Here is a 48,703-nt window from a genome sequence, read left to right on the forward strand (position 1 = left end):
CAGGGTGGTTGCCGGCAGCATTGCCGCGCCGGCGGCCAGCAGGAAATTACGCCGTTTCATCAGTGATGCCCTCCGTGACCGTTGTCGCCGTGGTCACCGTGATCGCCATGGTCGTGATCCTCGTGATCTCCGTGATCTCCGTGATCTCCGTGATCTCCGTGGTCCCCGTGGTCCCCGTGGTCCCCGTGGTCCCCGTGGTCCCCGTGGTCACCGTGGTCCCCGTGGTCCCCGTGGTCCCCGTGGTCCCCGTGGTCACCGTGGTCACCGTGGTCACCGTGGTCGCGGTCCATCGCGGACGGATCATGTTCGAGACCGTCGGTTTCAAGGTACCCCTCGTCACCCGGCGCCCCGCCCGGCAGTTCACCGGCCACGGTAAAGGTCAGATCCACCCGGGCCCGCCAGTAGTCACCCAGCGCGGCCACCGCGCGCTGCCAGTCGGCCAGCTCTTCCTGCTTGGTCACCAGCAGATCGAAGACATCGTCGAACATGAAGTTCACGCGTTCCTGCATGCGCTCCACCTCGATCTCGCGGGCCGGGACCAGTTCGTAGCGCCTGGTACTGAACTTGTCGCGGTGATGAGCCAGCCGCACGAAGTGCTGGTGGACGTCGGCGGTCACGGCCTGCTCCAGCTTGGCCCGTCGGGCCTCGCCGTCCTCCAGCCGCGCCTCGGCACGGGCGATGCCGGCCTGGTTCTGGTTGAAGATCGGCAGGGTGAAGGAGATGCCTCCGCCCCACAGGCGGGTGCCGTCGGTCTCGCGCTCGAACTCGATACCGGGCTCGATATCCCCCAGCCAGCGATAGCGCCGCACCAGGGCCACGCCCTCGGTGAGCCCCTCCAGGGCGTGATCCAGGGCCCGCAGATCCAGACGCTGCTCCAGGGCCTGCTCGACCAGGGCATCGCGATCCTCCACGCCGGCCAGCGGCAATGGCAGCTTGCCGGGGACCTCCCAGTCATCGACGTAACCGGGCAGCCCCATCAGGTGCGCCAGACGCAGACGGGTCTCGCGCTCGCGCTGACGCGCGTCCTCGAGCTTCAGCCGCGCTTCGGCGGCCCGGATATTCAGCCGGGCACGTTTGAGGTCGGTGATGTTGCCGGCGTCATAGAAGCGTTCGCCCAGCAACGAGCCCAGGTCCGCGGCACGGGTCTCCAGCGCCTGCACCTGCGCCCGCTGGCGCGCGGCCACCGCGTCATACCAGGCACGCTCGGTGTCCGAGGCCAGGGCCACCATGCCTTCGGCCAGCTGCAGACGGGTGGACTCCCAGTGGGCCTCGGCGATGTCCTGACGCGCACTGCGCATCAGCAGGCCGGAGATCCCCCAGGCCAGACCGACCCCGGTCTCGTTGCCGCCACCGCCCTCGGGGCGCATCACCGACAGCGACAGGGTGGGATTGGAGAACTGGGCGGCCTCGACCACGTCGGCGGCCGTCAGATCCAGTTCGGCGTAGGCCTGCTGCATGCGCGGGTTGCGCCACAGGGCCTGATGGATGGCCTCCTCGAGCGTCAGCTCGCCGGAGGGTCGGGGCATCTCCGACTCGGGCAGGTCGATCCCCTGCACCGAGACATCCTCCGCCAGGTCGGAGCGATCCAGCTCGGGCGCGGTGACCGCGCAGCCGGCGAGGAACAGCACCGACACGACGGGGAGCAGCAATCGGGTTGCTCGCATCGTGAAAATCTCCTTGATCGGACTTCGATTCCGCATCCCGCGCGAACGCGCGACACGGCCTTGCCATCCGCCAGCACCGGGTGGAACCCGGACGTGCGGACAGCTCCGGCACTCGGGCCGGTACAGTCAGATCAGGAGAGGATCGGGGGGCGGTACAACGCGGCCGCGGGCGGACCGCTCTGGAAGGAATACAGGCTCATGGCCTGCTTCACCGGGTCCGGGACATCGGTGCCGGACGAAGTCGGCATACCCTGGCAGTGACCGCAGGCCGAGCAACTGGCCAGACAGCTGGCGTCCACGCAGTCAACGTACCCGAGCGGGTCGCCCGCATGGGAAGCATCGGATGTCGCGGGGGCATGGTGATCGTGCTGCGACTCATCGGCATGCCCGGCGTGCGGATCATGCCCATGGTGGTGGTGCGATTCGCCACCATGGGCATGGTCCTGCCCGTGACCGGCGTGCGAATCATCGGCGGACGGGGCTGCGTGCATCGCCGCATGACCGGCGTGAGCGTCTTCCATGCCCACTGCCGCAGCCACCGCCGGCAGGCCGGCAATCGCCGCCACCAGCATCCAGCACAGCAGTTGTTGGAAGACCCGTTTCACGTCAGTCGAAACCTCGTCTCGAGGGGCGGTGCCACCCGGTAACCACGCCAGAAACTACCACAACCCGCGGTTCCCTGTAGACGCGACCCCGGCATTCTGCAATCCAGCGCCGGGGCACCCGCGGAGATCGCCACGGCGCTGCGCGCCTCGCGATGACGGGAACCCCGCCAGCCCCCGTCATTGCGAGGAGCCGAAGGCGACGCGGCAATCTCGGAACCGGGCCCCGGCGCCACCCACCCCGCCATGACGGAACCCCTCCAGCCCCCGTCATTGCGAGGAGCCGAAGGCGACGCGGCAATCTCCGCACAAGGCCCCGGCGCGGGCCGATTCAGGCGTCGGCCAGCGCGCGCTCGATCACGTCACGCAGGTCGCGCGAGATTTCGAGGGCAGCAAGGCGCTCGAGTTCCGCACGCATCTGCTCGCCGCGCGCCGGATCCACCTTGCGCCAGCGGGTCAGCGGCTGCACCAGACGCGCGGCGGTCTGCGGGTTCATCCTGTCCAGCTTCTCCACGAAGCCGGCAATGCGGTGATAGCCCTCACCGTCGGCCTGGTGGAAATGGCGTTCGTTGCGGGCCATGAACGGGCCCAGCACCGCGCGCACGCGGTTGGGGTTGGACCAGCGGAACCCGGGGTGCTGCAGCAGGTACTCCAGGCGATCGAAGCCGCCCGGCACCTGGCTGGCCGCCTGCAGGCCGAAGTACTTGTCCAGCACCAGCGGGTCGTCGTGGTAGCGCCGCTCGAAGTCGGCCAGCAGCAGACCCCGGGCCTCGTGGTTCAGGTCGTTGATGGCGTTCAACGCCCCCATGCGCATGGTCTGGCTGCGGGCCTTGCGATACTGCTCCAGCACCTCGGGCACCGCGGATTCGTCGCCGGCCGCCACCCGCAGTGCGAGCAGGCGGTTGCGCAGGCGCCGCTGCCCCATGGCATCGGCGGTGAACGCGCCGTTGTCGATGTCGTCCAGCTTCGGCTGGCGGTCACGCAGCCGGTCCGCCAGCGGGGCGTACAGCCGCGCCTCCAGGGCATCACGTTCGGCCCGCAGGCGCACCGGGTCCACGCAGTCGAACAGCTCCGCCAGCTCGCGCGGCGGCGGCAGCTGGAGGATCGTGGCCAGCAGCACGGGCTCGATCGCCGGATCCTCCAGCAGGGCCGCCAGGGCGTGCTGGATCTCCGCCTCCAGCACCGGGTCGGCGGCGTCATCCTCGATGCGCGCCCGGATCGCACGCCGCATGAGGGTCTGCGCCGCTTCCCAGCGGCTGAAGGCATCGTCGTCATGGGCCAGCAGGTGGGCGAGGGTCGTCGCGCTCTGGTTGGCCTCCAGGATCACCGGCGCGGAGAAACCGCGCAGCCAGGACACGGCCTGCGGGGTCGCCGAGAGCTCGTCGAAATGGAAACTGCGCTCCGAGCGGTCGAGCTCCAGCACCCATTCATCCTGTTCCGGGCCGCCCTCCAGGCGCCCGCGGATGCGCCGCCCGTCGGCATCCAGCATCGCCACCCGTACCGGGATGACCACCGGCTCCTTGTGTTCCTGACCCGGCGTCGGCGGGGTGTACTGCCCCAGGCTGATGCGGAACTCGCCGGTGGAACCATCCTGCGCGGTGGCGGCGGTCACGTGCGGGGTGCCGGCCTGGGTGTACCAGCGCTTGAATGCGGTGAGGTCGCGCCCGCTGACCTCGGCCATCACGGCCACGAAGTCGTCGGTGGTGACCGCCTGACCGTCGAAGCGCTCGAAGTAGACATCCAGCCCGCGGCGGAACGTCTCGCCCCCGATCAGGGTGCGCAGCATGCGGATCAGCTCCGCGCCCTTCTCGTACACCGTCAGGGTGTAGAAGTTGTTGATCTCGGCGTAGTGATCCGGGCGCACCGGGTGCGCCAGCGGACCGGCGTCCTCAGGGAACTGATGGGCACGCAGCAGCGAGACATCGTCGATGCGCTTGACCCCGAACAGCGTGCAGTCGGTGGTGAATTCCTGGTCGCGGAAGACGGTGAGCCCTTCCTTGAGCGACAGCTGGAACCAGTCGCGGCAGGTCACGCGGTTACCGGACCAGTTGTGGAAATACTCGTGGGCGATCACCGACTCGATGGCGACGAAGTCGTCGTCGGTGGCGGTGTCGGGACTGGCCAGCACGAACTTGGCGTTGAAAAGGTTCAGCCCCTTGTTCTCCATCGCCCCCATGTTGAAGTCGTCCACCGCGACGATCATATACACGTCCAGATCGTATTCGCGGCCGAAGGCCTCCTCGTCATAGCGCATCGCCCTCTTCAGCGAGGCCAGTGCGTGATCGCAGCGATCGGCGTTGTGCGCCTCCACATACAGCTCCAGCGCCACCTCGCGCCCGGACATGGTGGTGAAGGTGTCGCGCTGACAGGCCAGATCCCCGGCGACCAGCGCAAACAGGTACGACGGCTTGGGGAACGGATCCTCCCACACCGCGTAGTGGCGCCCGCCGTCCAACTCGCCGGCCTCCACGCGGTTGCCGTTGGCCAGCAGCACCGGGTATTGCGCCCGGTCCGCCTCCAGGCGCACGCGATAGGTGGTAAGCACATCCGGGCGATCGGGGAAGAACGTGATGCGGCGAAAGCCCTCCGGCTCGCACTGGGTGCACAGGTTTCCGCTGGAGGCGTACAGGCCTTCCAGCGCGGTGTTCTGCTCCGGGTGGCAGCGGCTGACGATCTCCAGCCGCGCCGCCTCCGGCAGGCCGTGCAGCAGCAGGCCGTCGGCGTCTTCTTCCAGCATGCCCTCGCCCGGCTCGGCGCCATCCACCGTCAGCGACACCAGCTCCACGCCATCCCCGTACAGCCGCAGCGGCGCCCCCGGCTCCGCCGCCTGCGGGTTGCGGCGCACCGCCATGCGCGTCGTCACCTCGGTGGTCGCCGCCGCCAGATCGAAATCCAGCTCCAGGTTCTCCACCTCGAACGCCGGCGGCTGATACTCGCTCAGATAGACCGGCTGGGGGTTCGCATCACGCATTCCAGACTCCAGATCAGAAACATTGCCAAAGGTTTAAGGAAACACTGAGAAATATACACGTTCGCGCTCGAGTCGCTTTTGCGTACGAACAAGGCGCGGCGACCGCCGTGCAGTCATTCTGCACAAGGGAGTCGCAACGCCGTGCGCGCGCAAAAGCGGCCGAGCCCCTTCGGGGTTGGCGCCCCGGGTTCCCCGATCCGGCGTTGCGTCGCTTGCGGGTAGAACCACTACCCGTTGCACAACGCGCCTTGTCTCGGAAAACCCGGGGTGCCAACGCGAACGTGTATATTTCTCAGTGTTTCCTTAACACGCCGCCGCTGCCCCGGCCCAAACCCGGACGCCGGCGCCGTCATTGCAACGCCGGGGGGCTACTCACAGAGATTACTCGCTGCGCTCGCCCTCCGGGCCGGCCTGCGGCCGTTCAACGCGCTTCGCGCTTTTGTGCCACGTCGCTGCGCTCCTCGCCATGACAGTCCTTCTTTCCCCGTCATTGCGAAGCCCGACTGTATCCCCCGTCATTGCGCCCCACTCCCCGTCATTGCGAGGAGCGCAGCGACGAAGCAATCTGCCGGCCCGAAACCACCGGAGCCCTCGAATCCACCGCACTTCCAGCCGCAGGAGATTGCTTCACCGCCTTCGGCGCCTCGCAATGACGGAGCCGGGGAACTGGCACTGTGCGTCCAATCCGTTAGCATACCGCGCATGGAATGGATCGATATCTGCTTCAACCTTACCCACGAATCCTTCAACAAGGAACGCGACGAGGTTCTCGAGCGCGCGCGCGAGGCCGGCGTGTCCTGGATGCTGATCACCGGCGCCGACGCCCACCAGAGCGAGAAGTGCCTGAAGATCGCCGACCAGTACCCGGACTGCTGCCGCGCCACCCTGGGCGTGCACCCGCACCTGGCCAGACAGTGGACCGACGCGATCGCCGCGCGGTTCAGTGACCTCGCCCGCGCGGATGCCAACGTGGTCGCCATGGGCGAGATGGGGCTGGACTACAACCGCGACCACTCGCCGCGCCCGCAGCAGCGCATCGCCTTCGAGGCCCAGCTGGAGCTGGCCGCCGATCTCGGCCTGCCACTGTTCCTGCACGAGCGCGACGCCCACCACGATTTCGCGCAGATCCTGCGCCGCTGGCGCGACAAGGTGCCGGCCGCCGTGGTGCACTGCTTCACCGGCGAGGCCGACGCCCTGGCCGAATACCTCGATCTCGACTGCCACATCGGGATCACCGGCTGGGTCTGCGACGAGCGCCGCGGCAAGCACCTGCACCCGCTGGTGCCGACCATCCCGCGCGGCCGCCTGATGATCGAGACCGACGCCCCCTACCTGCTGCCGCGCACCCTGCCCAAGGGTTCCGGCAAGAAGATCGGCAACGGGCGGCGCAACGAGCCCGCGTTCCTACCCCACATCGGCGAATACGTGGCCCAGCTGCGCGACGAGACCCCGGAAGACCTCGCCGCCCACACCACCGCCACCGCCCGCGCCTTCTACAACCTGCCGCCGGCACCAGGCGAATAACACGGTGAGAGCGTCCACGCGGCCAGCCGGTGACAGGAAACACAGCCAGGAACAAGCTATAAAACAGCAACCCCTCAGGGAAGAGGATCCGACATGACCCGGGAAGACGAAACCCCGATCGTCATCTACGAAGATGATGCCGACCACATCGTGGAAGTCCGACTGGACACCGGACGCGATACCGTTTGGTTGACGCAGCGGCAAATGGCGGAGCTCTTCGACACCTCAACCGACAACGTCGGTCTGCATCTAAAAAACATCTACAAAGACGACGAACTCGATGAACCGGCAACTACCGAGGATTCCTCGGTAGTTCGACAGGAAGGCGCTCGCCAGGTCTCACGACGCATCAAGCACTACAACCTGGACGCCATCATCTCGGTCGGCTACCGGGTCAACTCCCGCCGTGCTGTGCGCTTCCGCCAATGGGCCACTCGCGTACTGCGCGAACACCTGACCCGCGGCTGGACCCTCAACCGCCAGCGCTTCGAGACCAACGCCCGGGAGCTGGAAGCCGCACTGGAGCTGGTGCGCCGTACCGCCCGCAGCCCGGAACTGGGCGTCGAAGCCGGTCGCGGACTGGTCGACATCGTGACCCGCTACGCCCAGACCTTCCTGCTGCTGCAGCGCTACGACGAAGGTCTGCTGACCGAACCCGGAGCCGAAACCGGAGGCACACTTCCAACCCCCGAAGAGGCGCGCGGCGCCCTCGCCACGCTCAAGAAAGACCTTGTCGCAAAGAAACAGGCAACCGAACTCTTCGCCCAGGAGCGCGGCGACGGCTTCGAGTCGCTACTGGGCAACCTGGACCAGTCCGTATTCGGCGAACCGGCCTACCCCACGGTAGAGTCCAAAGCTGCTCACCTGCTGTACTTCGTGATCAAGAACCACCCGTTCTCCGACGGCAACAAGCGCAGCGCCGCCTACCTGTTCGTCGACTTCCTGCATCGCAATCACCGCCTCATCAACCCAGCCGGCGAGCCCGTGATCAACGATGTAGGCCTGGCCGCCCTGACCCTGCTGGTGGCGGAATCCGACCCCGAGAACAAGGAAACGATGATCCGCCTGATCATGAACATGCTCGCGCACGAGACCGAACCCGCATGACCCACGTCGCCGCGCCAACCGTGGGCAGCAAGGCTCACCCGTAACAATCCATGTCTGAGCACACTCCCCATCAAAGTCACTCGCGGGTCGCGCTGGTCACCGGCGCGGCGCGCGGGATCGGGCTCGGGATCGCCGAGCGCCTGGTGCGGGATGGCTGGCAGGTGGTGCTGGCCGATATCGACGGCCCCGAATGCGAACAGGCCGCCACGCGCCTGGGCTCCGCCGCCCGCGCCATCGCGCTGGATGTCCGCGACGAGGAACAGGTCCGCGAGGCGATGCGGCGCACGGAGGAATGGCACGGCGGCCTGGATGCCCTGGTGAACAACGCCGGCATCAGCGACCCGCACTCCGGGCCTCTGGAGAGACTGGAGCTGACCGACTGGCAGCGCTGGCTGGATACCAACCTCACCGGCGCCTTTCTGCTCGCCAAGCACGCCCTGCCCCTGCTGCGCCGCCGCCGGGGCGCCATCGTCAACATCAGCTCCACCCGCGCCCTGCAGTCCGAGCCGGACACCGAGGCCTACGCCGCGAGCAAGGGCGGACTGGACGCCTTCACCCATGCCCTGGCCGTCAGCGCCGGCCCGGAGGTCCGCGTCAACGCCATCCGACCCGGCTGGATCGACACCCGCAACCCCGATCAGCAACAGGCCGAGCCGCTGTCCGCACAGGACCACACCCAGCACCCGGCCGGGCGCGTCGGCCAGCCCGGCGACATCGCCGCCCTCACCGCCTTCCTGCTCGGCCCGGATTCCGGCTTCGTCACCGGCCAGATCTGGACCGCCGACGGCGGCATGACCCGCCGCATGCTCTACCACGACTAACGGCCCTGGATCGCCACTGGCCGCCACACATCACGCACCGGGTCCGCCGCGGAACGGGAGACCCTTCCGCAAACCCTTTCCCGGACAGTGCGAGGCACTGCGCCTACTCGTCGACGAAAGGGATACCCTCCGCCTCGAAAAAATCGGCGAGAAACGCCTTCAGCGCCTCGTCGCGACAGGCATACCAGTCCTGGTCGATCCCCCTGTCATGGATCAGGTCCTTGAACCGGCGGAACGCACCGCGACCCCGGATGGCCTCCAGCAGTTCGGAGCGGAGATCCGGATCTTCCTGCAGACGACAGAACTGGGCCATCACCCCGTACTCGTCAAAATCGAACGGGTCGGGAAGCCGCACATAGTCATCCGAAGCGTGTACGGCCCGTACCGTCTGCAGCACCTCCTGCTGCCACTCCGGAAGCTCCTCCGGATCTTCCTCGGCCAGGATCTCGTCTTCATCGCTGAAGCCCACCACCTCACCGGTCGTCCGGTGGACATAGGTCTGCCAGCCATCCGTGAGCGGATCCACCTGTTCCAGGACGTCCTTCAACACCACCGGGAGCGGCATCGCGACCTCCTCTGCACAGCAGTCCACATCGTCTTCACGCGCCGGGCCGCAGCGGATTTTAGCGGTTGCCGGGCTGACAGGCGAGCAGGCGTTGCTGCACCACATCGGCGACCACCCGCAGGGCGGCGTTGCGGGTGTCGTGGACCTGCACGGTGGCGCGTACGGCGGGGTCGATGGGCTCGCCGAGGGCAACCTCGAGGTCGACCTCGGGCGTGTGCGCGGGGCACCCGTCGAGCCAGGCGGGGTGGTACTCGCAGCCCGGTTCGGCGGGGAACAGCGCAGCGTAGGCGATACGCGCCTCCACCAGGTCCTGGAAAAAGTGGCTGCCGAACGAGAGGTCGGGGACGATGCCGGCGTCGGAGTCGGCTACCTCCACCAGCATGCGCACGCGGTCGATGTCGGCGAAGCGCACGGGCACGCCCAGTTCGGGGGTGCTGGTGCCCCAGCGGCCGGGACCGATGAGGAGCGTGGCGCAGTCTTCGGGACGGGCGTACTGGCGGTTGAGGACGCCGACCAGGCGGGCCACGGCGTATTTCTGCGGGCGGGAGAGCCCGGCGTAGCGGGCACCCTCCACGCGGATGACGCGGTCGATGGCGAGATCCATGTTGCCACCCATGAAGCGGCCGTCACTGGCGAAAAACAGGCGCTGCGGGTCAACCCGGTCCGGCAGTTCCACCGGCCGGTCGCTGCCCAGGGTGGCGAGCGGCCGGCACTGCACCAGGTTCACGCCGGCGTTGCCTTCGGCGTCGAGGTGCACGGTGAACTCGACGTCCACCGGGTGGGCATAGGCGGCCTCCAGGGCCTTGAGCAGGTCGCGCATCAGCGGGGCGAAGCCGGTGCGCTGCAGCAGCGGGGTGAAGGTCACCCGCCACAGGCGCTCCTCGCGCCCCTGTTCGCGGGCGCGCCGCGCAGCCTCGCGGTCGATCTCGCCGAGCAGGTTCAGCGGCAGGTCCGGTGCGGTCTCGGCCAGTTGCTGGACGGGCACGGCGGCCTCGCGGTTGGCCTCGATGTCGAGCACATCGGCGGCGTGCTGCGAGTAGCGGTACAACTCGTCCCGGCTGTGAAACGGCCGCCGCTCGGGCCGGTCCAGCGCCACCACGCAGGCATGATCGCGCGCGACCCGGTCGACCGCGCGGGTACCCAGCCCCAGCACCAGGCGCAGCATCCCGGCGGACGGATCCAGCGCGCCGTCCCAGACGAAGGTGTTCCACGAGACCCCGACCCCGGCGGCCTCCGGCAGGTAGTAGCGCCCGTGGTAGCGGCCGTTGACCCGCTGCAGCAGCAGCGCCATGGGTTCTTCCTGGTCCACCAGGCCGCGCTGCTGGCGGTAGCTCAGCGCGTCGTGGCTCATGGTCGAGGCATAGACCCGGCGGATGGCGTCCTCGAGCTGCGCCAGGCGCTCGCCGGGACTGCCCTGGTTCACGCAGAACACGCTCTCGTACTTGCCGGCAAAGGCGTTGCCGAAGCCGTCTTCCAGCAGACTGCTGGACCGCACCAGGATCGGGTACTGCCCGTAGTGGTCGAGCACCCGCTCCAGCTCGCGGCGCACCTCCGGCGGGATCTCGCCGTGCAGCATGTCCTCGCGCAGGCCGTGCGCCTCGTCGAAATAGCCCTCCGCAGTGCGCTGGCGCATCAGCCGCGGCCACCAGCCGTTATGCACCAGATAGGCGTAGTACACGTCCGCACCGATGAAGTGCGAGTCGTGGGGTTCCAGTGCCCGCCCCCAGCGCTGCGGGTCCTGCGCGAGCAGGATGCGCCGCGCCAGCAGCATGCCCGCGGCCTTGCCGCCGATGTAGCCGCTGCCGACCATGCGGCTGCGGATCGCCAGCAGCTCCTCCAGACCGAGGTGGCGCCGCGCCAGTTCCAGCATGCGCTCGTCGCGGCCGATCAGCACCCGCAGGATCTCGTCCTGTACCCGGGCGCGGTCGGCCGCCGGCGTCCCCTCCGCCAGCGCATCGGAGGCGGCGAGGAACAGGCGATCCCAGTAGTCCAGCAGCTGCCGCCCGTGCTGCTGGCCGGGGCGCTGTTCCTCCAGCAACGCCTGCAGCCGCGTGGCCTCGCTGCTGTCCACCACCGGCTCGAACTGCGTGCCGCGCTGGCGGTGTGGCAGGAACATGGTCGGCGAGCTGCGCTGCCATACCTTCACCGGCTGCACGTGCACCGCGTCGCCGGCGCGGCGCACGTCGATCAGCACCTGCGTGGTCTCGCGGATGCGCGACAGCGTGGTATGCGAATGGCTGTGCGGATGCAGCGCGAACCAGGCCACCGTGTCCATCTCGTACAGATACGGGCAGATGGCGCGGAAGAAGTTGCCCACCATGTGATCGGTGGCCCAGGCATCCAGCAGATCCGACAGGCAGTCGCACAGATAGAACGCGCCGCGGCCGTACTCGGTGACCAGGCGGAAGACGTGGCGGGTGAACGGCTCGAAGCCGCGCAGGGCGTCGATGGCCACCACTTCGATCCCCGGACCGGCCTCCACCAGCGGCGGGTGGGAGCCGAAGCGCAGATAGATGATGGAGCGGTCCTGGGCGCGGGCCGCCGCCACGAACGGCTCGACGAAGCGGCGATAGTCCTCGATGTCGTCGACCCGCCAGACCACGTTATCGCCGATGCGCAGCCCGTCGAGCACCCGGTCCAGGCCTTCCAGCCCGGTGGAGACGGCTTCCTGCTGCGCCTGCGGATCGGTGGTCATGGTGCGCCCGTGCGGCCCGGGGAAATCCGGCTCAATGTACACGTTCGCCCTGCCCCGGCACCACGATACCCGCCAGCCCGGACTTGCCGTACGATGGAGGATCCGCTGCGGCGCCAGAAGACAGGAGATCGACCATGAAGACTTCGGTAATTCTCACACTGATCGGTCCGGATCGCCCGGGGCTGGTCAGCAAGGTGGCGGCCCGTGCGCACGAGGCCGGCGGTAACTGGCTGGAGAGCCGCATGGCGCAGCTGGCCGGGCAGTTCGCAGGGGTGGTGATGCTGGAGGCCGACACCGCAGGCGTCGACGCCCTGGAGACCGCGCTGCGGGAGCTGGAAGGCGAGGGTCTGCAGATCCACATCCAGCGGGGCGACGACCTGCCGGTGCCGGAGCCCGTCCCCGCGCGGCACAAGGTGCTGCTGGACCTGATGGGGCACGACCGGCCCGGTATCGTGCAGGACATCACCGCCGTGCTGTCGCGTCACGGCGTGGGCGTGGAGAACCTGGACACGGCCGTCGAGCCGGCCTCGATGACCGGCGAGCCGATGTTCCGTGCCCGCGCCCGCCTCGGGGTGCCCGAAGGCGTGGACCTGCACTCCCTGCAGGACGATCTGGAAGCCCTGGCCAACGAGCTGATGGTCGATCTCGAACTCCGCGATCCGGAGGCCGAAACGGCGGAAACCCCCTGAACAGGCCATCCCGGGTGATTCAGACCACCAGCCAGTAGCCGATGTAGACCAGCACCAGCAGGTACACCCCGCGCGGCAGCCATTCGGCCACGATCTCGCGACGCAGGGCCAGATGCCCGTCCAGCTCGCGGGCGCGGTACTGCAGCACCGAGGGCAGACGGCCGGCCGCCTCGCCGGAGGACAGCAGCCCGGGTTCGCGATCGGGGTCCAGCAGGGCCTCGCGTCGCAGCGCCTCCACCAACGGCAGCCCCTCCGCACAGGCCGTCGCCGCCGTGTTCAGCCGCCGCCGGAGCTCGCCGGTTTCCGCCGCGGCCAGGCCCTGCAGGGCCTGATCCGCCGGCACACCGGCCCCCAGAACCAGACCCAGATCCTGCAACAGCGCCTGCCGCCGGCCGGCCCCGGGCAGGCGCCCGGGCCGCAGCCACCAGCGCTGCCACACCTGCAGCAGCGGACGCCAGAAACGAAACGCGGCCCAGACCAGCAACCCGGTCACCACCAGCGGCTGAAGCACGGCGAACAGGTAACCCGGGCCATCCAGCACGCCCCGGAACAGCGCCGGCAGGGGCGCGAGCACCAGCGCCACCACCCAGAGCAGCGCCGGCAGCAGCAATCCGGCACGGATCCGTCGTTCGGTGTTCTCCTCGCGATGCAGCCGGTCGGCCAGCAGTCGCAGGGCCCGGTCCAGCCGCCCGGCAACCTTCAGGGCCTTCAGCAGCGGCCGCTCTTCGGGACGGATCCAGCCGGCCGTCTCCAGCGCGCGCACCGGGTCGGCGCGGCCGGCGGGCAGGCCTACCACCCCGCTGGCCCGCTGCCAGTCAACTCCCGCTTCCAGCAGGGTTGCCAGCTCGTCGAGGTGCTGCACGCGTTTCATTTCAGCGGCAAGAGGCCACAACCAGCCGGTCGACCCCCGACCACGTGTCACGTATCACAGGTATCATCAAAGGCTCCCGGCAGCAGAAACAAGCCGCTCAGTATAACCCTCCACCGTGCTGCGTCATCCCTTGGGAAACGCCCGCCCCGCGGGCGGCGGATCTGGACATCCGTGCCTGTCCGGGCAGACTGGTGGGCCATCTTCCTCACGCCGAGTCTGAACAGGAGTCTCCCATGAGCATGCAGGAACAGATCACCGCCAAACTGGAGGCGGAGTTCGAGCCGGTGCATCTGGCGGTAGAGAACGAAAGCCACATGCACAACGTGCCGCCGGGCTCGGAATCACATTTCAAGGTCACCATCGTCTCCGAGGCCTTCCGTGACCAGAAGCTGGTGGCGCGCCATCGCATGGTCAACCGCACCCTGGCGGACGAACTCGCCGGCGGGATCCACGCGCTGGCACTGCATACCCTGGACCCGGATCAGTGGTTCGAGCGCGCGGGCAAGGTGGCCGATTCACCCCCGTGCGAGGGCGGTGACGGCGGCGCGAAGGCCTGATGTCCGTCGCCGAGAGCCTGCGCGCCCGCCACGACGGGCCGGGGCTGATGGACCTGCTGGGCCGCGTCGAGGCGGCCCTGACCCCCGGCGCCCCGGCACATGCCGGTGCCCTGGCGGAGCTCGACCCGGCCCTGGGCCCGAATACCCACGTGGTGCTGTGGCTGATCGACGGCTTCGCCGAGGATTACCGCCGGCACACCCCGCTGATGCAGGCCGACCACCACGCCACGCTGGAGACGGTGTTCCCCAGCACCACGGCCACCGCGATCACCAGCGTCCTCACCGGCCGGCATCCGGCGCACCACGGGCTGCTCGGCTGGAACACCCGGCTGGCCGAACCGGCGCGCACCCTGACGGTGCTGATGGCGGAGGAACGCGGCGCCGACGACCAGCCCGCGCGGCTGGACCACCGCGAACTCGCCGCCCGGGTGCAGCCGGACCGGATCATTGACCGCCTCGGATGCCCCAGCACCTTCATCGGCCCGAAGTGGATCGGCCACGCACCCTACAACCGGATGATGAGCGAGGGCGCGGGCTTCGTGGGGTTCGACGGCATCAGCGACCTGCCGGCGCGTGTCGCCGCCCACGTGCGCGCGCATCCGGGGCCGCATTTCACCTACGTGTACTGGTCGGAACTCGACCACCTGGGCCACGAGTACGGTCCCGGCAGCCCCGAGGTGGAACGCCATTTGAAGCAGCTGGATCTCGCCTATACCGCGACCTGCGCCCAGCTCGCCGGGACCGACGCGGTGATGCTGACCACCGCCGACCACGGCATGCGCCCGGTGGAACGCCGCCTGGATCTGCGCGAGGCCCCGGCGGTGCAGGACTGCCTGCGGCACCGCCTGACCGGCGAACCGCGCGCCGCGCTGGCCCACGTGCGCGAGGGCCGCGAGGCCAGGTTCGAGGCCGCCGTCGCGCAGGCCTTCGGCGACGATATCGCCCTGCTACCACGCGAGGCCTGGATGGCCAGTGACACGCCCGCCCCCACTCTGGGCCCGGGGCCAGAGCATCCGGAGCTGCACGCCCGCGCCGGCGATTACCTCCTCCTGCCCGCGGCCGATGCCTACCTGGTGGACCCGCCGGCCGATGACGAAGGCCCGTTCTTCCGCGGCGCACACGGCGGGCTCTCGCCCGAGGAACGCCGCATCCCGCTGTTCCTTCGGTCGCTGGCCAATTCCCGGTAAACTGGGGCGCGGACCCGCGGAGATGATCTCCCGGGCCCCAACGCCAACGCGAGCCCGATACAAGATGAACGAGACCGACAGCCCCGAAGAGAGCTACAACAACGCCGCGCGCCGCCTGATCGACCTGGCCAACCGCCTTGCCGAGGACGGTGACGCGGTCGACACCGGCGATGTCGCCGACGGTCTGCTGGCCGGCGCGGTGCACTTCTGGCTGTACAGCCGCCAGCCCTGCGGCGACGTGCGCTGCGAGGAGTGCTCGCCGTTCTCCGATGCCGAGAGCCGCCTGGCCATGCTGCACGAGCTGGTCGACGAACTGGCCCGCGACAGCGAGTACTTCCACGCCAGCACCGACACCACCGTCGGCCACGCCTAGGGAAACGCTGATCAATGTCCACGTTCGCGCTCGAGTCGCTTTTGCGTGCGAACAAGGCGCGGCGACTGCCGTGCAGCATTCTGCACAAGGGAGTCGCAACGCCGTGCGCGCGCAAAAGCGGCCGAGCCCCTGCGGGGTTGGCACCCCAGGTTCCCCGATCCTGCGTTGCGGCCCTTGCCGGTAGAACCACTACCGGCTGCGCACCGCGCCTTGTCTCGGAAAACCTGGGGTGCCAACGCGAGCGTGTACATTGATCAGTGTTTCCCTGGGGAAACACCGCTCGATGACCACGCCCTTCGGGCCGGCGACCGATGCCTGGTTCCGGGAGGCCCTGGGCACCCCCACCGCGATCCAGAGCACCGGCTGGCCGGTCATCCGCGAGGGCCGGCATGCCCTGCTGATCGCCCCCACCGGCAGCGGCAAGACCCTGGCGGCGTTCCTCGATGCGCTGGATCGGCGGATGGAGGAACAGCCCCCGGAATCGCCCCCGGAATCGGCCCGGGAATGGGCCCCGGATCCGGAGCGCACCGGAGCCGAAATCACGCCCGGCTACCGCGTGCTGTATGTCTCGCCGCTGAAGGCGCTCGCGGCCGACGTGGAACGTAACCTGCGCGCGCCGCTGACCGGGATCACCCATACCGCCGCACGCCAGGGCCGGCCCGTCGCCACCCCGCGCGTGGACATCCGCACCGGCGACACGCCGCAGACGGAGCGGCGGCGTCAGGCACGCGAACCGGGCGACATCCTGGTCACCACCCCGGAATCGCTTTACCTGCTGCTGGGTTCGCGCGCCGGCGCAACCCTGGAGACGGTGGACACGGTGATCGTCGACGAGGTGCATGCCCTGGCCGGCAGCAAGCGCGGGGCCCATCTGGCGCTGTCGCTGGAACGCCTGAGCGAACGCTGCGCGCGGGATCCGCAGCGCATCGGCCTGTCCGCCACGGTGCACCCGGTCGAGGTCGCACAACAGTTCCTCGGCGGCGACCGCGAGGTGCAGGTCGTGGATGCCGCCGAACCGCCGCGGCTGGATCTGGAGATCGTCACTCCGGAGGAGACGGCGTCCGCGTCCGACCCCGGGACTCCGGGCGCGGACCCGAACGAAACCGACGATAAAACCCGCTCCGCAGCGCCGCCGATCGCGGGCGGCTCGCTGCTGGGCCAGGCCTGGCAGCAGGGCGCGGGCCGGCAGGCAACGGGCAGCCCGCCGGGCCCGCCGGTCACCGGACCGCAGGGCGGGCGCGCCGCCAGTCTGGAGCCGCGCCTGCTGGAGGCCATCCTCGCGCATCGTTCGACCATCGTGTTCGTCAACAGCCGCGGCCTGTGCGAACGCCTGGTGCAGCGCATCAACGAGGCATGGCGGGAACGCTGCGACGAGGACAACCCGGAGGACCTGGTCGCCGCCCACCACGGCAGCGTATCGCATGGCCGGCGGGCCGAAATCGAGGGCCGGCTGAAGACCGGCCACCTGCGCGGGATCATCGCCACCAGCTCGCTGGAGCTCGGCATCGACATGGGGGCCGTGGACCTGGTGGTCATGGTCGAGTCACCGGGTGCGGTGTCGCGCGGGCTGCAGCGGGCCGGGCGCGCCGGCCACGGGGTCGGGCAGGTGTCGCGCTCGCTGATGCTGCCGCGCTATCGCGGCGATCTGCTGGAATGCGCGGTGATCGGCCAGCGCATGCACGCCGGGGCGCTGGAACCGCTGCAGATGCCCCGGCGCCCGCTGGACGTACTGGCCCAGCAGCTGGTGGCCATGGTCTGCGAGCAGCCGCGCACGGTGGAGGAGCTGCACGCCCTGGTCACCCGGGCCGCACCATGGCGCGATCTCGGCCGCGGCCTGCTGGAGGCCACCCTGGACATGCTCGCCGGCAACCTGCCCGGGACCGAACTGGCGGATCTGCGCCCGTGGCTGGCCTGGGACCGCGCGCGCGACGAGCTGACCCCGCGCCGCGGCGCGGCCATGGCCGCCCGCCTGAACGCCGGAACCATCCCCGATCGCGGGCTGTACGCGGTGCATGCCGGCGAAGGCGGCCCGCGCATCGGCGAACTGGACGAGGAGATGGTCTTCGAGCTGAAGACCGGCGAGAACCTGACCCTGGGCGCGAGCACCTGGCACGTGGAGGCGATCACCCGCGATCGCGTGCTGGTCTCGCCCGCCCCCGGCGAAGCCGGCAAGCTGCCGTTCTGGCACGGCGACGGCCCCGGCCGTCCGGTGGAACTGGGGCGCGCCATCGGCGCCACCGCGGAGACCCTGGCGCGGCTGGAGCCGGCCGCGCGCAGCGACTGGCTCTGCCGCAACGCGCCGCTGTCGCCGGCCGCCGCCGACGAGCTCGCGGAGTACATCGGCGAGCAGATGGAGGCCGCCGGCGCGGTACCCTCCGACCGGCGCATCGTGGTGGAACGCTTCCGCGACGAACTGGGCGACTGGCGGGTGTGCATCCTGTCACCGTTCGGCGCGCGGGTGCACGCCCCGTGGGCCATGGCCCTGCAGGCGGAGCTGAGCGTCAGCGCCGAGGGCGAGGCCCAGGTGATGTACACCGACGACGGCATCGTGCTGCGGCTGGCGGATCGCGAGGATCTGCCGGATCCGGCGACGCTGTTCCCCGACCCGGACACGGTGGAGGAACTCGTCACCCGCGAGGCGGCCGGCTCCAGCCGCTTCGCCGCGCTGTTCCGCGAGAACGCCGCCCGCGCCCTGCTGCTGGTGCGCAACCGTCCCGGACAGCGCACCCCGCTGTGGGCCCAGCGCCTGAAGGCCCAGCAGCTGCTGGCCACGGTGCAGCAGCATGCGCAGTTCCCCGTGGTGCTGGAGACCTACCGCCAGCTGCTGGCGGACGTGTTCGACATGGAGGCCCTGCGCGACCTGCTGGAGCGGGTGCAGCAGCGCGAGATCCGGGTGCACGAGGTAGAGACGCCACGCGCCTCGCCGTTCGCCCGCAGCCTGGTCTCGGCGTGGGTGGCAGCGTGGATCTACGAGCAGGATGCCCCGGTGGCCGAACGCAAGGCGCAGGCGCTGACCCTGGACCGCGGGATGCTGGCGGAACTGCTGGGCCAGGCCGAACTGCGCGAGCTGATCGACCCCGGGGCCCTGGCGGCGCTGGAGGCCGAACTGGCCCGTACCGCGCCGGGCACCCGCGCCACCGACCCGGACGAACTGCACGACCTGCTGCGCCGCCTCGGCGACTGCAGCGAGGCGGAGCTGGCCGCGTCCTGCGAGGCGCCTCCCGGGCCGTGGCTGCAGCAGCTGCAGGACGGGCTGCGGGCGGTACGCGCGAACATCGGCGGCGAGCCGCGCTGGATCGCGGCGGAGGACGCCGCACTGTACCGCGATGCAGCGGGCGTGGTGCCCCCGCCGGGTCTGCCGGGCGGCTTTCTGCAAGCGCCGGCACGGCCGCTGGAACAGCTGCTGATCCGCTACGCCCGCAATCGCGGCCCGTTCCGCGCGGAGCAGCCCGCCGCCCGCTACGGTCTGCCGGAGGCCGCCGTGCGCCCGGTACTGGAGGCGCTGGAAGCGGCCGGGCGCCTGCTGCGCGGGGCGATCCGGCCCGGCGGCCACGGCGAGGAATGGTGCGATACCGACGTGCTGCGCCGGCTCAAGCGCCGCACCCTCGCGCAGCTGCGCGAGGAGGCCGCCGCGGTGGACGCCGGCACCCTGGGGCGTTTCCTGCCGCAGTGGCAGGGGGTTACCCGCCCGGGGCGCGGGACCGAGGCCCTGCACGAGGTGCTGGCGCAGCTGGAGGGCATCGCCCTGCCCTGGTCGGCCTGGACCGGACAGGTGCTGCCGATGCGGCTGCAGGACTTCTCGCTGGAACAGCTGGACCTGGCCACGGCCACCGGGGCCTTCGTCTGGGTCGGCTGCGGGGCGCTGGGGCAACGCGACGGGCGGGTGATGTTCCTGCGCCGGGAACACGCCGGGGCGCTGCTGGAACCGCCGGCCGCAGCGCCCGACACGGACGCGTGCCCGGACGCATCGACCGAGGACGGCGATTCCGGGATCGACGGCGACAGCGAGGCCCGCCTGAGGCGCGCGATCCTGGATGCCCTCGACCGGCGCGGGGCCTGTTTCTACATGGAACTGGAGCGCGCGGCGCGCGAGGCCGTACCCAAGGCCCCGGCGGCCGCCATCGAGACGGCGCTGTGGGACTGCGTGTGGTCCGGCCTCATCACCAACGACACGGTGGCCCCGCTGCGCGGCCTCGGCCAGCGCGGGCGATCCGCCACAACCCGCGGCCGCCGGGGGCCCGGACGCGGCGCCGGGCGGGGTTCGGGTCGGGGGCAGACGGGCATCGCCGGCGGACGCTGGTCGCGGGTGAGCGATCTGGTGGACCCCACCATCGAGATCACCGAACGCGCCCGCGACCGCACCGAGGTGCTGCTCGCGCGCTACGGCGTGGTCAGTCGCGAGATGGCGCGGGCGGAGGAGTCGCCGGGCGGGTTCGGGCGCATCTATCCCGTGTGCCGTACCATGGAGGACGCCGGCAAGCTGCGACGCGGGCATTTCGTCGAGGGACTGACGGGGGCCCAGTTCGCGCGCGCCGGCGTGGTCGACCAACTGCGCTCGCTGGAGGGCTCCGGAGCCGACGGCAGTGAAGCCGGCGACGCGTGCTGGCTGGCGGCCGTGGACCCGGCCCAGCCCTGGGGCTCGCTGCTGGCCTGGCCCGAGCCACCCCCGGGTGCGCAGCGGCGGCTGCGTCGCGTCGCCGGGGCACTGGTCGCGCTGGTGGACGGGCGTCCGGCGATCTATCTCACGGCGTCCGGGCGGCAGCTGTTCATCTGGCCGGCCGATGTCACGCGCATCGAGCCGGCCGACTGGGAACACCGCATCGTCGCCGCGCTGCGCGGGCTGATGGCCGGGCCCTGGCTGCCACGCCGCCGGGGCATCACCGTGGAACAGATCAACGACCAGCCCGCCCGCCAGTCGCCATGGGCCGAATCCCTGCAGACCGCCGGGGCCCGTGGGGAGGTGCGCGGGCTGCGGCTGGAGCCGACCCGACCGGTGCGGTGATCCCGCTGGCCCGTGGAGGCCGGCGTTCGGTCCGGGGCGCGCCCGAATCAGGCGCAGCCTCAGACGCGTGTCAGGCCGTCGAGGCCGTCCTGTGCCAGCTTGCGTTCGGCCAGACGCACCGCGGCGACCAGTGCACGCTCCGGCGGCTCCCCGGAGGCGATGGCGTCGATCAGCCCGGCGTTGAAGGCATCCCCGGCACCCACGCTGTCGATCACGGTAAGACCGGGCGTCGGCGCGCAGTGCTCCACGCGGCCGCGGAACCCGATCCAGGCACCGGCGGGGCCGCCGGTGACGGTGATGATGGCCTCCGGGTATTCCTCCATCAGGGCCCGCAGGGCCGCCTCGCAGGTCGCCGCCGGTTCGTCGCCGACACCGGTGCGCTCCGCCCGCGCCTGCGCCCAGTCGCGCGAGACCATCAGGATGTCGGCGAACGGGATGCAGGCCTCCAGCCCGTCGCGGGGCTTCTCCAGCTCCAGCGAGACCGGGGCGTCGTATACGCAGTCGCGCACCGTGGCCAGCACCCGGGCCAGGACCTCCGGGTTGCGCCCCTCGAAGTGCAGCCAGTCGTATTCTTCCCAGGCGACGCCGTGCAGGTCCTCCACCGCCAGTTCCGGGAGATCCCGGTGATGCACGATGGTGCGCGAACCGGTGTCGCGGGCGCGCAGGATATGTGAGGTCGGCGTCGCCCCCGGCCGGCGGACCAGATGGCGGTCGTGGATCCCGCGCTCGCGCAGACGCCGGATCAGGTCGTCACCGGCGGCCCCGTCCGCCACCACCGCGGCCAGTTCCGGCCGGTGCCCGAACTGCGCCAGCAGCGCGGCGGTGTTCGCGGCGTTGCCACCGGGCCGGGCGCGGCTGTCGGCCGCACGCACCTCGGCGTCCTCGGCAGGATAGGTGTCGACATCCAGCACGTGATCAAGGGTGACGATGCCGGTCGTCAGTATGCGCGCCATGGGCAGGGCTCCGGTCGGAGGATTCAGGGAAACGAAACCGCTGGGGCGCCATTGTGACGTTCCGCCCGCCCGGCGACCAGCGCCGCCGCCGGATTCCCGTATCCCCAACGGTGCGGATACTGGCAGAATTCGCCGCGCGGACCGGGGACTGAAAGAATCCGGCGCAAGGAGCCCGCCCCTGCGTTCGCGGAGCGTTCGTGATCATCTGGACAAAGGACAGGACGGCCATGGCGAAATTTTCCTCCCCTGAAGCGGCCGAAGAGGCATTCTACGGCGCGTTCGAAGCCGGTGATCCGGAAGCCATGCGTGCGGTCTGGCAGGACACGCCCGACTGCATCTGCATCCACCCCGGCGGCGAGCGCCTGCAGGGGATCGAACTGGTCATGGACAGCTGGGACGACATTCTCGCGAGCATGGAAGACACCGTCATCCGACGCTCCGGCCTTACCGTGCTCGGCGGCAGCGACCTGGTCACCCACGTGCTTCACGAATACCTGTACATGAGTGGAGAGCTCCGGGGCGTGATCCTGGCCACCAACGCCTACCGCTTCGAGGGCCGGAGCTGGCGCATGGTGCTGCACCATGCCAGCCCCGACCCCACCACCCGCTCGCGCTGGAACCGCCGGAGCGTGCACTGATGGCCGGCGACGCGGTCGAGGCCTGCATGGACGCCTACTACCGGGCGTTCCGCGAGGCGGACATCGAACACATGATGGATCTGTGGGCCGACCGCCCCGACATCGTGTGCATCCATCCGGGCAGCCCCCGGGCGCACCGCGGCACCGCCGAAGTGATGGAAAGCTGGCTGCTGGTGTTCTCGCGCGAACTCAACATCGGCATCGAACCGCGCATCGTCGGCCGGTTCGAGACCGACGACAGCCTCGGCATGGTGATCGAGGAAGCCATCACCCGGCCGGGCGACGTGGCACCCACCGGCACCATCCTGATCAGCCAGACCTGGCGGTGCGTCGACGGCGGCTGGCGGCTGGCGTTTCACCACGCGTCTCACGGGCGCCGCGCGGATCCCAGCCCCGAAGGCATGTTCGTGGCCGGCGGCGGCACCCAGACCCGGCACTGATCACCGCGCGGGCTACTCCGACCCCGCGCGCGGCTCGCACAGGTCCGGGCGCTTCATCTGCAACGCCGAGCACACCCCGTTGACCGCATCCCGCACCCGGCGCCCGCGGCCCTCCAGGACCATGTCCGCAACCTGCTGGTACAGCGGGTCTCGCCGCTCGAACAGCGCCTGCAGTCGGGCCCGCGGATCCTCCGCCTGGTTCAGCAGCGGCCGGTTGCGGCTGCGCCGGGTCCGGCGGAACTGCTCTTCCACCGGCACCCGCAGATAGATCACGAAGGCGTCTTTCAGCCGTTCCCGGTTCTCCGGACGCTCCACGATCCCGCCGCCGGTCGCCAGGATGATGCCGTCCTTCTCCAGCAGTGCATCCAGGACCGCAGTCTCGCGCCGCCGGAAGCCCTCCTCACCTTCGAATTCGAAGATGGTCGGGATATCCACCCCGGTGCGCTTGCGGATCTCGTCATCGGTGTCATGGAACGCCCGGCGCAAAAGTCCCGCCAGCCCCCGCCCGATCGTACTCTTGCCGGCCCCCATCGGGCCCACCAGGACAATATTCTGCATGCGGGCAGGCTACCGGGACTCCGGAGCAAAAAAAACCCGGGATCCGCGGATCCCGGGTTCGCTGTCACCCACCGGCGGGCCGCCATGGGCCCGGGCGGGTTCAGTCCAGCACGCGTGGCGTGACGAAGATCAGCAGCTCCGCCTTCTGCTCGGAACTCGCCCGGTTACGGAAGAAGTTGCCGAGGAACGGGATGTCCGCCAGGAACGGGACTTCGCGGACCTGTTCGCTGCTGTCGATCTCGTAGACCCCACCCAGGACCACCGTTTCACCGTCACCCACGAACACCTGGGTCTCCACGGCGCGGCGGTTGATGGTGACGTCGTCGAAGACCACGTCGCCCGGCTCATCCTTGGTCACGCGGATGTCCATGATCACGTTGCCGTTCGGCGTGATCTGCGGCGTCACCTCGGTGGAGAGGTAGGCTTCGACCAGCTCGGTATTGGGGTTGCCCGCCTCGTCCTGCACGATGATCGGGATGTCCTGGCCCTGTTCGATCACGGCCGGCTGACCATTGGTCGTCACCACTCGCGGCGAGGAGATGATCTCGCCGCGACCCTCGGCCTGCAGCGCCGACAGCTCCAGGTCCAGCAGCAGACCACGACGCAGGATACTGAACCCGAACTCGCCCGCGTTGGCCGCGTCGGCCGGGAGGGAAGAGCCGAGGCGATTGGCCAGGGCCGCGTCGTCCGGGCTGCCGCCTCGCGCCTGATCTGCGCCCGTAAGCGAGCCCGTACCGGCCGCCGAGGTATCACCGCGAGTCCGCGTGCCGGTCACCCCGAAACGCGCCCCGAGATCGCGATTGAAGCTGTCTTCCGCGATGACGATGCGGGTCTCCACCAGCACCTGCTGCACCTGCACGTCCAGGTTCCGCACCAGTTCGCGGATATCCTCGATCCGGCGCTGGGTATCCTGGACCAGCAGCGTGTTGGTCCGGCTGTCGACCGTCATGCTGCCGCGTTCGGAGAGGAAGCGGTCTTCCTCGCCACGGATCAGCTCGGCGATCTGGCCCGCCTGCGCGAAATTGATCTGCACGAACTCGGTGCGCAGCGGTTCCAGTTCCTGGCGGTCGCGTTCGGCCTCCATCCGCTGCCGCTCACGGGCAGCGATCTGCTCGGCGGGCCCCACGAACAGCACGTTGCCCTCCATGCGCTTGTCCAGGCCGCGGGACTGCATGATGATGTCCAGCGCCTGATCCCAGGGCACGTTGTTCAGCCGCAGGGTGATGTTGCCGTCGACGTCGTCGCTGACGACGATGTTCAGATCGGTAAAGTCGGCCAGCAGCTGCAGCACCGAGCGGACCTCGATGTCTTGGAAGTTCAGCGACAGACGCTCCCCGGTAAACTCGCGCTCTTCCTCTTCACGCGCCTGACGCTCCGCCTCGGTGATCGGCGCCACCTCCAGCACGTACTGCCGGTCGCTCTGGTAGGAGACGACCTCGTACTCGCCCTCGGTGGCCACTTCCATGCGAACCCGGTCGCCATCGGCGACCGTGTCGATGGTTTGCACCGGGGTGGCGAAGTCGACCACGTTCAGCCGCCGCTCCATCGACTCGTCGATGGCGGCCCGATCGAACTCGATTTCGATACGGCCGGCCTGTTCACGCACATCGATGGCACCACCACTGCGCGACAGCCCCACCTCGACACGACCCTCGCCCTGGTCGCCACGACGGAAATCGATGTCGGTGAGCTCAACCGGCCGCGCGGAACGGGTCGTCCGCGGCTCGGGGTCGCCGACGCGCTCGGCCACGGCTTCGTCCTGCGCGTCGGCTTCGGTCACGCCGCGCCCGAGGGTCACGATGAAGTTGTTGCCATCCACTCGCGTCTGATATTCGGAGGGCTGCGTCAGTCCGAGCACCACCCGGGTACGATCGCCCGATTCCACCGCGGTGGCCTCCAGCAGGGGCCCCACGTTGAATTCCTTGCGACGGTCACTCATCACGCTGCCGGCATCCGGCAGGTCAAAAGCGATCCGCGGCGGCGAATCAATCGCGAAGGCGCGGATGTCCGCGGGCGGGGTGTCCGAAAACTGCAGGTTCACCTGCACCCGGTCACCGCCAATGCTGGCAGCCCGGATATCCTCCAGTTCCTGGGCGGAAACGCCCTGGGACGCCATGAACAGCAGGCCCGCCATCGCGGAGCCCGCCAGTGCGCGCATGGAAGATCCCATGTTCAGCCCCCTGTTGCTGTTGCCGGCATTGTGCCGATATGTCATTTCCATGTTTGTCTCTCCCGGGATCCTACCGATCTTCGGCCCGCTGCAAGGCGATGGAATTATCGCGCTCGATGTGCCCGCCGAAGGCGTCCGGAACCACTTCCACCAGCTCGATGCGGGTGGGCGTGATTTCGACGATCTGACCGTGGTTCTGGCCCATCCAGTTGCCTACCGTGACCTGCTGCACCGAGCGGTCCGGAGTCCGTACCAGGGCATAGCGCATGTTGTCGCGTTCCAGGGTGCCGACCATGGACAGCGAATCCAGCGGGTAGCTTTCCAGGTATTCCCGCGGCCGGTCCGGGTCGATTTCGGCATCGCCCGGCTCGCCCTCGTCCTCCGCGATCTGAGGCTGCTCGATCACGCTGGAGTCAAACGGTGAACGGGTATGCCCCGGATACAGGTAGGGCTCGTGGGGCTCGAGCGTCGGGATCGGTTCGATGCCCGAACCCGGCCGTTCGTGGACCTCGGCGATATAGTTGTGAAGGTCACTCTTGTCCTGGGCGCAGCCACCCAGCAGGCCCGCGCCCAGCACGGCGACCGCCAGGATCCGTACCCGGGGGCTGACGGAGATCCGACTCATCAGTTGTCCTCCAGATAGCGGTAGGTTCGCGCCTCGGCGTTCATGACCAGATCAAAATCCGAGTCACCCGCGCGGCGGATGCGCATGTCGTGCATGGTGACCACGCGGGGCATCGAGGAGACGCCGCTGACGAATTCGGCCAGTTCCTCGTAGTCGCCCCGCAGCCGCAGCCGGATCGGCACCTCGGCATAGAAATCACGTTCGCGATGGGAGCGCGGTTCGAACAGCTCGATTTCCAGACCGGTCTGCAGCGCTGTCTGCGACACATCCACCAGCAGGCTGGGGATCTCCGCGCTGGTCGGCAGCAGCTCCAGCAGCTCCACGAACATGTCTTCCATTTCCGCGAGCTGTTCGCGGTAATCATCGAGGTTGGCCGCACGCTGCTGCTTCTCCTCGAACTCGTCACGCAGCTGCTGTTCCTCGCGCTCCGCCCGTTCGAGTTCGCTGAGCTGGTCGTCGATCACGAAATAGTAGGTGAGGCCCAGGATCACGGCGATGATCACCAGAAGGATCACCCCCTTGACGATCCAGGGGGCCTCGCCAATGTTGTTGAAATCGATCTCGTTGAGGTTCTTCAGGTCCATTGGGCAGTCTCCCTACTCGCCATTGTCCGGCCGGGTCTGCCGTGCGTCGAGGCGGAAATCCCTCACCTGGATACGGCCTTCCTCGCGGGTTTCGATGATCTGCAGGTTGGAGCTGCCCAGCCACGGGGAGTCATCCAGATTGCGCATCATCGCGGAGATGCGGGTGTTGGATTCCGACAGGCCGCGAATCTGAATACGCGATCCGTCCTGAGTGATCTCGTTGACGTAGGTGCCGTCCGGCAGGGTCACCACCATCTGGTCGAACAGGTGGACGGCCTCCGGGCGCTGCGCCTGCAGGGTCTGGATGACGTCCATCCGCGCGACGAGGTCCTCGCGTTTCTCTTCGAGTTCCTCGATCTCGGCGATCTTGCGGTCGAGTTCGCGGATCTCTTCTTCGAGCACCTGATTGCGGTCTTCCTGATGGTCGATCAGGGATTCCATGTAGGTGTAACCACCGAACGCCAGGACCACACCCACCGCAGCCGCCACGCCGGCCGAGACGAAGAATTGCTTGCGCCGTTGCTCGCGGGCACGTTCGCGCCAGGGAAGCAGATTGACAGAAATCATGATGTTTGCCCCCGCAGTGCCAGGCCGCAGGCCGTTAGCAGGGCCGGCGCATCATTGGTGAAGCGCTGCTGATTGATGCGGCGGGACAGCGCCATTCCACGGAACGGGTTGGCCACGGAAACCGGCGTGGAGGTGGTTTCCTCCAGCATCTCGTCGACCCCCGGAATGGCTGCACAACCGCCGCCGAGCAGCACGTGATCGATGGTGTCCTGGGGTCGCGTCACATAGAAGTACTGCAACAACCGCTGGATCTGATCCATCATGGTCTGCTTGAACGGCTCCAGGACCTCGCTGACGTAATCTGCGGGGAGATCACCGCTCATCTTCGCCGAACCGGCTTCCTGGTAACTCATGTTGTAGCGCCGCATGATCTCTTCGGTGAGCATCCGGCCGCCGAAATTCTGCTCACGCGTGTACACAACCCCCTCGGTCTGCGACACGACATAGACCGCCGTCACCGACGAGCCGACGTCCACGATGGCCACCATCGGCTTGTTCTCCCGGTCGGGTATATGCTCCATCAGGCGTTCGGAGGCATGTTCGATGGCATAGGCCTCGACGTCGACCAGCTCCACCGAGAGCTTCGCCGCCTCGGCAATGGCGATGCGCGATTCCACGTTCTCGCGCCGCGAGGCCACCACGAGGACATCCTGCATCTGCGGGTTCTTGGCGTTGGGCCCCAGCACCTGGAAGTCGAGATTGACCTCTTCCAGGGTGTACGGAATGTACTGGTCGGCCTCGACGAACACCTGCCCTTCCAGTTCCGATTCGCTGAGGCTGGCGGACAGCTGGATGGTCTTGGTGATGACGGCCGAGGACGGTACGGCCATCGCGCATTGTTTGAGACGGGAACCGGAGCGCTTGACTGCACGTCCAAGCGCTGCACCAACCGCTTCGGTGTCCTGGCAGACCTTGTCGACCATGACACCGTCCGGCAGCGGCTCGACGGCGAATGCCTCGACCCGATATCCCTTTCCGTGTCGACCAAGCTCGAGGACCTTGACGGCCGCCGAACTGACATCAACGCCCAGCAGTGCGGGCCTGGATTTTCCGAGATTCAGCACACATCCCCCTGTATACCCCGATGATTGCAGCTGGTAGCGTTACAATCTCGAATGCTAGCAACGATTAATATACATGACGTTTTCGGGGTTGCAAATCGCTCTAAAGGCGATCCCTCACCTTCTCCCCACAAAATTTAGAGTCATGCACCGGATTGTGAAGTTTGTCACCGCTCTGGCGGCCATAACCCTGACCCTCGTGATCGCCGGCTCGGCGGCGCTGCTCGGGCTGTACGCCTATTACGCCCCGACACTACCCGAACCGGAAGCCGTACGCGAGGTGCGGTTGCAGACGCCGCTGCAGATCCGGGCGGCGGATGGCAGCCTGATGGGGGAGTTCGCGGAAGAAAGGCGCATTCCGGTGGAGATCGAGGATGTTCCCGAGCCCGTGATCCAGGCGTTTCTGGCCGCCGAGGACGAGCGGTTCTTCCGCCACCCGGGCATCGACGTCTTCGGTCTGGCGCGCGCCGCAGTCAATCTGGTGAGCACCGGGGAACGGACCCAGGGGGGCAGCACCATCACCATGCAGCTTGCCCGCAACATCTTCCTGACCCGGGACCGCACCTACGAGCGCAAGCTGCGCGAGATCTTCCTGGCCATCCGGCTGGAACAGGAACTCGGCAAGGACGAGATCCTGGAGCTGTATCTGAACAAGATCTACCTCGGGCAGCGCGCCTACGGCGTGGAAGCGGCATCGCGCGTGTATTTCGGCCGCTCGCTGGACGAGCTGGAACTCGACGAGATCGCCATCCTGGCAGCCCTGCCCAAGGCCCCGTCCACCACCAACCCGGTGACCAGCCCGGAACGTGCACGCATCCGCCGCGACTACGTCCTCGGCCGGATGCTGGACACCGGCGCCATCTCCGCCGAGGAGCACGCAGCGGCCGTGGAGCGGCCGGTCGCGTCGGAACGGCACACTGCACAGACCGAGATCGACGCTCACTGGGTGGCGGAGGATGCCCGCCGCATCGTCGTCAACCTGTGGGGAGAGGACGCTTATCGGCGTGGTCTGCAGGTGTACACGACGATCGACCCCGACTATCAGGAGGCCGCCAACCAGGCATTGCGCGCGGGACTCCTGGAATATGACGAACGTCACGGTTTTCGGGGTCCGGAAGCGCGGCTGTCCGACGACCAGATGGCCTCCGCCGACGCCCGCGAACGGGCACTGAGAAACCTGGGCATTCACGGACGCCTCCTCTATCCCGCCGCGGTGCTGGAGACCGGCGACGGCGGGACCCTGCGGGTCGACGGCGGCCGCATCGGGGAGATCGAACTGACCGCCGAGGGTCTGGCGTGGGCGGATTCACCGGACCTCCGGCGAGGGGACGTCATACGGATCCGGGCGCATGAAGAGACCGGGTGGCGACTGGCACAGAAACCCGAAGTCACCGGCTCGCTGATCGCCCAGTCCCCCGACGACGGCGCCATTCTGGCCCTGGCCGGCGGCTTCGACTTTTTCGACAACCATTACAACCGGGCCGTCCAGGCACAACGCCAACCCGGGTCGGCCTTCAAGCCGCTGGTATATGCCCTGGCGCTGCGCGAGGGCTACCGGCCACGCAGCACGCTGGTGGATGCCCCGATGGTGTTTGATGACCCGGCCCTGGGGGCGGAATGGCGTCCGCAGAACTATTCGCGCCAGTTCCAGGGCGACACGCCGATGCAGAGCGCACTGGCGCACTCGCGCAATCTCGCCTCGATCCGCCTGCTGGACACGATCGGCGTTGAGAACGTGCACGATCAGCTGGGACGTTTCGGGCTGGACCCGGAGCGCCAGCCGCGCAACCTCTCCATGGTGCTGGGCACCGGTTCACTCACCCCTCTGCAGCTCAACACGGCCTACGGTGTGTTCGCCAGCGGCGGGCGACTGCACAGCCCCTGGATCATCTCGCGGATCGAAACCGTGGATGGCGAGCTGCTCTATCAGGCACCCGCTCCCCGCAGCTGTGAACCGCCCTGCGACAATCCACCCGGGCAGGACCTGACGCTGTCCACCGGCGAGACGGTTCTGCAGCAACGCGACCCGGTGCCGGTCCTGGAGCCCGGCGTCGCCTGGCAGATGAGCCGGATGCTGAAACACGTAGTGGACGCCGGCACCGGACGGCGGGCGCAGGAACTGGGCCGTTCGGATCTGGCGGGAAAGACCGGCACCACCAACGACTATCGCGACGCATGGTTCGCCGGATTCAACGGCGACCTGGTGGCGACGTCGTGGATCGGGTTCGACGACAACCGGGAGCTCGGCCGCCGCGAGAGCGGGGGCCGTGCCGCCCTGCCAATATGGGTCCGCTTCATGGGGAGCGCCCTGGCGGACACCGAAGAAAGCCTTCCGGAACGGCCGGACGACCTGGTACGGGTGGGCATCCTGCCCGACGGCGGGCGCGCCCCCGACGCCGGTGACAGCCGCGCAACCACCGAATGGCTGCTCCCGCAGCAAATTCCCGAGCGTTCGCGCAGCATCCCGGGGGACGACCGCAACGGGCGCGACCAGCAACCCGAATCGGTCTTTTGACGATGAGCAGCAACGGCTCCCGACTGCGCCATGAGCTCGCCCAGGAAGCCGGGCGAATCCTGCTCGACGAGGGCATCCGCGATTTCGGTCTCGCCAAGCGCAAGGCCGCGGAACACCTCGGGGTGGACGCTCGCCACGACATGCCGGCGAACATCGAGATCCAGGATGCCGCACTGGAACGCAGCCGGCTGTTCGCGACCGACGAGAGCCGCCAGGCGTATCGCAACCGCCTTGCCGCGGCACTGCAGGTGATGCAGCGCCTGTCGCATCTGGAGCCGCGCCTGGTCGGACCGCTGCTCACGGGGATGATCGAACGCTTACCGGTGATCAATCTGCACGGATTCGCCGAGACCGTGGAAGAGGTGCTGATCGACCTGGCCGACCGCGGTATCCACTGCGAAACCGGCGAGCGCCGCTACCGCAGCCGGCAGGGCCGCGAGCAGCGCGTGCCCTTCATCGCCTTCCGCGGGCCGGACGACACCGAGGTCGAACTGACGATCTTTCCGCTGGACGGGATCCGCCAGGCGCCACCCTCGCCGGTGGACGGCAAACCCATGGCCCGGGCCGGGGCCGGAGAAGTGGAACGCCTCCTGACGGAGGGTCGCGAGGCGGAACGACTCTGATGCGCCCGCCCCCCCGGAGCGGGAGGGGTGATTCGGTGCCGTTCCCGGCTCAGTCGGCGCGGCGGTAATTGACCACCGTGTCGACCATCGCCGCCACACGATCCGGATCGATCGCCGGGTGCACGCCGTGCCCGAGATTGAAGACATGGCCGGTGTCGCGACCGAAGCCGTCAAGAACACGCCGGGTCTCCTCGCGCACCACGGCTTCCGGGGCATACAGCACGGAGGGATCGAGATTGCCCTGCAGGGCAACACGGTCGCCGACGCGCTGCGCGGCCTCGCCGATCTCGATCGTCCAGTCCAGGCCCAGGCCATCCGCGCCGGTGGCGGCCTGCGCCTCCAGCCAGGCCCCGCCGCCCTTGGTGAACAGGGTCACCGGGACGCGACGGCCTTCGTTCTCGCGGATCAGGCCGTCGACGATGCGCTGCATGTACGCCAGCGAAAATTCGCGGTAGCTGCGCGGTGTCAGCGCACCACCCCAGGTATCGAAGACCATGACCGCCTGAGCCCCGGCGCGGATCTGCGCATTCAGGTACTCGGTGACCGCGTCGGCCACCTTCTGCAGCAACGCATGCATGGCCTGCGGATCGCCATACAGCAGGCGCTTGGTCTCGGCGAAATCGCGCGAGCTGCCACCTTCCACCATGTAGGTGGCGAGGGTCCACGGGCTGCCGGCGAAGCCGATCAGCGGTACCTGGCCATTGAGTTCACGCCGAATCAGACGCACCGCATCGGTCACATAGCCCAGCGAATCCTCCGGGTCGGGGACCGGCAGCCGCTCGATGGCTTCCGGGCTGCGCACCGGATCGCGGAATTTCGGTCCCTCGCCGGTCTCGAAGTACAGACCCAGCCCCATGGCATCGGGGATGGTGAGGATGTCCGAAAACAGGATGGCGGCATCCAGCGGAAAACGCCGCAGCGGCTGCATGGTGACTTCGCAGGCCAGCTCCGGGTTCTGGCAGAGGCTCATGAAGCTGCCGGCCTGCGCCCGCGTCTCGCGGTACTCGGGCAGATAGCGACCGGCCTGACGCATGATCCAGACGGGCGGGCGATCCACCGGTTCGCGGGCCAGTGCCCGCAGGAGGCGGTCGTTTTCAAGTTCCTGGGCCATGCAGTCCTCAGACGCCGAGGTATTCAAGAATGCCTTCGGCGGCCTGGCGGCCCTCGAAGACGGCGGTGACCACCAGGTCGGAGCCGCGGACCATGTCGCCGCCGGCAAAGACCTTCTCGTTGGCGGTCTGGAAGGCGTGCCGGCCGGATTCCGGCGCACGGACGCGGCCGCCCTCGTCGATGTCGATGCCGTGTTCGCCAAACCAGTCGGATGGTGACGGGCGGAAGCCGAAAGCCACCAGCACGCGGTCGGCGGGAATGATGTGCTCGGAACCCGGCACCGGCTCGGGACGCCGCCGGCCACGCTCGTCCGGCGCCCCCATCCGGGTGCGCACGACCTTCACGCCCTCGACCTTGTCGTCGCCCACGATCTCGAGCGGTTGCACGTTGAACTCGAAGTGCACGCCTTCCTCGCGCGCATGCACGACCTCCTTGCGCGAGCCCGGCATGTTCTCTTCGTCACGGCGGTAGGCACAGGTCACCGAGGTGGCGCCCTGGCGAATGGAGGTGCGATTGCAGTCCATTGCGGTGTCGCCGCCGCCGAGGACCACGACCTGCTGCCCGGCCATGTCGACGAAACCGTTCTCGTCGTGCTCCCAGCCCATCACTTCGCGGATGTTGGACACCAGGAACGGCAGGGCCGGATAGACCCCGGGCAGATCCTCGCCGGGAAAGCCGCCCTGCATCGCGTTGTAGGTCCCCATGCCGAGGAAGACCGCGTCGTATTCGTCCAGCAGCGCCTGGAACTCCACGTCGCGGCCGATCTCGGTATTCAGGCGAAACTCCACGCCCATGCCCTCGAGCAGTTCCCGACGGGTGCGGATCACGTTCTTTTCCAGCTTGAACGGGGGGATCCCGAAGGTCAGCAGCCCGCCGATCTCGGGGTAACGGTCATAGACCACCGCCTCGACACCATTGCGCGCGAGGATGTCGGCACAGCCGAGACCGGCCGGCCCGGCGCCGATCACCGCGACCCGCTTGCCGGTCGGCACCACATCCGACAGATCGGGCCGCCAGCCGGCCTTCAGCGCCTCGTCGGTGATGTATTTCTCCACCGAACCGATGGTGACCGCGCCGAAGCCGTCATTCAGGGTGCAGGCACCCTCGCACAGGCGGTCCTGCGGGCACACCCGGCCACAGACCTCCGGCAGGGAGTTGGTCTTGTGCGACATCTCGGCGGCGGCAAACAGATTGCCTTCCTCCACCAGCTTCAGCCAGTTGGGGATGAAGTTGTGGACCGGGCACTTCCACTCACAATAGGGATTGCCGCAGGCCAGGCAGCGCCCGGCCTGCTGGCCGGCGGTGGCGGGATCGAACTGGCCGATGATCTCGCCGAACTCGTGGATGCGGATTTCCGCGGGGGTCTTCTGGGGATCCTGGCGCGGGAGGTCCAGGAACTGCATCGGATTGGTCGCCATGGGTCAGTCGCTCCAACGAAACGGGGTCGGGGCCACAACGGCCGGAGGGGGCCCGGCACCGGCGCGGCAGGTCATACGAGGACTACATTTGACACGGGCCCGTCCGGGGTCAAGATTTCCCCAGTGCTGCGCGGACCTTGCCGCTGACGGCACCCATGTCGGCACGCCCGAAGACCCGCGGCTTGAGTACGCCCATCACCCGGCCCATGTCACCCGGGCCCTCGGCCCCGGTCTCGGCGATGACCTCGGCAATCACCGCATCCAGCGCGGCGTCGTCGAGCGGCTCGGGCATGTAGGCCTCCACCACGGCAATCTCTGCGGCCTCACGGTCGGCGAGATCGTCGCGCCCGCCCTGACGGTACTGCTCGATGGAATCGCGCCGCTGCTTGAGCATGCGGTTGAGGATCGCGAGCACGGCGTCGTCGTCCGCGTCGCGGCGCTCGTCGACTTCGAACTGGGAGATTTCCGCCTGAATCTGACGCAGGATCGCCAGGCGGTCCCGTTCCCGGGCCCGCATGGCCTGTTTCACGTCATCCTGCAACCGGGCCTTCAGCGACATTCGGCATCCCTCCTCGCAAGGATTCATGCGCAAGCCACGGGCCCGGTCGGGCCGGGGCTCCGCGGGGTTCAGTACAGCCGCGGCCGACGGGTCATGTCGCGCGAATTCTTCTTCAGCTGCCGCTTCACCGCGGCGGCCGCCTTGCGCTTGCGCTCGGCCGTGGGCTTCTCGTAGTACTCGCGGCGGCGGACTTCGGCCACCACACCGGCCTTTTCACAGGTGCGCTTGAAACGGCGCAGGGCAACCTCGAAGGGTTCGTTTTCGCGGACTCGAACGTGCGGCATACAATCTCCGGTTACAGCATTGGTTTCGACGAATCGGTGTACGTTAAGCCATGGCCGGCACACACGCCCGCCATGCAGAACGGAGCATGATAATCCAGGACAGCCCCTTTGGAAAAGCCCGTGATTCGACGCCCAGGGAAACGCTGATCAATTAAAGCCACCACCCGCCGCACGAAGCGCCTTGTCTCGGAAAACCTGGGGCACCAGTGCGAACGTGCACATTGCTCAGCGTTTCCCCGGGTTCACGGGCCTGACTTACGAGCACGCGACGTGCACGCTATGATGACCCCATGGAAACCTTGAACGTCGAACTGGGCGAACGCAGCTACCCGATCCACATCGGCCCCGGCGAGGCCGCGCGGGCCGAACGTTTCGCTCCGGTGCTGGAAGGACGGCGCGTCGCGGTCGTCACCAACAGTACCGTGGGTCCGCTGTATGGCGAGCGCCTGCGCGCCAGCCTGGCCGCGGCCGGGGTGCGCGGCGAGCCCCTGTGGATCGAGCTGCCCGACGGCGAATCGCACAAGACCCTGGCGACGGTGGAACAGATCCTGACCCGGCTGCTGGAGGCCCGCTTCGACCGCGGCAGCCGCATCGTCGCACTGGGGGGTGGCGTGGTGGGCGACATCGCCGGTTTTGCCGCCGCGATCTACCAGCGCGGAATCGACTTCGTTCAGGTCCCGACCACCCTGCTCGCGCAAGTCGACTCCTCCGTGGGCGGCAAGACCGGGGTCAACCACCCGCTGGGCAAGAACATGATCGGGTCCTTCCACCAGCCGCGCGCGGTGGTCATCGACACCGACAGCCTGCAGAGCCTGCCGACCCGCGAGCTGCGCGCCGGTCTCGCCGAAGTCATCAAGTACGGCCTGATGCAGGACGCGGATTTCTTCGCCTGGCTGGAAGAACACCTCGACCGCCTGCTCGCCCTGGAACCCGAGGCGCTGGCCCACGCCATCCGCCGCTCCTGTGCCTGCAAGGCCGAAGTGGTCGCCGCGGACGAACGCGAATCCGGCCGCCGCGCCCTGCTCAACCTCGGCCACACCTTCGGCCACGCCATTGAAACCGGCATGGGCTATGGCGCCTGGCTGCACGGCGAGGCGGTAGGCACCGGCATGGCCATGGCCGCCCGGATGTCCGCGCGCATGGGCTGGCTGGCGCCGGCCGACGCCGCGCGCGCCGAGGCCCTGATCCACCGCGCCGGCCTCGACACCCACCCGCCGGCGGAACTGGATGCCGCCCGCTTCCGCGAACTGATGGGGATCGACAAGAAGGTCAGCGAAGGGCGCCTGCGGCTGGTGCTGCTGCGCGGGCTGGGCAGCGCCGAGCTGACCGCCGAGTTCGACGACCACGCGCTGCAACACACCCTCGACGAGACCGCCCGTGCCGCCTGAGACCGCCTCGATTGCCCGCACTCCGAACGGCGTCGGCCTCGCCCCGTGGGCGGCCGACCCGGAGCGGACACGCGGCCGCCGGCACCCGGAAGACGCCCCGCGCCACCGCAGCGAGTTCCAGCGCGACCGCGACCGGATCGTGCATTCCAGCGCCTTTCGCCGTCTCGAGTACAAGACCCAGGTGTTCATCAGCCACGAGGGCGACCTGTTCCGCAACCGCCTCACGCATTCGCTGGAGGTCGCGCAGATCGGGCGCTCCGTCGCCCGCGCCCTGGGCCTCAACGAAGACCTCACCGAGGCGGTCGCGCTGGCCCATGACCTGGGCCACACCCCGTTCGGCCACACCGGGCAGCACGCCCTGAACGACTGCATGCGCGAACATGGCGGCTTTGAACACAACCTGCAGTCGCTGCGGATCGTGGACCACCTCGAGGCGCATTACGCCGACTTCGACGGCCTCAACCTGACCTTCGAGACCCGCGAAGGGATCCTCAAGCACTGCTCGCCGGAAGACGCCCGCATCCTGGGCGAGGTGGGCGTGCGCTTTCTGCAGCGCGGCCAGCCATCGCTGGAGGCCCAGCTGGCCAACGTCGCCGACGAGATCGCCTACAACAATCACGATGTCGACGACGGCCTGCGCGCCGGCCTGCTGCAGCTGGACCAGCTGATGGAAGTCCCGCTGTTCCGCGACTGCCTCGACGCGGTGCGCGCGCGCTACCCGAGGCTGGAGGCCCGCCGCGTACAGCACGAAACCGTGCGGCGCATGATCGACACCCTGGTCCAGGACCTGGTCACCACCAGCCGCCACGCGATCGAGAGCAGCAGCCCGGAATCGATCGACGCCGTGCGCGCGGAGAGCGGCCCGCTGATCCGCTTCAGCCCGGAGATGGCCGAACGCAACCGCACGCTCAAGACCTTCCTGCGGGAAAACCTCTACCGGCATCACCAGGTCCATGGCGTAATGCACAAGGCGCGCCAGATCATCCTCGACCTGTTCGCCGCCTTCGACCGCGACCCGCGCCTGATGCCGGAGCACTACCAGCGCCACGCCCGCGCCCTGAGCGAGGATGATCCGCACGGACAACAACGCGCCATCGCCGACTACATCGCCGGCATGACCGACCGTCACGCCATCCGCGAACATCACCGCCTGTTCGACCTCGGCACCCTGACCTGACCGCCATGGCACTCCGCGACCAATGCCTGGAACAGCTGGGCCTGCGCACCGACCCGTTCGCGGAGGTGCCCGACGCGGACTTCCTGTACACCGATCCGCTGCTGGACGGTGTCCTGGAATCCGCACGACAGGCTCTGGAGCACCCCGGTGCCGTGGTTCTGCTGACCGGCGACAACGGCTCCGGCCGCAGCCTGCAGCTGATGCGCCTGCTCGGCATGCTGCCCGAGGGCTACGAACTCATCGCCTTCAAGGCACGCATCAACACCCATTTCGAGTCGGTAGACCTGACCATCCGCAACTACCTGCGCTCGCAGAACGCGGATGACCCCGATCGCTCGCTGACCGAACTGCTCGCCCAGCGGGTGGTCGACGGATTCGTACCGGTGATCGCGATGGACGACGCCCACCTGGTGGGCACCGACATCGTCAACAACCTGCTGCGCATGCGCTCGGAGATCCTCGAGCAGCATGGTCGCGCACCGCGCATCGTCCTGGTCGGCGGCGCGGGACTCCTGCGCCGCCGCCTGTACCTGCCGGACCCGGGAGACGAGGACCAGCTGACCCGCCTGAGCCTGCGCGCGTTCAACCTCGAACAGACCGCCGCCTACCTGCGTCATCGCCTGCTGGCCGCCGGCGCCGAAGACCCGGATGCACTACTCCCGCGCGAGGCCGTGCAGCGCCTGCAGACCGACAGCCAGGGGCTGCCGGGCGCCCTCAACCGCGAGGCGCGGATCCTGCTGGAAGCGAAATGCCGCCCGGCACCGGGCACGGCTGCGGCCCCTGCAGGCACGTCCGTCGGAGAAGCAGCCGCCACCGATGCCGCCGACGCCGGCGACAAGCAGGAAGTTGCGGAATCCGGGACGGCGCGGTCGGGAACCGAACCCGGGCCCGCCCCCGATCCCGGAGAAAGCCTCCGTGCCAGCCGCGACGGCGACGATTTCACCCCGGCCGCCTTCGCCCTGCGCGGCGAGCGCGACGCCTCGGACGCCGACGCGGAAACGACAGCGGAGGAGCCGGCTCTCGCACCGGCAGAAGCACAACCGTTCTGGAACCAGCGCTGGTTCGTTCCCGCCGTAGCCGCCACCGTGGCCTTCGGGATCGCCGCCCCGCTGCTGTGGCAGCTGCTGAGCGGCTCGCCCGAGCATGTCCCGGACCCCGAAGAACGGGTGGAACTGCCCCTGCCGGAACGCCCGGACCAGCACGACGCGGCCACCGACCCGCCCCTCGAAGCGGAAGAGCCGTCACAGGAGATCGCCCGGCTGGAACCGGAGCCCATCCTGCCCCCGCCAGCCACCGACGAACCGGCGGAGATGCCGGAAGAACCGGCCCCGGAACCCGAACCGGAACCCGAACCGGAACCCGAACCGGAACCCGAACCGGAGCCCGAACCGGAGCCCGAACCGGAGCCCGAGCCGGCCGATCACACCACCGAAGCCCTGGCCGACGCCGAGGGCGATGACGAGCGCCTGCAGGGCGACCTGGAATGGCTCGAGGGTCAGGATGCCTCGCGCATGACCATCCAGCTGGTGGCCGCGCCGGACATGGACACCGCGCGCGAATACGCCGAGCGCCACAATCTCGGCGGCATCCGCTACATCCCCACCCGGACGGGCGGGAACGACTACGTCGTCATCCTCGCCGGCGCCTTCCCCGACCGGGGCGCTGCGGAACAGGCGGCTGCCGAGCTGCCGGACAGCGCGCGGGACGCCGGCACCTGGATCCGCTCAATGGGTTCGGTCCAGGAGGCGGCCCGCCGCTGACGCCGGCCCCGGGCAGGGCTGTCCACTCCACCTGCGCGTGTAATTGCACCCCTCCGGTTTGCCGGAACACGATCATTCCGGTATATTCCTGCGCCCCTTTTTCCAGCCTGGTGCATACGCACCACGACCGGAGGCCTATCGATGCAGCAGACCCGACTGACCGGCACCCTCCATCGCCCCGAATTCGAACGCGACAATTGCGGATTCGGCCTCATCGCACACATGGACGGGCAGGCCAGCCACTGGGTACTGGAAACTGCAATACGGGCTCTCGAACGGCTGACGCATCGCGGCGCGATCGCCGCCGACGGCAAGACCGGCGACGGCTGCGGCCTGCTGATGCGGACCCCCGAACCGTTCCTGCGCCAGCTCGCGGATGAAGCCGGCATCGCGCTGGCCGAACGCTTCGCCGCCGGCCTGGTGTTCATCAACCCCGAGGCGATCGCCGAGACCCGCGCCGCGGTGGAAGACGCCCTCGACCGCGGCGGCCTGACCCTGGCCGGCTGGCGCGAAGTTCCGGTCGACCCCGACGCCTGCGGGGCGGAAGCCCTGCGCACCCGGCCGCACGTCCTCCAGCTGTTCGTCAATGCCCCGGCGGAGATGGACGGCGACGCCTTCGAACGCGCGCTGTACGTCGCGCGACGGCGCGCCGAGATGGCGATGGCTTCGGACCCGGTGTTCTACGTGCCGAGCCTGTCGGCGCGGGTACTGTCGTACAAGGGTCTGGTGATGCCGGCCAACCTGCCGGTGTTCTACCCCGACCTGCAGCGTCCGGAGCTGGAAACCGCGATCTGCGTGTTCCACCAGCGCTTCTCCACCAACACCTGGCCGCAGTGGGGCCTGGCCCAGCCGTTCCGTTTCCTCGCGCACAACGGCGAGATCAACACCGTGCAGGGCAACCGCAACTGGGCGGTCGCGCGTCAGCACAAGTTCGCCAATGAACTGCTGCCGGAACTGGCCGAGCTGGAACCGCTGGTCAATCTGGAAGGCTCCGATTCGCAGAGCCTCGACAACATGCTCGAGGTCCTGCTGGCCGGGGGCATGGACCTGTTCCGTGCGATGCGCCTGCTGGTCCCGCCGGCATGGCAGAACGTCGCGCACATGGATCCGGATCTGCGCGCGTTCTACGAGTACAACTCCATGCACATGGAGCCCTGGGACGGCCCGGCCGGCATCGTGCTGACCGACGGCCGCTACGCCGGCTGCACCCTGGACCGCAACGGCCTGCGCCCGGCGCGCTACGTGATCACCAAGGACCGCCATATCACCCTGGCCTCGGAGATCGGCGTGTACGACTACGCCCCCGAGGACGTAGTCGCCAAGGGCCGCCTGAAGCCCGGACAGATGCTCGCCGTGGATACCGAAACCGGCGATCTGCTGCAGCCGGAGGACATCGACCGGATCAACCGCAAGCGTCAGCCCTATCGCCAGTGGCTGCGCGCGCAGGTGCACCACCTGAAAAGCCAGCTGGACGACAACCAGCTGTTTTCCGGTGAGCCGATGCCCGCCGACCGCCTGGAGACCTACGAGAAGCTGTTCGACGTCACCTTCGAGGAACGTGACCAGATCCTGCGCGTACTGGCCGAGGCCGGCCAGGAGGCCGTCGGCTCGATGGGCGACGACACCCCGTTCGCCGTGCTGTCGCAGCAGACCCGTTCGCTGTACGACTACTTCCGCCAGCAGTTCGCCCAGGTCACCAACCCGGCGATCGATCCGCTGCGCGAGAGCATCGTGATGTCGCTGGAGACCTGCTTCGGCCGCGAGCAGGGGCTGTTCGAGGAAACCCCGGAACACGCCCACCGGCTGGTGGCGGATTCTCCGGTGCTGTCCGAGGCGAAATTCCGCGAACTGTGCAACGCCACCGACGATGCCTTTCGCGTTGAACGCCTGGACCTCAACTACGACCGCCAGCACCACGGCCTCGAATCGGCGCTGAAGCAGCTCACCGAAGACGCGGTACAGGCGGTGCGCGACGGCGCCGTGATCCTCGTACTATCCGACCGCGCGATCGATCGCGAGCGCCGGCCGATCCCCGCGGCGCTGGCAGTAGGCGCGGTGCATCACGCCCTGATCGCCGCACGCCTGCGTACCGATGCCAACATCGTCATCGAGACCGCCACCGTGCGCGACCCGCACCACTTCGCGGTCCTGATCGGCTATGGCGCGACCGCGATCTACCCCTATCTCGCCTACTCCGCGCTGCACGGCATGAGCGAATCCGGGGAAATCCCCGGGGTGGACGCCCTTACCCTGGCGCAGAACTATCGCAAGGGGATCAACAAGGGCCTGTTCAAGATCCTGTCCAAGATGGGGATCTCGACCATCGCCAGTTACCGCGGGGCCCAGCTGTTCGAGATCGTCGGTCTCGCCGACGAGGTTGTGGAGACCTGCTTCAAGGGCACCACCAGCCGCATCCGCGGCACCCGTTTTGCCGATATCGAGGAAGACCTGGATACCCTCGCACAGCGTGCCTGGAATCCGCGCAAGGCGCCCAAGCAGGGCGGGCTGCTGAAGTACATCCACGGCGGCGAATACCACGCCTACAACCCGGACGTGATCCAGACCCTGCACCGCGCGGTGCAGTCCGGTGACTACGGGGTGTACCAGGAATACGCAGCCCTCGTAAACGAACGCCCGGTGGCGACCCTGCGCGACCTGCTCAAGCCGCGCGAGGACATCGAGCCGATCGAGGTCGACGAGGTCGAATCCGAGGCCGACATCCTGCCGCGTTTCGACTCCGCCGGCATGAGCCTGGGCGCGCTGTCGCCGGAGGCCCATGAGGCTCTCGCCACCGCGATGAACCGCCTCGGCGGGCGTTCCAACTCCGGCGAGGGCGGCGAGGCCGTCTCCCGATACGGCACCGAGCGCATGTCCAAGATCAAGCAGGTGGCCTCCGGCCGCTTCGGCGTGACCCCGCACTACCTGGTCAACGCCGAGGTGCTGCAGATCAAGGTCGCCCAGGGCGCGAAGCCCGGCGAGGGCGGCCAGCTGCCGGGCCACAAGGTCAACAAGATGATCGCCGAGCTGCGCTATTCGAATCCGGGCGTGGCCCTGATCTCGCCGCCGCCGCATCACGACATCTATTCCATCGAGGACCTGGCGCAGCTGATCTTCGACCTCAAGCAGGTCAATCCGGATGCGCTGGTCTCGGTGAAGCTGGTCTCCGAGGCCGGCGTCGGCACCGTGGCCGCGGGTGTGGCCAAGGCCTACGCCGATCTGATCACCATCTCCGGTTACGACGGCGGCACCGGGGCCAGCCCGCTGACCTCGGTCAAGTACGCCGGCACCCCGTGGGAACTGGGCCTGGCCGAGACCCACGCGACCCTGCGCGGCAACGACCTGCGCGACAAGGTGCGCCTGCAGACCGACGGCGGCCTGAAGACCGGGCTCGACGTGATCAAGGCCGCGATCCTCGGCGCGGAGAGCTTCGGCTTCGGCACCGGCCCGATGGTCGCGCTGGGCTGCAAGTACCTGCGCATCTGTCACCTGAACAACTGTGCGACGGGTGTCGCCACGCAGGACAAGGTGCTGCGCATGAACCACTTCATCGGCCTGCCCGAGATGGTCATGCACTACTTCCAGTTCGTCGCCCGCGAGACCCGCGAGTGGATGGCGAAACTGGGCGTGCGCAGCCTGACGGACCTGATCGGCCGTACCGACCTGCTCGAGGTCCTGCCGGGCGAAACGCCCCGGCAGCAGCACCTGGCCGTCGACCGCCTGCTGGAGACCGGTGACCTGGACGACAAGCCGCGCTTCTGCAAGGAGCCGAAGAACGAGCCGTTCGACAAGGGCGAACTGGCCGAACGGATGGTCGCGGACATGCTCGACGCCATCGAAAACAAGTCCGGCGGCGAGCACCACTATCAGTGCAGCAACACCGACCGCTCCATCGGCGCGCGGCTCTCCGGCGAGATTGCCCGACGCCACGGCAACCAGGGCATGGCCGAAGCCCCGCTGCAGGTACGCCTGCAGGGCACCGCCGGGCAGAGCTTCGGGGTGTGGAACGCCGGTGGCCTGCACCTGTACCTGGAAGGTGATGCCAACGACTACGTCGGCAAGGGCATGACCGGCGGCAAGCTGGTGATCCGCCCGCCGGAAGGTTCGGGCTTTGCCAGCCAGGACACCACCATCATGGGCAACACCTGCCTGTACGGGGCCACCGGCGGCAAGCTGTTCGCCGCCGGTCAGGCCGGCGAGCGCTTCGGCGTGCGCAACTCCGGGGCCATTGCGGTGGTGGAAGGCGTCGGCGACCACGGCTGCGAGTACATGACCGGCGGGGTGGTGACCATCCTCGGCGGCACCGGCGTCAACTTCGGTGCCGGCATGACCGGCGGCTTCGCCTTCGTGCTCGACCGGGAGAACGACTTCCCCGACCGCATCAACAACGAGCTGATCGACCTGCACCGCCTCGACACCGAGGACATGGAGGCCCATCGCAACTATCTCGAGGAACTCATCACCGAGTTCGTGCACGAGACGGACAGCGCCTGGGGCCGCGAGGTCCTCGAACAGTTCGACAGCTGGCAGGGTTCCTTCTGGCTGGTCAAACCCAAGGCCGCCGATCTCAGCGGCCTGCTGGCCAACCTGCGCCAGGCGGCCTGAGCAGACCCGCCCCGGGGATGCGCAGTAACCACGGGCCCCGCAAGGGGCCCGTTCTGTTTGCGGGTCCCCTCCTTACCCCGGCCCGCGTCCGCCCGGATGCCACTGGACGCGGCGGACCCGCGGGTCAATACTGGAGGGAGTCACGTCATTCGTGGTACGGAGGCAGCCGATGGGAATGGCCAACGCCCGGACGTTCACGCCGGTGGACGAATACCTGCAGGGAGAGCTGGAGACCGAGATCCGGCACGAATACGTCAATGGCACCGTCTATGCCATGGGCGGGGCCAGTCGCAATCACAACATCGTCACCATGAACCTTGGCACCGCATTGCACGCCGCCCTGCGCGGCGGTCCGTGCCAGACCTTCATGGCCGACATGAAGGTGCATCTGCGCCTGGGTGACGACGAGCTGTTCTACTATCCCGATGTCATGGTCGGCTGCGACCCGGACGACCGTCACCGCTACTATCTCGAGCACCCGCGGGTGATTGCCGAGGTGGCCTCGCCGGCCACCGAACGCGTCGACCGTCGGGAGAAACTGCTGGCCTATACCCGGCTCGACAGCCTCGTCACCTACCTGATCGTCGAGCAGCAGCGCCCGGCGGTCCAGGTCTATCGGCGAAACGCCGGCTGGGCCGCGGAACACCTCGGCGCCGAGGACCGCCTGGAGCTCCCCGAGCTGGAATGGAGCCTGCCCGTGGAGGAGCTCTACACCGGCATCGACCCCGACGCCGTCGCCGAGGACCCCGCCCCGCCATACCGCTGACCCCGCACCTGATCGGCCGGAGGGCCGGCCTCCCACGGCCCGGGCCCGCCCCCTGTGCGGTGATGTAGGAGCGCAGCCCCCTGCGCGATCCGGCGCTCCGACCGCTATCTCCGGCGGGCCAATGGTCCCTGCGGGTGCGGGCGCGGTATCATGCTCGGCCACGCCCCGTCCCGGGGCGGACTCTCCCGTCCGGCGACGAGGACCATGGCAGGCCGTATCCCGCAGGCATTCATCGACGAGCTGCTCGAGCGCACCGACATCGTGGAGGTGGTGCGCCGGCGCGTCAGCCTCAAGAAGGCCGGCAGCGAATACGCCGCCTGCTGCCCGTTCCACGGCGAAAAGACCCCGTCGTTCTACGTATCCCCGCAGAAGCAGTTCTACCACTGCTTCGGCTGCGGCGTGCACGGCACCGCCATCGGCTTCCTGATGGATTACGAGAACCTCGCCTTTCCCGAGGCGGTGGAACAGCTCGCCGAACAGGCCGGCCTGGAGGTCCCGCGCGAACACGACGACAGCCCGCGCCAGGACGCCACCGCGCCGCTGTACGCCGCGCTGGAGGCGGCGGCGGAGTACTTCGTGCGCCAGCTGCGCGAGACCCCGCGTGCGGTCGATTACCTGAAAAACCGCGGCATCGACGGCGCCACGGCGCGCGATTTCCGCCTCGGCTGGGCCCCGGCATCGGGGCTGTTGCAGGCCCTGTCGGACCGCTTCTCCCCGCAGCAGCTGGTGGATGCCGGCCTCGCCGCGCGCCGCGACAATGGCGACCTGCGCGAACGTTTCCGCGCCCGCATCATGTTCCCCATCCGCGACCGGCGCGGGCGTGTCACCGGGTTTGGCGGGCGCCTGATCGACGACGGCGAGCCCAAGTACCTCAACAGCCCCGAAAGCACGGTCTTCCACAAGGGACAGACCATCTACGGCCTGTTCGAGGCCCGCCGCGCGCAGACCCGGCTGGATCACCTGGTGGTGGTCGAGGGGTACATGGACGTGGTCGCGCTGGCCCGCAGCGGCTACCACCGGGCGGTCGCCTGCATGGGGACGGCTCTGGGACGCAGCCACTTCGACGTACTGTTCCGCCAGGTCGGCCACCTGACCCTGTGCTTCGACGGCGACGCCGCCGGACGCCGCGCCGCCTCGCGCGCGCTGGAACAGGCACTGCCGGTGATGCAGGGCATGCGTGAGGTCCGTTTCCTGTTCCTGCCCGAGGGCGACGACCCCGACAGCCTGGTGCGCCGCGAGGGCCTCGCCGCCTGGGAACGGCTGCTGGAGCAGGCCCTGCCGCTGTCCGAGGCGCTGATCCGCCTGCTGCGCGAGGAACACCCCACCGACACCGCGGAAGGGCGTACGCATTTCGCCCACGCCGCGGTGCGCCGCATCGCCACTGCACGCGATCCGCTGTTCCGCGAACTACTGTGCGAGCGCGTCGCCGAGGAGAGCCACCTCCCGCGCGAGCGCCTGGAGGAACAGCTGCAGGCTGCCGCCTCCGCCGACGCCGGTTCCGCACGCGGGCCCGGACCCGCGTCGGGGGCCAACGCCCCGGAGATGACCGCCCGTCCACCGGCCGGCACCTCCTCACGGAGCGAGCCGGCCGGCGCCGGGGGCCGCCGCAGCTCGTCGCTGTGGGCCGCACTGCTCGCACGCATCCTGCAGCATCCGGAACTGGACTGGGACACCCCCGCCCTGCGCGAGCTGGCGGCCGCCAGCGGCGAGGCCTCCGGCACCCTCGGCCGACTGCTGGAAGCCCTGGGCGAGCAGCCGCGGCCGGATACCGCGCGGCTGCTGGAACGATTCCGCGAACACCCGCGCTTCGAACGCCTGCTGTCGCTGGCCAGCGCCGAGCTGCACGACGGCGAACACGGGATGACCCGTCAGGTCGCACTGGACGCTGCCGACCAGCTGCTGCGGCGCCACTGCCGCGAACGCATGCGTGAACTCACCGCTTCCGGGAGTCTGGATACGGAACAACGCGACGAACTCGCGCGTCTCACCTCCATCCTGCAGGGCTGAAGGCGAGACCGCGCCGCAGCCACAGCCGCAACCCATGGCCCCTTGAAATCCCCGTTCGTGCCCGCATCCATTTGATTGCACGAACCATTTTTCGCGCGCCTCGCGGGGCGAGCAATATAAGACAGTTCTGCTATAATGCAGGGTTCACTTTTCGAAGCCGAACGACGAACCTCGGAGATCAGATCGCGATGAACCGTGAAGAGCAGCAATCCCAGCTCAAGGAACTCATTGCCAAGGGCAAGGAGCAGGGATACCTCACGTATACCGAGGTGAACGACCACCTGCCCGAAACCATCATCGACTCCGACCAGGTCGAAGACATCATCGCGATGATCAACGACATGGGCATCGAAGTCCACGAGCAGGCCCCGGACGCCGACAGCCTGCTGCTGTCCGACGGTTCGGTGTCCGCCGACGAGGACGCCGAGGACGCGGTCGCCGCGCTCGCCTCCGCCGACAGCGATTTCGGCCGCACCACCGATCCCGTGCGCATGTACATGCGCGAGATGGGTACCGTGGAGCTGCTCACCCGCGAGGGCGAGATCCGCATCGCCAAGCGCATCGAAGAGGGCCTGATGCAGGTCCTGTTCGCGCTGGCCCACCATCCCGGCGCGATCGACAAGCTCATCAAGGATTACGACCAGATCGTCGAGAACGGCAGCCGCCTGACCGACCTGGTGGTGTCCTTCATCGAGCCCGACGGCACCAATGGCGAGGCCGTCGCCCGTGGCCTGGCCGAAGAGGTCGACGTCAAGGAGCAGCCTCAGCCGAAGAAGGAAGAGGCCGCCTCGCCCGAACTGGACGCCATCTCCGAGGCCGTGGACGAAGCCGACGAAGAGGCCGGCGAACCGGTGGACAACGGCCCCGACCCGGAAGAAGCCCGCCAGCGCTTCGAGAAACTGCGCGAACTGCACGCCCGCGCCCACGCCGCCTTCGAGGCCGGCGACATGGAGGCCTACGCCACTGCGCGCGAGCAGACCGCGAAGTACTTCATGGAGTTCAAGCTGGTGCCGCGCGTGGTCGACCAGCTGACCCAGGAACTGCACGAGACCATCGACCGGATCCGCAAGCACGAACGCCGGATCATGGACATGGCCGTGAACCAGGCGCATATGCCGCGCAAGACCTTCATCGACGGCTTCCCGCGCAACGAGACCAACCTCAACTGGATCCAGGAGGTCCAGAAGGAAGGCAAGGGCAAGTACGTCAACGCCCTCGGTGATCTCGAGGACGACATCGTGCGCACGCAGAAGAAACTGGCCGAGATCGAGCGCGAGGCCAGCCTCAGCATCTCCGAGATCAAGGAGATCAACCGCCGCATGTCCATCGGCGAGGCCAAGGCCCGCCGCGCCAAGAAAGAAATGGTCGAGGCCAACCTGCGCCTGGTGATCTCCATCGCCAAGAAGTACACCAACCGCGGCCTGCAGTTCCTCGACCTGATCCAGGAAGGCAACATCGGCCTGATGAAGGCGGTGGACAAGTTCGAATACCGCCGCGGCTACAAGTTCTCGACCTACGCCACCTGGTGGATCCGCCAGGCCATCACCCGCTCCATCGCGGACCAGGCCCGGACCATCCGCATCCCGGTGCACATGATCGAGACCATCAACAAGCTCAACCGCGTCTCCCGCCAGATGCTGCAGGAGATGGGCCGCGAGGCCACGCCGGAAGAGCTGGCCGAGCGCATGGAGATGCCCGAGGACAAGATCCGCAAGGTGATGAAGATCTCCAAGGAACCGATCTCCATGGAGACCCCGATCGGCGACGACGAGGACTCCCACCTGGGCGACTTCATCGAAGACGAAAAGGTCGCCTCCCCGACCGAGTCCGCCGCGCAGGAAAGCCTCACCGAGGCCACCCGCGAGATCCTGTCCACGCTGACCCCGCGCGAGGCCAAGGTCCTGCGCATGCGCTTCGGCATCGACATGAACACCGACCACACCCTGGAGGAGGTCGGCAAGCAGTTCGACGTGACCCGCGAGCGCATCCGCCAGATCGAGGCCAAGGCCCTGCGCAAGCTGCGCCACCCGACCCGCGCGGAGCTGCTGCGCACCTATATGGACGCCGAATAACCGGTGTCCCCGCCCGTCCCGCAGACGGGCCAGCCCTCCACGATGCGGCGCCCTGCCCCCTCGGGGTAGAATGGCGCCGCTGTCGTTTGCGGCCCCGCGCCGCAGACCCACCCGAGCACCCGGGCCTGTAGCTCAGTTGGTTAGAGCAGAGGACTCATAATCCTTTGGTCGTCGGTTCGAGTCCGACCGGGCCCACCA

At 68.5% G+C, this 48,703-nt stretch carries 36 protein-coding genes and 1 tRNA gene; 20 read left to right on the forward strand and 17 right to left on the reverse strand.

Annotation, left to right across the window (positions count from 1 at the left end):
• Positions 1–59: 59 nt before the first annotated feature.
• From C998_RS0111270 to pepN, 3 genes are all read right to left on the reverse strand, one after another.
• Positions 60–1,649 carry a TolC family protein gene (locus C998_RS0111270; protein ID WP_018870971.1) on the reverse strand — a complete coding sequence of 530 codons (1,590 nt, stop codon included), beginning with the start codon at positions 1,647–1,649 and terminating at the stop codon, positions 60–62.
• 146 nt (positions 1,650–1,795) lie between these two features.
• Positions 1,796–2,236, reverse strand: coding sequence for a hypothetical protein (locus tag C998_RS14880; RefSeq protein ID WP_196799388.1), 441 nt, complete (start codon positions 2,234–2,236; stop codon positions 1,796–1,798).
• 361 nt (positions 2,237–2,597) lie between these two features.
• A complete protein-coding gene (gene pepN, locus C998_RS0111280) occupies positions 2,598–5,237 on the reverse strand; it encodes an aminopeptidase N (protein ID WP_018870973.1) in 2,640 nt (879 codons plus the stop codon).
• A 702-nt stretch (positions 5,238–5,939) separates the two neighbouring features.
• On the opposite strand from pepN, the gene C998_RS0111285 reads away from it, so the two are divergent.
• The 3 genes from C998_RS0111285 to C998_RS0111295 all read left to right on the forward strand — a co-directional run bounded on the left by C998_RS0111285 (position 5,940) and on the right by C998_RS0111295 (position 8,689).
• A complete protein-coding gene (locus tag C998_RS0111285; RefSeq protein WP_018870974.1) occupies positions 5,940–6,761 on the forward strand; it encodes a TatD family hydrolase in 822 nt (273 codons plus the stop codon).
• 93 nt (positions 6,762–6,854) lie between these two features.
• Positions 6,855–7,868 (forward strand): RhuM family protein, encoded by a 1,014-nt coding sequence (gene rhuM, locus C998_RS0111290; protein WP_018870975.1) that lies wholly within the window; start codon positions 6,855–6,857, stop codon positions 7,866–7,868.
• Positions 7,869–7,918: 50 nt separating this feature from the next.
• The gene (locus C998_RS0111295) at positions 7,919–8,689 is read left to right on the forward strand and encodes an SDR family oxidoreductase (protein ID WP_018870976.1); all 771 of its coding nucleotides are present in this window, start codon (positions 7,919–7,921) and stop codon (positions 8,687–8,689) included.
• A gap of 103 nt (positions 8,690–8,792) precedes the next feature.
• On the opposite strand, the gene C998_RS0111300 is transcribed toward C998_RS0111295, so the two are convergent.
• The gene (locus C998_RS0111300; protein ID WP_018870977.1) at positions 8,793–9,254 is read right to left on the reverse strand and encodes a UPF0158 family protein; all 462 of its coding nucleotides are present in this window, start codon (positions 9,252–9,254) and stop codon (positions 8,793–8,795) included.
• Positions 9,255–9,312: 58 nt separating this feature from the next.
• The gene (locus tag C998_RS0111305) at positions 9,313–11,949 is read right to left on the reverse strand and encodes a PEP/pyruvate-binding domain-containing protein (protein ID WP_018870978.1); all 2,637 of its coding nucleotides are present in this window, start codon (positions 11,947–11,949) and stop codon (positions 9,313–9,315) included.
• 134 nt (positions 11,950–12,083) lie between these two features.
• Here C998_RS0111305 and C998_RS0111310 point away from each other — a divergent pair, with 134 nt between their 5' ends.
• Positions 12,084–12,638, forward strand: coding sequence for a glycine cleavage system protein R (locus C998_RS0111310; RefSeq protein ID WP_018870979.1), 555 nt, complete (start codon positions 12,084–12,086; stop codon positions 12,636–12,638).
• Between the two features lie 19 nt (positions 12,639–12,657).
• On the opposite strand, the gene C998_RS0111315 is transcribed toward C998_RS0111310, so the two are convergent.
• Entirely contained in the window at positions 12,658–13,509 is an 852-nt protein-coding gene (locus C998_RS0111315; RefSeq protein ID WP_018870980.1) for a type II secretion system F family protein, read from the reverse strand.
• Positions 13,510–13,742: 233 nt separating this feature from the next.
• Here C998_RS0111315 and C998_RS0111320 point away from each other — a divergent pair, with 233 nt between their 5' ends.
• The 4 genes from C998_RS0111320 (at position 13,743) to C998_RS0111335 (ending at position 20,628) form a co-directional block, all read left to right on the forward strand.
• Positions 13,743–14,066 (forward strand): BolA family transcriptional regulator, encoded by a 324-nt coding sequence (locus C998_RS0111320; protein ID WP_018870981.1) that lies wholly within the window; start codon positions 13,743–13,745, stop codon positions 14,064–14,066.
• Complete coding sequence (locus C998_RS0111325; protein ID WP_018870982.1) at positions 14,066–15,253, forward strand: alkaline phosphatase family protein; 1,188 nt, start codon at positions 14,066–14,068, stop codon at positions 15,251–15,253. The genes C998_RS0111320 and C998_RS0111325 overlap by 1 nt, the downstream gene beginning before the upstream one ends.
• Before the next feature lie 64 nt (positions 15,254–15,317).
• On the forward strand, positions 15,318–15,626 hold the full coding sequence (locus tag C998_RS0111330; protein WP_018870983.1) for a hypothetical protein: 309 nt from the start codon (positions 15,318–15,320) through the stop codon (positions 15,624–15,626).
• A gap of 283 nt (positions 15,627–15,909) precedes the next feature.
• Positions 15,910–20,628, forward strand: coding sequence for a DEAD/DEAH box helicase (locus tag C998_RS0111335; protein ID WP_018870984.1), 4,719 nt, complete (start codon positions 15,910–15,912; stop codon positions 20,626–20,628).
• Between the two features lie 59 nt (positions 20,629–20,687).
• Here C998_RS0111335 and C998_RS0111340 read toward each other — a convergent pair whose 3' ends face one another.
• Positions 20,688–21,581 carry a PfkB family carbohydrate kinase gene (locus C998_RS0111340; protein ID WP_018870985.1) on the reverse strand — a complete coding sequence of 298 codons (894 nt, stop codon included), beginning with the start codon at positions 21,579–21,581 and terminating at the stop codon, positions 20,688–20,690.
• A 227-nt stretch (positions 21,582–21,808) separates the two neighbouring features.
• Between C998_RS0111340 and C998_RS0111345 the strand changes: the two genes are divergently transcribed.
• Both C998_RS0111345 and C998_RS0111350 read left to right on the forward strand, forming a co-directional pair.
• Entirely contained in the window at positions 21,809–22,219 is a 411-nt protein-coding gene (locus tag C998_RS0111345; RefSeq protein WP_018870986.1) for a nuclear transport factor 2 family protein, read from the forward strand.
• A complete protein-coding gene (locus tag C998_RS0111350; protein ID WP_018870987.1) occupies positions 22,219–22,659 on the forward strand; it encodes a nuclear transport factor 2 family protein in 441 nt (146 codons plus the stop codon). The genes C998_RS0111345 and C998_RS0111350 overlap by 1 nt, the downstream gene beginning before the upstream one ends.
• Positions 22,660–22,671: 12 nt before the next feature.
• On the opposite strand, the gene C998_RS0111355 is transcribed toward C998_RS0111350, so the two are convergent.
• The 6 genes from C998_RS0111355 to C998_RS0111380 form a co-directional block, all read right to left on the reverse strand.
• Positions 22,672–23,217, reverse strand: a complete 546-nt coding sequence (locus tag C998_RS0111355; protein WP_018870988.1) for a shikimate kinase — start codon at positions 23,215–23,217, stop codon at positions 22,672–22,674.
• A 100-nt stretch (positions 23,218–23,317) separates the two neighbouring features.
• A complete protein-coding gene (gene pilQ, locus C998_RS0111360; protein ID WP_018870989.1) occupies positions 23,318–25,438 on the reverse strand; it encodes a type IV pilus secretin PilQ in 2,121 nt (706 codons plus the stop codon).
• A 19-nt stretch (positions 25,439–25,457) separates the two neighbouring features.
• Positions 25,458–26,012, reverse strand: coding sequence for a pilus assembly protein PilP (locus C998_RS0111365; RefSeq protein WP_018870990.1), 555 nt, complete (start codon positions 26,010–26,012; stop codon positions 25,458–25,460).
• A complete protein-coding gene (locus tag C998_RS0111370) occupies positions 26,012–26,596 on the reverse strand; it encodes a type 4a pilus biogenesis protein PilO (RefSeq protein ID WP_018870991.1) in 585 nt (194 codons plus the stop codon). The genes C998_RS0111365 and C998_RS0111370 overlap by 1 nt, the downstream gene beginning before the upstream one ends.
• Before the next feature lie 12 nt (positions 26,597–26,608).
• The gene (locus C998_RS0111375) at positions 26,609–27,163 is read right to left on the reverse strand and encodes a PilN domain-containing protein (protein WP_018870992.1); all 555 of its coding nucleotides are present in this window, start codon (positions 27,161–27,163) and stop codon (positions 26,609–26,611) included.
• Positions 27,160–28,227: a pilus assembly protein PilM gene (locus C998_RS0111380; protein WP_026279590.1), complete on the reverse strand. Its 1,068-nt coding sequence runs from the start codon at positions 28,225–28,227 to the stop codon at positions 27,160–27,162. The genes C998_RS0111375 and C998_RS0111380 overlap by 4 nt, the downstream gene beginning before the upstream one ends.
• Before the next feature lie 142 nt (positions 28,228–28,369).
• On the opposite strand from C998_RS0111380, the gene C998_RS0111385 reads away from it, so the two are divergent.
• A complete protein-coding gene (locus C998_RS0111385) occupies positions 28,370–30,739 on the forward strand; it encodes a penicillin-binding protein 1A (protein ID WP_018870994.1) in 2,370 nt (789 codons plus the stop codon).
• 2 nt (positions 30,740–30,741) lie between these two features.
• Entirely contained in the window at positions 30,742–31,362 is a 621-nt protein-coding gene (locus C998_RS0111390; protein ID WP_018870995.1) for a hypothetical protein, read from the forward strand.
• 49 nt (positions 31,363–31,411) lie between these two features.
• On the opposite strand, the gene hemE is transcribed toward C998_RS0111390, so the two are convergent.
• The 4 genes from hemE to rpsU all read right to left on the reverse strand — a co-directional run bounded on the left by hemE (position 31,412) and on the right by rpsU (position 34,733).
• Positions 31,412–32,473 carry a uroporphyrinogen decarboxylase gene (hemE, locus tag C998_RS0111395; RefSeq protein ID WP_018870996.1) on the reverse strand — a complete coding sequence of 354 codons (1,062 nt, stop codon included), beginning with the start codon at positions 32,471–32,473 and terminating at the stop codon, positions 31,412–31,414.
• Positions 32,474–32,480: 7 nt separating this feature from the next.
• On the reverse strand, positions 32,481–33,890 hold the full coding sequence (locus C998_RS0111400; protein ID WP_018870997.1) for an FAD-dependent oxidoreductase: 1,410 nt from the start codon (positions 33,888–33,890) through the stop codon (positions 32,481–32,483).
• Positions 33,891–33,999: 109 nt separating this feature from the next.
• Entirely contained in the window at positions 34,000–34,449 is a 450-nt protein-coding gene (locus C998_RS0111405; protein WP_018870998.1) for a GatB/YqeY domain-containing protein, read from the reverse strand.
• 68 nt (positions 34,450–34,517) lie between these two features.
• On the reverse strand, positions 34,518–34,733 hold the full coding sequence (rpsU, locus tag C998_RS0111410) for a 30S ribosomal protein S21 (protein WP_018870999.1): 216 nt from the start codon (positions 34,731–34,733) through the stop codon (positions 34,518–34,520).
• 290 nt (positions 34,734–35,023) lie between these two features.
• Between rpsU and aroB the strand changes: the two genes are divergently transcribed.
• The 8 genes from aroB (at position 35,024) to C998_RS0111450 (ending at position 48,703) form a co-directional block, all read left to right on the forward strand.
• Complete coding sequence (gene aroB / locus C998_RS0111415) at positions 35,024–36,121, forward strand: 3-dehydroquinate synthase (protein WP_018871000.1); 1,098 nt, start codon at positions 35,024–35,026, stop codon at positions 36,119–36,121.
• Positions 36,111–37,298, forward strand: a complete 1,188-nt coding sequence (locus C998_RS0111420) for a deoxyguanosinetriphosphate triphosphohydrolase (RefSeq protein ID WP_018871001.1) — start codon at positions 36,111–36,113, stop codon at positions 37,296–37,298. The genes aroB and C998_RS0111420 overlap by 11 nt, the downstream gene beginning before the upstream one ends.
• A gap of 5 nt (positions 37,299–37,303) precedes the next feature.
• Entirely contained in the window at positions 37,304–39,058 is a 1,755-nt protein-coding gene (locus C998_RS0111425; protein ID WP_018871002.1) for an SPOR domain-containing protein, read from the forward strand.
• A 141-nt stretch (positions 39,059–39,199) separates the two neighbouring features.
• Complete coding sequence (gene gltB, locus C998_RS0111430; protein WP_018871003.1) at positions 39,200–43,660, forward strand: glutamate synthase large subunit; 4,461 nt, start codon at positions 39,200–39,202, stop codon at positions 43,658–43,660.
• A 169-nt stretch (positions 43,661–43,829) separates the two neighbouring features.
• Positions 43,830–44,426 carry a Uma2 family endonuclease gene (locus tag C998_RS0111435; protein WP_018871004.1) on the forward strand — a complete coding sequence of 199 codons (597 nt, stop codon included), beginning with the start codon at positions 43,830–43,832 and terminating at the stop codon, positions 44,424–44,426.
• A gap of 204 nt (positions 44,427–44,630) precedes the next feature.
• On the forward strand, positions 44,631–46,433 hold the full coding sequence (gene dnaG, locus C998_RS0111440; protein ID WP_026279592.1) for a DNA primase: 1,803 nt from the start codon (positions 44,631–44,633) through the stop codon (positions 46,431–46,433).
• Positions 46,434–46,621: 188 nt separating this feature from the next.
• Positions 46,622–48,505, forward strand: a complete 1,884-nt coding sequence (rpoD, locus tag C998_RS0111445; RefSeq protein WP_018871006.1) for an RNA polymerase sigma factor RpoD — start codon at positions 46,622–46,624, stop codon at positions 48,503–48,505.
• A gap of 121 nt (positions 48,506–48,626) precedes the next feature.
• Positions 48,627–48,703, forward strand: a tRNA-Ile gene (locus C998_RS0111450).

Origin of the sequence: Thioalkalivibrio sp. ALgr3 (assembly GCF_000377325.1) — a bacterium.
Taxonomy (GTDB): Bacteria; Pseudomonadota; Gammaproteobacteria; order Ectothiorhodospirales; family Ectothiorhodospiraceae; genus Thioalkalivibrio.

What these genes read in the sequence shown, in the direction of transcription:
- C998_RS14880 (WP_196799388.1), bottom strand. Translation starts at nt 2,236, where the DNA reads ATGCTGGTGGCGGCGATTGCCGGCCTGCCGGCGGTGGCTGCGGCAGTG.
- pepN (WP_018870973.1), bottom strand. Translation starts at nt 5,237, where the DNA reads ATGCGTGATGCGAACCCCCAGCCGGTCTATCTGAGCGAGTATCAGCCG.
- C998_RS0111285 (WP_018870974.1), top strand. Translation starts at nt 5,940, where the DNA reads ATGGAATGGATCGATATCTGCTTCAACCTTACCCACGAATCCTTCAAC.
- rhuM (WP_018870975.1), top strand. Translation starts at nt 6,855, where the DNA reads ATGACCCGGGAAGACGAAACCCCGATCGTCATCTACGAAGATGATGCC.
- C998_RS0111295 (WP_018870976.1), top strand. Translation starts at nt 7,919, where the DNA reads ATGTCTGAGCACACTCCCCATCAAAGTCACTCGCGGGTCGCGCTGGTC.
- C998_RS0111300 (WP_018870977.1), bottom strand. Translation starts at nt 9,254, where the DNA reads ATGCCGCTCCCGGTGGTGTTGAAGGACGTCCTGGAACAGGTGGATCCG.
- C998_RS0111305 (WP_018870978.1), bottom strand. Translation starts at nt 11,949, where the DNA reads ATGACCACCGATCCGCAGGCGCAGCAGGAAGCCGTCTCCACCGGGCTG.
- C998_RS0111310 (WP_018870979.1), top strand. Translation starts at nt 12,084, where the DNA reads ATGAAGACTTCGGTAATTCTCACACTGATCGGTCCGGATCGCCCGGGG.
- C998_RS0111315 (WP_018870980.1), bottom strand. Translation starts at nt 13,509, where the DNA reads ATGAAACGCGTGCAGCACCTCGACGAGCTGGCAACCCTGCTGGAAGCG.
- C998_RS0111320 (WP_018870981.1), top strand. Translation starts at nt 13,743, where the DNA reads ATGAGCATGCAGGAACAGATCACCGCCAAACTGGAGGCGGAGTTCGAG.
- C998_RS0111325 (WP_018870982.1), top strand. Translation starts at nt 14,066, where the DNA reads ATGTCCGTCGCCGAGAGCCTGCGCGCCCGCCACGACGGGCCGGGGCTG.
- C998_RS0111330 (WP_018870983.1), top strand. Translation starts at nt 15,318, where the DNA reads ATGAACGAGACCGACAGCCCCGAAGAGAGCTACAACAACGCCGCGCGC.
- C998_RS0111335 (WP_018870984.1), top strand. Translation starts at nt 15,910, where the DNA reads ATGACCACGCCCTTCGGGCCGGCGACCGATGCCTGGTTCCGGGAGGCC.
- C998_RS0111340 (WP_018870985.1), bottom strand. Translation starts at nt 21,581, where the DNA reads ATGGCGCGCATACTGACGACCGGCATCGTCACCCTTGATCACGTGCTG.
- C998_RS0111345 (WP_018870986.1), top strand. Translation starts at nt 21,809, where the DNA reads ATGGCGAAATTTTCCTCCCCTGAAGCGGCCGAAGAGGCATTCTACGGC.
- C998_RS0111350 (WP_018870987.1), top strand. Translation starts at nt 22,219, where the DNA reads ATGGCCGGCGACGCGGTCGAGGCCTGCATGGACGCCTACTACCGGGCG.
- C998_RS0111355 (WP_018870988.1), bottom strand. Translation starts at nt 23,217, where the DNA reads ATGCAGAATATTGTCCTGGTGGGCCCGATGGGGGCCGGCAAGAGTACG.
- pilQ (WP_018870989.1), bottom strand. Translation starts at nt 25,438, where the DNA reads ATGGAAATGACATATCGGCACAATGCCGGCAACAGCAACAGGGGGCTG.
- C998_RS0111365 (WP_018870990.1), bottom strand. Translation starts at nt 26,012, where the DNA reads ATGAGTCGGATCTCCGTCAGCCCCCGGGTACGGATCCTGGCGGTCGCC.
- C998_RS0111370 (WP_018870991.1), bottom strand. Translation starts at nt 26,596, where the DNA reads ATGGACCTGAAGAACCTCAACGAGATCGATTTCAACAACATTGGCGAG.
- C998_RS0111375 (WP_018870992.1), bottom strand. Translation starts at nt 27,163, where the DNA reads ATGATTTCTGTCAATCTGCTTCCCTGGCGCGAACGTGCCCGCGAGCAA.
- C998_RS0111385 (WP_018870994.1), top strand. Translation starts at nt 28,370, where the DNA reads ATGCACCGGATTGTGAAGTTTGTCACCGCTCTGGCGGCCATAACCCTG.
- C998_RS0111390 (WP_018870995.1), top strand. Translation starts at nt 30,742, where the DNA reads ATGAGCAGCAACGGCTCCCGACTGCGCCATGAGCTCGCCCAGGAAGCC.
- hemE (WP_018870996.1), bottom strand. Translation starts at nt 32,473, where the DNA reads ATGGCCCAGGAACTTGAAAACGACCGCCTCCTGCGGGCACTGGCCCGC.
- C998_RS0111400 (WP_018870997.1), bottom strand. Translation starts at nt 33,890, where the DNA reads ATGGCGACCAATCCGATGCAGTTCCTGGACCTCCCGCGCCAGGATCCC.
- C998_RS0111405 (WP_018870998.1), bottom strand. Translation starts at nt 34,449, where the DNA reads ATGTCGCTGAAGGCCCGGTTGCAGGATGACGTGAAACAGGCCATGCGG.
- rpsU (WP_018870999.1), bottom strand. Translation starts at nt 34,733, where the DNA reads ATGCCGCACGTTCGAGTCCGCGAAAACGAACCCTTCGAGGTTGCCCTG.
- aroB (WP_018871000.1), top strand. Translation starts at nt 35,024, where the DNA reads ATGGAAACCTTGAACGTCGAACTGGGCGAACGCAGCTACCCGATCCAC.
- C998_RS0111425 (WP_018871002.1), top strand. Translation starts at nt 37,304, where the DNA reads ATGGCACTCCGCGACCAATGCCTGGAACAGCTGGGCCTGCGCACCGAC.
- gltB (WP_018871003.1), top strand. Translation starts at nt 39,200, where the DNA reads ATGCAGCAGACCCGACTGACCGGCACCCTCCATCGCCCCGAATTCGAA.
- C998_RS0111435 (WP_018871004.1), top strand. Translation starts at nt 43,830, where the DNA reads ATGGGAATGGCCAACGCCCGGACGTTCACGCCGGTGGACGAATACCTG.
- dnaG (WP_026279592.1), top strand. Translation starts at nt 44,631, where the DNA reads ATGGCAGGCCGTATCCCGCAGGCATTCATCGACGAGCTGCTCGAGCGC.
- rpoD (WP_018871006.1), top strand. Translation starts at nt 46,622, where the DNA reads ATGAACCGTGAAGAGCAGCAATCCCAGCTCAAGGAACTCATTGCCAAG.